The sequence below is a fragment of the Metabacillus sp. B2-18 genome (assembly GCF_021117275.1).
Taxonomy (GTDB): Bacteria; Bacillota; Bacilli; order Bacillales; family Bacillaceae; genus Metabacillus.
In genome coordinates, this window is record NZ_CP088245.1 from 3,323,432 (window position 1) to 3,381,102 (window position 57,671).

Genomic DNA, 57,671 nt, shown 5'->3' on the forward strand with positions numbered 1-57,671 from the left:
CTTACTTGACGGATGTGACTTGCTAAACCTTCCATATCAAACGGTTTTAAAATAAAGTAAGCAGCTCCAAGGTCAACCGCTTTCTTCGTTACATCTTCTTGTCCAAATGCTGTAAGCATAATTACATTTGGTTGCGGACGATCCATTTGTCTTAGTTTTTCTAAAACACCAAGACCATCTAAGTGTGGCATAATAATATCCAATACTAAAACATCCGGCTCCTTATCTTTTAACATATTTAAACATTCTTGACCATTATATGCAACACCAAGAACCTCAATATCATCTTGGCTTGATAAATATTCTTCTAATAAACCAACAAGTTCCCGATTATCGTCAACTATACAAACTTTAATTTTACCCACAAATACTTCCTCCTCAGTGTTGATTTGCCATTATATCTTATATCTATACATATGATTACATAAATCAATTCGACAATCCAGTAAAAATACCTTTATTTTTTTGAAAAAACTTTAAAAAATGGAGGATAACAAAGTTTTTCTTCAATTTACTCTATTTTTCGACTTAATACACCATTTGACAAATGAAATCCATGTTCACTTTGTCGAAAAATCTTTTCACCTTTATTTTACATAATTCCACGGACATTGAAAAGGGAAAAGATAAAAAACTGCCAAGAAAAGAGAATTTTCTTGACAGTTTCTTATTAGCTTGCTTTATCTTTTTCTTGATTTCCATAAATATCAATACCTGCTTCATTTAGCATCCATTCAATATGAACACCATATCCAGAGGTTGGATCATTAACAAATACGTGAGTAACGGCACCTATGACTTTTTCATTTTGGATAATCGGACTTCCGCTCATACCTTGAACAATACCACCTGTTTTATCCAATAATTCTTCATCTGTGATTTTAATGACCATTCCTTTAGTTGCTGGGAACTTTTGAGGAACAGAGCTAACGACTTCTACATCAAATTCCTCAACCTTGTCATTATCAACAACTGTTAGGATTTTTGCTGGACCTTCTTTGACTTCGTTAGATAAAGCAATTGGCATCGCCTTATCCATTATACCATTTGTAATATCTTGATTTAGTTCACCAAAGATACCAAAAGGACTATTACGTGTAATATTACCGATAATTTTGCGATCTCCTGAAAACCTAGCTAGTTTTTCACCTGGGTTTCCGTTACTACCCTTTTCAATTGAAGTAACAGTTGATCGAACGATTTGACCATTTTCAACAACAATTGGCTTTTTCGTATCCATATCAGAAATCACGTGACCCAATGCTCCATATTTCTTAGATTTTGGATCGTAAAATGTCATGGTTCCAATACCTGCTGCTGAGTCGCGAATATACAATCCTATTCGATATGAACGATCATTTTCGTCTTTTAGTGGATACAGTTTTGTTTTAACTTCTTGATCTTCTCTCGATAACACTAAATCAAGTGGCTTACCAGTATTACCGGCATCTTGAATAAATGGAGTAACATCGCTCATTTGCTCAATTTTCTTCCCATTTATCTTTGTAATAATGTCGCCTACTTCCACTCCAGCAATTTCACCTGGAGACTTCTTACCTTCTGCAGTATTAATTTGATGGTGTCCAACCACCAATACGCCAAGAGTATTCAGTTTTACACCAATTGACTGACCTCCAGGAATGACCTTGAAATCAGGTAACACTTTTACACCTGTTTTTTTCACCGGAAAGCCAGCAAGATCAAAAACAACTTCACCTTCTCCTGCTTTTTTCCCATGAACATCAAGTGTTTTACCATCCGTATTTTTCTGAACAGTAAACGCTGTCTCTGCATCTTGAGAAGCATTTACAGGTATCGAACGATTCACGCTCACATTTTGTGACTCAAATACCGTCATATTTTTAGGTATTTTAACGTATTCTTGAACTTCTTTCATAAAACCTAAACTCATTAATAAAACAAGGAGAAGTACACCAATTATTTTTCTGATTTTATCTGTCTGCAAAAACCTTCACTCTCCTCGCTCCTAACCCACACCATATCTTCTAATATGGCTACAGTTTTAATGTAGCCTTTTAAGGCCTTATTTATAACTGTAATAGATAGAAATTTAAAGGATTTGTTGTAAGAATTAACATCATTTTGAAAGCGAAAAAAGGCTTATCTTACCATAAATAAAAATCAAAAAAGCTGCCAACTTATATAGTGGCAGCTTTCACTTAACGTTTTGCCGAAGAAGCAAGTAACAGAAGTTCTTTTGCATGTTCCTTTGAAAGCTCTGTTACTTCCACCCCGGCAATCATTCGACCGATTTCTTTCACTTTCTCGTCTTCTACCAATGGCTTAACACTTGTTTTGGTTCGACCCGATTTTGTTTCTTTTGCAATATATAAGTGTGTATCAGCCATCGCAGCGACCTGTGGAAGATGTGTAATACATAGAACTTGAGAACCGTTAGAAACTCGGTAAATTTTTTCAGCAATAGCTTGAGCAACACGCCCACTAACACCTGTATCAACTTCATCAAATATAATTGAAGTAATTCCTTGGTGCTGTGAAAAAATACTCTTCATCGCAAGCATAATCCGTGAAAGTTCCCCACCTGATGCTGTTTTATTTAATGGTTTTAATGGCTCACCAGGGTTAGTCGAAATATAAAATTCAATTTCTTCTGCACCTGTAGAAGTATATCTTATCTCGTTAACATTGCTTCTTTTTTCTTTCATATTAACATCAAAGCTTGTTTTCTCCATATATAGCTCTTTAAGCTCTTGATGAATTTCATTAACTAACAACTTAGCATGCTTCTGCCTAATCATTGAAAGGTTTTTCGCCTCAATGGATAAATCTTCTGTAACTGATAGAAGCTCTTTTTGTAATTTAGTTAAATGGCTATCTTTATTTTGAATCGTATCAATTTCCTCTTCAATCTTAGCTGAATATGTCAAAATCTCTTCAACGGATTGACCATATTTTCTCTTTAAAGTGTTAATTTCATTCAATCTACCCTCAACGTAATTCAGTCGTCCAGGATCAAATTCAAGAGACTCCAATTCATTTCTTAGCTGATACGAGATGTCTTCCAACATATAAAAAGCGTTTGAAACGGTCTCTGAAAGTTCCTTTAATGTAGAATTAATTTGGCCCACATTCTCAAGCTGACTCATGGCAAGCCCTATCCAATCTAACCCCTTTTGTTCTCCATGAAGAGAATTATAGCCATTTTTTAGAGCGTCATATATCTTTTCATAGTTGGATATTTGATTTTTCTCTTCTTGTAATAGCTCGTCCTCTTTTGGCTGTAAATCCGCCTTTTCAATTTCGTCTAATTGAAATTGTAGTAAGTCAAGCCGATGCGCCATTTCCTGTTCATTTTCAGAAAGCTGGGTGATTTTCTTTTTAAGTCCATCATAATGTCGATAAACATCTAAATAAGCTTCTAGTGCATCTTTTACTTCTTGCCCACCATATTGATCTAGTAACGAAAGGTGATTTTCTTCGTTCATAAGCTCTTGATTATCATGCTGCCCGTGGATATCAACCAAAAGCTGACCAACTTCTCTTAAAACAGCAATAGTTACTAACTTTCCATTAATACGGCAAATACTTTTCCCCGTTGAAGACATGTCTCTTCTAAGAATAATCATTCCATCACTAACATCAATTCCGAACTCTTCACATCTTTGATAAACAGGATGGTTTGTACCATCTAATAAAAATAATGCCTCTAATTCTGCTCGTTTTTCTCCATACCGAACAAATTCAGAAGATCCTCTTGCTCCGGCTAATAAATGGATTGCATCAATGATTATTGACTTTCCAGCGCCGGTTTCACCAGTTAATACGGTTAGTCCTCTCTCAAAAGAAATGGTTAAAGATTCGATAATTGCAAAGTTTTTTATTGATAATTCCGCTAACAAACAGAATCACACCTCTTATAATAATAATAATTTCTGTTACTTTATTTCCTAAGGAATTAAAGCATATCTAAGAAACGTTGTGTGATTGTATCCGTGTCATTTGGTGTTCGACAAATGATTAGAATTGTATCATCACCACAAATCGTTCCTAAAACTTCATCCCAATCAAGGTTATCAATTAAAGCCCCGATAGCATTTGCATTTCCTGGTAAAGTTTTCATCACAAGCATATGCCCTGCAGAATCCACCTTAACAAACGCATCCATTAAGGCACGCTTTAGTTTTTGTAATGGATTGAACCTTTGGTCTGCAGGTAAGCTGTATTTATATCGTCCATCAAGCATTGGTACTTTAACTAAATGCAGCTCTTTTATGTCCCGAGAGACGGTTGCCTGGGTTACATTAAAGCCCATACCTTTTAATAAATCAACTAATTCATCTTGTGTTTCAATATCATTATTTGTAATTATTTCACGTATTTTTATATGTCTTTGTCCTTTATTCATATCAAGCACCCCTTTTGCATTGATGCAATTCTTCTTTTTTTGTATGTTTATACTCCTCATCTTATATTAAATCCTTGTAAATGTACAGATTTAATAAAAATGCTTTAGAAAAACTGCATAAATTAATACAAAATTGGATTATGTATTTCTTTGTTGATTATTGGCAATTGCATGAATATACAGACACTTCCTATAAAAACCAAATTGAAAAAAACAGGAAAATAGCTAGGGCTATTAATCCTGTTTATCACTTTGCCTTTTTTCTTTTAGTGTGGCATGTGCTTCTTCTACTACTTGTTTTGCTGATTTTTGAAAAGTATTTGTTCCTTTTTCCTGATTACCTTCCCATCTTATATGAAGAAGGAACTCAATATTTCCATCTCCTCCCGTTATCGGGGAAAATGAAAGGTTGAGAATGTCATACCCTTCCTTTAGGACGAATTCCATCATTTCTTTTAGAACATGCTCATGAACCTCTGGATCACGAACAATACCTTTTTTTCCTACAAATTCTTTTCCAGCCTCAAACTGAGGTTTTACAAGAGCAATAATATCACTTTCTGCACGTAAAATTGTTTTAAGAACAGGAAAAATAAGTCTTAAAGAAATAAATGAAACATCAATGGATGCAAACTCTGGCATTCCTTTTTCAAAATCAGCTGGAGTTACGTAGCGGAAATTTGTTCGCTCCATAACAACAACACGTTCATCTTGTCGAAGTTTCCAAGCTAATTGATTATACCCCACATCAAGTGCATAAGATAACTTTGCACCGTTTTGGAGGGCACAATCTGTAAATCCACCTGTCGATGAGCCGATATCAATCATAATTTTGTCACTAACATTAATATCAAATTCCTTTATTGCTTTTTCCAGTTTTAAGCCACCACGACTTACATAAGGAAGGGTTTGACCTTTTATTGTTAATACAACATCTCTTGATACTTTTTCACCGGGTTTTTCCAATCGTTCTTCATTACCATATATAAGACCTGCCATTATTGCACGCTTTGCTTTTTCTCTTGTATCAAACAAACCATTTTCTACAAGAAGGATATCTACTCTTTCTTTTTTACTCATGAGCGAAGTACCTTTTTTTCTTTTTTAGGAATCATAGTATCTAATTTGTTAACTACATGTTCAGTCGTCATCCCGATTTCCTCAAGAAGCTTAGATACACTTCCATGTTCAATAAATCGATCTGGAATACCGACTCTTGAAATAGCAGTTTGCGTATATTGATGTTCCTGAGCAAATTCAAGTACAGAACTTCCAAAACCACCTTGAAGAACAGCTTCTTCAATTGTCAAAATAGGGATTCCTTCAGCAAAAATTTCATGTAGCATTTCTTCATCTAAAGGTTTTATGAAACGTGCATTTACAACTCGAATTGATTTTCCTTGTTTCTCTAAGATTGCGGCAGCTTCCATTGCCATTTCAATTGTCGTGCCAAAAGTTAAGATAACAGCATCCGTACCTTGCTTTAACACTTCCCAAGTACCTATCGGAATTACTTTAAGCTCTTCGTCCATTGCTACACCTATACCATTTCCTCGAGCATAGCGAAGCGCAATCGGACCATCATTATATTTAAGTGCCGTATTAACTAAATGCTGTCCCTCATTTTCATCTTTAGCCATCATAACGACAATGTTTGGAACATGTCGTAAAAAAGCAATGTCAAATACACCTTGATGTGTTTCACCATCAGCACCAACTAAACCAGCTCGGTCAATTCCGATGAAAACATTTAAGTTTTGACGACAAATATCATGAACGACCTGGTCATAAGCTCTTTGTAAGAAAGTCGAGTATATCGCTAAAAACGGCTTCATATCTTGTGTCGCCAGACCTGCTGCTACTGTAGCGGCATGCTGTTCAGCAATTCCAACATCAAACATACGATCAGGAAATTCCTGAGCAAAAGCTTCTAATTTAGAACCAACAGGCATTGCTGGTGTAATAGCTACAATTCGTTCATCTTCACGTGCAAGTTTTTGAACTGTATCGCTTACTAATTTACTCCAAGCAGGACCTATTACTTTTGGTTTTACAAAGTCACCCGTTTCAATCTTATATGGACCTGTTCCGTGCCAGGTGCCAACTTTATCAGATTCTGCAGGTTGATACCCCTTACCCTTCTTGGTAATGACATGAAGTAAGACAGGCCCTGAAGTCTTTTTAGCATATTGAAGATTTTCAAACAAATCATCATAGTTATGTCCATCAACAGGACCTAAATAAGTAAAGCCTAGTTCTTCAAAAAAGACGCCTGAAACTAGCATATACTTTAAGCTGTCTTTCACTCGTTCAGCTGTAGCCGCAAGCTTCCCACCTACTGCAGGAATCTTCTTCAATAGATATTCCAGCTCATCTTTAACCCAATGGTATTTGCCAGCTGTACGGAGTCTTCCAAGGACATTATGAAGTGCCCCAACATTTGGAGCAATCGACATTTCGTTATCATTTAAAACAACAATCATATCTTTTTGCTCATGTCCAATATGGTTTAATGCTTCTAGGGCCATCCCACCTGTTAAGGCACCGTCTCCAATAATTGGAATAATATGTTCTTTAGATTTTTTAATGTCTCTTGCAATCACCATCCCCATTGCAGCGGAAAGTGATGTAGAACTATGACCGGTTTCCCATACATCATGTTCACTTTCATCACGTTTTGGAAATCCAGAAAGTCCTTTATATTGGCGTAACGTATCAAAATCACCAGCACGACCAGTTAAGATTTTATGAACATAAGATTGATGACCAACATCCCAAATAAATTTATCCTGAGGACTATCAAACACTTTATGAAGGGCAATTGTTAATTCAACAACACCCAAATTAGGTCCAATATGCCCACCTGTTTCAGATAATTTTTCTATAAGAAATTGACGAATTTCTGCACTAAGTTTTTCGAGTTCATTGTTAGATAATGTTTTTAAAAAGCTAGGGTCTTTAATGGATAGAAGATCCAAATGGATCACTCACTTTCAATTCAGTTTGATTCTCTAGTCGATTTCATTACTTCTATTATATTCTTGTCTATCTATTTTAACGTATATATCTAATATTTGAAAACGTTTTTAAGAATTCAATCATTCTCTGTCTTTGAAAATCGTAACGTTTTGCAAGCAAAAAAAACTTACCATAAAAATGCTATAATTACAATGATTTATGTATATAATTGACTTTTATTAAGCTTGAAAACGTTTAATCATTATGCAAAATAAAGATATCTAAAAAAAAACCGTTACCAAACGGAAACGGTTTTTAATCAATGATCTCTTTTGGCAATTAAGTCACACATTTGTTCTAATAATTCAGATGGAACAGACAGGCTTTTTATTAGTTGTTTTGCTTTTGTAATGTGATCCTCAAGCTTTGTTTTTGCTCCTTGCATCGTTAAGAGTGAAGGATATGTTGTTTTTTCATTAACCGTATCAGAGCCTACGGGCTTTCCTAGTTTATCTTGGTTTCCTTCTAGATCTAAAATATCATCTCGGATTTGGAACGCAATTCCAACATGATAGGAAAACTCTCGTAGCTTGTTAATATCTTCTTCTGGAGCTTCAGCTAATATAGCTCCAGCAATAATACTAAAAGCGAGTAGTTTTGCTGTTTTGTTTTCATGAATAGACTGAAGCTCTTCTATGCTTAACTTTTTTGCTTCGCCTTCCATGTCAGCAACTTGTCCACCAACCATTCCTTCTGCACCAGATGCTTTAACAAGTTCAGTTATTAGTCTAAGCTTCTGTTCAGCTGAACAAGTTGGATCGTTTGCAATTAGGGCAAAGCTTTGAGTTAATAATCCATCACCAGCTAGCACAGCTATTGCTTCACCAAATACTTTATGATTTGTTGGTTTTCCTCGTCTTAAATCGTCATCATCCATACAAGGTAAATCATCATGTATTAATGAATAAGTATGAATCATTTCGATTGCACAGGCAGTCGCCAAGCCTAGTTCTTCAGGTTTATTATATGTATGAAGCACAGCTAAAACTAAAATCGGTCGTAAGCGCTTCCCACCTGCTTCTAGCGAATAAATCATTGACTCTTGTAAAGTTTTTGGAGTTTGAAGTTCTTTTATATAAGAAGGGAGTACCTCTTCAATCTTTTGTTTTCTTGTTATTAAAAAATCGTTTAACATATTTGTCACGATTTTTCTTCCTCCTGAAGCTCAAATGGCTTTAGCTCTCCATCTTCACGTAAAATAAAGTCCATTTGTTTTTCAACATGCTGAAGCTTATCATGACATAACTTTGAAAGTTCCATTCCTTTTTGAAAATATTCAATTGCTTTTTCTAAAGGAACATCACCCTCTTCAAGCTTACCAACAATTTCTTCTAACTGTTGCATTGCAGTTTCAAATGAAACTTCTTCATTTTTAGTTTGCTTTTCATCACTCATGTATTGTTCGCTCCTCTATCCCCTGAACTTGACAATCAATCTGACCATCTTTTAATTGTACTTTCAGTTTTTGCCCTGTTTTTATATCATCTACGCTTTTTATGAGCTTGTCATCTTGATAAACAAGACTATATCCACGATCCATAATCTTTAAAGGACTTAATGCATTTAGTTTAGCAAGTGTTCCTTGAAATTGCGACTGTTTATGTGTTATCAATGTACTCATTTCCCTGTTTAGCTTTTTAAGTAAAGCTTCATGCTCTAGATTTGATCTTTTAATTTGATCTTTTGGATGCACTTGAGTCAAACGGTTTTGCAAATACATATAGTTATCCCTTTTGCGTTTTATTGTTCGTTGACCTTCTTTAGATAATCGGTCCATAATTGTGTCTAGTTGCTGTTCTTTTTGTAGATAAAGCTGCTTTGGATAACGAAATGCATAAGAATTTCGGTAATGATTCAGCTTTTCTTTCTGAGAATTTACCTTCTCTTGTAAAGCTCGTTTGACCCTATTTTTCCGGTCTAACACACGATCAATCAAATCACTGGCGTGCGGAACAGCTTGCTCTGCTGCACCTGTCGGGGTTGGGGCTCGTAAATCTGCAACAAAGTCAGCAATTGTAAAGTCTGTTTCATGACCCACAGCAGAGATAATTGGCACATTTGAAGCAAAAATCTCTCTTGCCACAATTTCTTCATTAAAGGCCCAAAGCTCCTCTATAGAACCACCACCTCGTCCAACGATTAAAACGTCCAATGTTCCTAGTTTATTGGCAGTTTTAATGGCTTTTGCAACCGAAGCACCGGCTTGTACACCTTGAACAAGGGCTGGAATGAGGATTACTTTAGCTAGAGGGTAACGCCTGTTTATTGTTGTTAATATATCACGTATGGCCGCTCCAGTTGGTGAAGTTATGACTCCAACTTGATTCGGGTATTTTGGTATGGCTTTTTTATGTATTTCATCAAAAAGTCCTTCTTTTTGAAGCTTCTTCTTTAACTCCTCGTATGCTAGGTATAAGCTACCGATTCCGTCTGGCTGCATTTCCTTTACATAAACTTGATAGCCACCACTTTGTTCATAAACAGAAATTTCCCCACGCATTAATACCTTCATACCATTCTCTGGTCGAAACTTTAATGATTTATTTGCCCCAGCAAACATAACTGCTTGAATTCGTGCTTTTTCATCTTTTAGAGTAAAATACATATGACCACGGCTATGTAAATTAAAGTTTGAGATTTCCCCCTTAATCCAAATGTCTGACAAGTGTGGGTCAACATCAAATTTACGTTTGATATATTTTGTTAAAGCTGTAACAGTTACATATTTTGGTTCATTCATTTGCCTGCCTCCTTCCCTTAACAAAAAAAATTGAAGGAAGGACAGAATATGAAGTTCCATTCTGCCCTTTTTTTGAATTTCTTATTATAAGTTACTTATTTCGTTTCTAGAAATTGCTTGGCAGATTGAACAGTGTTATGCGCAAGCATAGTAATTGTCATTGGACCTACTCCACCTGGAACAGGAGTTAAATAACTTGCAACTTCTTTAGCTTCGTCAAAAACAACGTCCCCTACTAATTTTCCGGTTTCAAGACGATTAACACCAACATCAATGACAACCGCACCTGGTTTAATTTGATCGCCTTTAATAAAATTAGCTCGTCCAACAGCAGCCACCAAAATATCTGCTTCCTTTGTATAGGAAGTTAAATCTTTTGTTTTTGAATGACAATAAGTTACTGTTGCATGTTCATTTAATAATAGTTGTCCAACAGGTTTTCCAACAATATTGCTTCTTCCAACAACAACCACGTTTTTGCCAGCCATTTCTACGCCGACCGATTTTATCATTTCTACAATACCAGCAGGTGTACATGGTAAAAATGTTTCTTGCCCTGTCATCATGCGACCGATATTAATTGGGTGGAAGCCATCAACATCTTTTTGAGGTGAAATTTTCTCTACAACAGCTGTTTCATTAATATGTACCGGAAGCGGAAGCTGAACTAAAATACCATGATATTCATCATTATTATTATAGCTTTCGATCACATCAAGCAGCTCATTTTCCGAAAGACTTTCAGGGAAATGTTCTAATTTAAACCCTACACCGATTTCCTCAGCAGCTTTTTGCTTTCCTCTAATATAAGAGAGTGATGCTGGATTGTCCCCTACTAAAATAACAACAAGTTTCGGTAGCAAGCCTTTTGCTTTAATTTGTTCTACCTCAACAGCCAACTCACTTCTTTTTGTTTTAGATAACTCTTTACCATCAATTATCGTTGCAGCCATTCCTTATTCCTCCTCAATTATCCCTAATTAAATCTCTAAATTTTGTTTAATTTTAGAAAGAACACCATTAACAAACTTGCTAGAATGATCATCCCCAAATGCTTTTGCAAGTTCCACTGCTTCATCAATTGTCACATTAGCAGGTACATCTTGTTCATATTTTAGCTCATAGGCAGCCATACGAAGAATGGTTTTATCAATGTTTGCCAAGCGATCAATTGTCCAATTTACAAGATGAGGACTTATTAGCTCATCAAGCTCTTTTTCATGCTCAATTGTTCCGAAAACAAGTTGATTCATAAATTCATTAGAACGTTCTTCATCTAAAGCATGTTCAATTGCTTCATTGGGATCTGTATTACTTACATTCACTTGAAAAAGCGCTTGAAGGGCCTTTTCTCTTGCTGTTCTTCGTTTCATCCTTTACTTGCTCCTTTAATGTTAAAAAATGTCGAATGTCATAATGTGATCATAACATATCTCACAAACATATTCATTCAGAAATCACCTGTTTTTTAGGAATTCCCGAATGAAAAGGCTTTTTTCTCAAAAAACATTCGTTGTTTCTTCGATATTATCTTTTCTATCTATACGTTTATGTAAAGCATTCAAAATTGTTCTACTATCAATATAACCAGTCCTAGAGAATCTATAATCATATGATACCGAATTCATGCTAGAAAAACTTGGCTTTAACCCTGGTTTTTCTAGCACACTTACCAATAATCCTTACATCCTATCATACAAAAAAAGAAACCAAAGGAAGGTCCTTTGGCTCACAGACATGTATATCTTTATTTAGAATTAGAGCATTACATTTCTTGGTCTACTTCTACTTCATTTGCTTTTGTCTCAAATTGAACACCAACAACATGAATGTTTACTTCATTCACTTCTAATGCGGTCATATTTAACAACGCTTGGCGGATATTGTCTTGAATTTTTTGGGCAACAGTTGGAATGGAAACTCCGAAGATCATGACGCAGTATACTTCGATAATAATTCCTTCCTCAGTTAAATCAACTTTTACACCTTTTCCGTGATTTTTCTTTCCCAGTCTCTCCACAACACCTGCAGCAAAATTACCACGCATTGATGCTACTCCTTCAATTTCCGAAGCCGCAATACCTGCAATGACTTCAATTACCTCAGGAGCAATCTCGACCTTACCTAAACCGTTGTTTTCAGGATTCATCTCTAAAACATTATTAGTATCTTTCAAGAATCAGCACCTCCGAGTAATTTTATGACTCCATAACCTTATGCAATTCTAGGAATTTCGTATTAAAATCTCCACTTATAAACTTTTCATGCTCAAGCAATCTTAAATGGAATGGAATGGTTGTTGAGATTCCCTCAATGACGAATTCGCTTAATGCACGCTTCATTCGAGAAATCGCTTCTTCTCTAGTTGCACCGTAAGTAATAAGCTTCGCAATCATTGAATCATAATACGGTGGAATAGAGTAACCAGGATACACCGCTGAGTCCACTCTAACACCCAACCCACCTGGCGGCAAGTACATCTGAATCTTACCAGGTGACGGCATGAAGTTCTTTTCAGGATTTTCTGCGTTAATACGACATTCTATTGACCACCCATTAAAAGTAACTTCTTCTTGTGTTACAGACAATTTTTCACCAGAAGCAACTTTAATTTGTTCTTTGATTAAGTCAATTCCAGTTACCATTTCTGTTACTGGGTGTTCCACTTGAATACGCGTATTCATTTCCATAAAGTAATACTTCTTATTCACATGGTCAAAAATAAACTCAACTGTTCCTGCTCCAGTATACGCAACAGCTTCTGCAGCTTTTACCGCTGCATCACCCATTTGTGCTCGAATTTCTTCAGTTAACGCAGGAGATGGTGTTTCTTCAATTAGCTTTTGAAGTCTTCTTTGGATAGAGCAATCACGCTCACCTAAGTGAATTGTGTTACCATGGCTATCTGCTAACACCTGGATTTCAACATGGCGGAAATCTTCAATGTATTTTTCAATATATACACCAGGATTCCCAAATGCTGTAGCAGCTTCTTGCTGAGTAATTTCGATGCCTTTTACTAAAGCTTGCTCATCTTGTGCAACACGAATCCCTTTTCCGCCACCACCAGCTGTAGCTTTAATTATAACAGGATATCCCATCTCATTTGCTAGTTTTTTGGCATCATCAATACTTTCAATAATTCCTCTTGAACCTGGTACAATCGGTACTCCAGCTTCACGCATTGTTTCGCGCGCAACATCTTTTGTTCCCATTTTTGAAATTGCTTCTGCGCTTGGTCCGATAAAAATGATGTTTACTTCTTTACAAAGCTCTGCAAAATCAGCATTTTCAGCTAAAAATCCATATCCAGGATGAATTGCGTCACTTTCAGTTAGTTTTGCTACACTAATAATATTCGTAAAGTTTAGGTAGCTGTCCTTTGAAGCGGTTGGTCCGATACAATATGCTTCATCTGCAAGCTGCACATGTAAAGCTTCACGGTCTGCTTCGGAAAATACAGCTACAGTTTCGATCTCAAGTTCTTTGCATGCACGAATAATTCGAACAGCTATTTCTCCTCGATTGGCAATTAGTATTTTCTTAATCATATTTTATGCTCCTTATTCAGGCTTAACTAAGAATAAAGGTTGACCATATTCAACTAGTTGTCCATTTTCAACCAGTATTTCAACGATCTCACCCTTTACTTCAGCTTCGATTTCATTAAAGAGTTTCATCGCTTCTACAATACATACTACAGAATCATTCGTCACCTTTGAACCAACTGATACATAATTTCCTGCTTCTGGTGAAGAAGCTGCATAGAATGTTCCTACCATTGGAGAAGTGATCTTATGTAAGTTTGATGTGTCTGCTTTAGGCTCTTCTGTTTTTGGTGCAGGAGCCTCTTGCACAGGCTGTTGAGTCGGGACAGGTTGTGATTGTGTTGACGCTGCTTCCACAGTTGGAGCTGCTACCACATTTCTTACAACTGTTTCAACTTCGTGTGATTGCTTTTTCATTTTTATTTTGGAACCATCTTGTTCGAATGTAAATTCATTAATAGAAGATTGATCAATTAATTTAATCATTTCTCTTATTTCTTGTATTTTTAGCATGCTTAGGCACCCCTTTAATTCATTGATCATGTAAATACATGATCTGCTAATTTATAATCTAGTACTAAAACTTAGTCCCATAATACCATCTTACAGTACATGTGAGAAGAAATTCAACAATAATTCTACCCATTTCTTTTCGTTTCTACCGGGAATAAGTAGATTTATTTTACTATTGTGCTATATTTTAGCGTTTCCAAAAACGGTACGAGACAAAAAAAGGTCAACCCTATTCTTTAGTGCTAACCTTTCTTGTTACTTTTTAGATTATTTATCTCTTACTGGCTGAAATGTCACGATAACATCTTCCATGTTTTCCATTTCATCTTTTACAAGTAGCATGATTTCATTTGCAGCTGTCTTGCTATGTTCTTCTGCTTTAATCGTAATTTTTACATCATTTCCTTCAGCACGTACTAAAGCATCTTCAAAACCTTTTGATTTGATTAAAGTTTCTAAAAGCATTTCTTTACGAGCTGCATCATTTAAAGCTTCCATTTCGTCATAAGCATCACTTTTTTCTTCCGCTGAGGCGTTATTGCTAGCTACAATAGCCTGCAATTGCTCTTTCATCTCATTACGTTGATCATCTAATTGCATACGTAAATCTGTAAATAACTCATCGCTAGAAACACTAGAGATTACTGTTCCATCTTCTAACTCTTCTGTTTGAATGTCAGCTTCTTCTCCTGCCTCTGCACCTTCGCCTTCAGTTGCTTTACCCTCAGTTTTCTCACCTTCAGTTCCTTCTTCTTCTGCAGGTTGCTCTTCGGTAGCTTCTTCAGCTGTTGCATTTTCACTAACTTCTTGGTCTTCTCCTGTCATCACGATATTACTTGTTCCACCTTCAGGAGATGTTACATAATAAACTGATAATACCACCACTAAACTTAACATTGTTAATAACCAAACTGTTTGTTTTTTCAACATCATCTATTCATCCTCCTTCATTTTTTTCGATGCTACAGCTACACGATGGCTAGGTACTCCCAGCACCCGTGTCACTGACTCTACTATTGTTTTTTTTATGTGAATGTTGTCAGCACCCTCAGCTACAATTAGAACCCCGCGGATTTCCGGCTTTTGTGTTTGAACAATAATTGGAGTCTCTTTTTCACCATCCTGGATGATAACAACTTGTTCATCAATTGATTGATCTTCCACTTCTCGTTTCCCACCTTCACGATCAGTTTCTGTTGTTTTTTGGCTTTGGGAAACGCTGTTTTTTTCAATTATTTTCTTTGCTGTTGAATCGACATTTACAACAACATGTACATTTCCTACACCTGAGACAGTTTCAAGCACTTCTTTTAATTGATTTTCGTATTCAGCCTCATAATCAGAGATGGAGCCAGTCGTATCACCCTTTGCCTGCTTAAACACTTCTGTACTTTCAGATCCTTCGGTACTAGATGTGACCGGTAGTGCATTTTGTACAGAATCCTCACTACTTGTAAAGAGATTACTAAACAGCATGAATGCTACGCCTAGCACAAATACGAGAATAAAATAATGATATTTAGATGGTTTTTTAGAATCTGACTGACCAAGCATTGACTTTAGCTTATCAATGAAGCTTTCTTTATTACTCATTTAATGACTCCTCCCCCCTTTCCAAGTCTATTGAGATTTTTTCTTCTTCAACTTCCCAAATTTCAGCTAATGATGCTGTCATTTTCGCTACTTGAACTTCATCCACTTGCTCTTCTTTTACTAATTCATTTGTCGTATCAATGGAGACAGGTTGAACAACTTCAACCGACCCATCCTCTGCAGCTTCTTTTACTACATTTGGTTTTAAGATGACCTGAATATGTTGCAAGTCTTTTTGAGAATTGATTTCTTCTACTTGTTCGTTTTCGGAAAGGTGGATCGTATCAATCATGACATCATAACTTTGCACCAGCTCCTCTTCTGCCATCGTTTTCATTTGGACAGCCATTTGTTTTAAAATATATGCACGTTGTGAGGCTTGTATTTCTTTTTTCTGAAATTCTATTAAATTTTTTCCGGTTTCACCTTCTGAAGAAGCTTGTAATCGGAAATCATTCAAAACGTCATTCATATCTGCAGAAAATATTTTAAAGATTGGATTAATAATGACAATGATTAACAATAAACTGATAACCATCTTCGCATATTTCTGCATAGATGAATTTGGTAGAAGCAGGTCGATAACAACAGCCAGCAAAATAAATACGATAATATTGGTAATCCATTCTGTTAAAAATGACATCGTAGATTCCTCCTTTACCGCATCATCATTGTCAGATTTCCTGCAGCAATGATGACAGTTAAACTCAAGAAAAACATGAGAGAAACGATTGCTAGTGCTGCAAAGATATAAATAACGCTTTTACTAATAATATCTAAACAGGTGATAACCGGACCTCCGCCAAGCGGCTGAAGGATAGATGCAGCAAATTTATAAATAAATGCTAGAGATAATACTTTAATCGCCGGAAATGCGGCAATAAATAAAAGAATCGCTACCCCGATTACACCTACTGTATTCTTTAATAAAACTGAAGCACTAATCACTGTATCAGTTGCATCAGTAAACATCCGACCTAGTACTGGTATAAAATTTCCAGTAATAAACTTTGCTGTACGAATGGTGATTCCATCTGACACAGCTGCAGATGCACCCTGGACGGATATCACCCCAAGAAAGATTGTTAGAAATGAAGCTAGTAAGCCGATGCTTATATTTCTTAAAAGTCCCGCTAGCTGAGTTACTTTATATTGATCTGTTAACGTACTAACAATACTTAATAAAGCCGATAAAAATAGAAGTGGTAAAACTACATTTTGGATTAATAATCCACTAGTGTTCATTAAAAAAATAATCACTGGGTGGAAAAATGCCGCTGAAATGATTCCCCCTGATGAAGCCATTAAGGCTAATAACAACGGTATAAGAGCTAAAATAAAATTTGTCATTGACTCGATTGCATTAGTTGTATATTCAATCGCAACATGGAAACTGTTCAATGCAATAATTATTAACACCATGTATACCAATGCGTATGCAACTTTACTAACAGTACTCTGGTTAAAAGCATTTTGCAGCAACTGAAGCAGCATACTAAAGATGGTTAATAATATTAATGTACCAAGCAGCTTTCCATTTGCGATTAATTCATGAAACAAAAACTTGAGAAATGCCTTCATCCATTCTTGAAAGGAAAGCTCTTTTTCACCACTTAAAAATTGAAGCAAGCTTCCTTTCTGACTTTCTGGTAAAAATCCCCCGTATTCCGTCATTACCGCATCCCAATATGTTTTAATATCGGTGACATCAAGTTTCTCAACTTGTTCATTTACAAATGTTTCTGCATTCAATTCCATTTCCGGATCTTCCGTTTCCTGAGGTGCTGTCGTGGAGGCTTGTACACTTATTGGGATCGCAAGAAAAATAGAAACAAAGAGTAAGATATAAAGAAATGCTCTCATTCACACACCTCCACTAAAACATGTCAAATAGAGTAATAATTGTAGTGATTCCTAGTTAATTCGTGGATGTTTTCTTATGTTGAGAGGTCAGAGATAGTTTTTAGGGCGCTGTAGCCCTGTATGAGATAAAAATTAAGTTCCAGGTATCATCCCAAGGACTGTTTCAATAATGACAGTTAAAATAGGAATCGCCATTGTTAATATCAGAATTTTCCCACCCAATTCAATCTTAGATGCGATAGCACCTTGTCCAGCATCTTTCGTGATCTGTGCACCAAATTCTGCGATATAAGCAATTCCAATGATTTTCAAAATAGTCTCTACATAAATGAGATTTACATTTGCATTAAATGCAATTCTCTCTACCATCCTAACGATTTCATACACCTGATCTATTAAAAACAGAAAAATAACACAGCCGACAAACACAACAAGCATAAAGGCGAAGGTCGGCTTTTGTTCTTTTACAATAAGGGCGAGAAAGGTTGCAATTAGCCCTAGTCCGACGATTTGTATGATTTCGATAGTTGTCGCCCCCTTACCCTTGGAAAAGAAAGACAGATTTTATCTTCTTGAATAGATCATCTACTATGGAAGCGACCATGAATAAGATATAAATAAAGCCAATGAGTGTAACCCATTGTGCGTATTCTTTTTTTCCCATTTGATCTAAAATTGTGTGAAGAAATGCAACGACGATTCCTATCCCGGCAATTTGAAAGATCGTGTTAATATCTACACCCACCTAAAGACGACTCCCTTCCACTTCTACATCAATAAAATAACTAAAAGTAATCCTGATAATACACCCAAACTTTTCACCATTTTTTCATAGCGATTTTGACGGTCAATGGCATCTGCTTCTTCTCTTTCTAAATGAGAAAGGGCTAATTTTATATGCTTCTGCTGTGAAACACGATCATGCTGTCCTAAGGTTTCCCCAAATTGCTTAAGGACTTCGTACTCTCCTTGCTTAAATGCTGTAAAACGCCAAATTTCTTGAAGACTCTCCTCCCAAGCCCCTTTGACACTTGTATGACCCTTAACCAACTTTTTAGCAAACTGTTCAAAAAACCATGATAACGGCTTAGGCAGCTGCTTTGAGATATTTTGGGACGCAACAATAAGAGAGGTATGACCATACATAATTTCTGCTTCCAGTGATTGTAAAGCAACCTTAAGCTGCCTTAGTTGCCTCGTTCTTTGACTCAAGTGCTTTGCCGCTTCTAAACCCACCCAGGTTGTTGCAATGACAATGAGGATCGCACCTACCCATTTAATCATTTATGCAACACTTCCTTTTTTAGTAAGTGTTGACCATGATTGTTTACTATTTGTTGAACCGTTCCTGGGCCATCCCTTCTAGTCAGCTCTACATAACGATCAAAGACGTTGGCTTCGAATAACGCTTTTAAGCTTGGGCGATTCAACAACTCACTTGCACGATATCCATGTACCGTTACAAATAATTGAACTCCAGCATGAACAGCCTCCATTACAGCTTCTGCATCCTCTAACGTACCAATTTCATCAACAACCAACACGTCAGGACTCATTGACCTGATCATCATCATCATTCCTTCAGCCTTTGGACAAGCATCAAGAACATCCACACGTTCACCTAATTGATGCTGCGGAACACCCTTTACACACCCGGCAATTTCCGATCTTTCATCAACAATTCCTACTTTTTTTGATTCAATTTGTTGATACCCATTACTAATTAAGCGAGCGAAATCTCTTAATAGAGTCGTTTTTCCTGTTTGAGGAGGGCCAATAATTAATGTATTCAACCATTTTTGTTGATAAAGATAGGGAATATATTTCTCAGCGATACCTATCTTTTCTTTTGCAATTCGGATATTAAACGATGTTACATCACGAATGGCTTTAACTCGTCCATTTTCTGTAATGACTCGTCCAGATAAACCGACTCGATGTCCTCCTCGGACGGTTATATAACCCTTTTTTAGTTCATCCTCTAATGTGTAAATGGAGTAATGACTTAGCTCATTTAATAGATTGATTGAATCCTCATAGGTTGTGTTATAAGAAAGAAAGACAGGCTTTCCAGCAATAATCACTTCAACTCTTTTCATAACACGTATTCGGATTTCTTCTATTCGAGACAGACTTGCAGGGTGAAGCTTCACAAGTTCTTTGCTAATCGATTCCGGAAGCATTTCTATCATTTCCTTCATTTCGCTTCCTCCTATTAACCTATTCGTTACTCTAATGTATGCAGGCTTGACCATAATCATTACTTATTTACATAATGTTTTGTAGGAAGTAGACGCGTTCACTTATAAATTCCAAATAAGATAAAAAACACCCCAAGACCGATAAATAATAATTTGGCATAAGATAATTGATCAGCAATGTGAAAGATTCCAATCGTCATTGTTACAATAAAAATGACTGGACCTACAATTGCTAACAAAGAATTGATCGTAACAGCCTTCTTTACATCATTAAAGACAAGCATTAATATCGCAGCTGTAAGTTCAATTGAAGCAGATAAAAACCTCAGTCCAGCCATTGTCATAACAGTAGAATCAATATGAGAGAATATTCGTTTCATGTTGTCCTCCTAAAACACAGTTTGTACAACATATGCTGCAAAGCGAAAAATTAGACAGAAAAAAAGAGATGCATACTCTGCATCTCTTTTCCTTACTATATTAAATTATGCACGTGAAACATAAGAAGCTTCAGTTGTGTTAATGATTAAGCGATCACCTTGGTTGATAAAGAATGGAACTTGAACTGTTAAACCAGTTTCTAGAGTAGCTGGTTTAGTTCCACCAGAAGCAGTGTCTCCTTTAATACCAGGTTCTGTTTCTGTTACTTCTAGTTCAACTGAATTTGGTAATTCCACCCCTAGAGTTTCTGTACCAAACATCACAATTTGAACTTCCATATTTTCTTTAAGAAACTTTAATTCATACTCAATTTGAGATGAGTTTAATTCAATTTGATCATATGTTTCTGTATCCATAAACGCATGTTGGTCACCATTTGCATATAAATATTGCATTCTGCGTGTTTCAATTTGCGCTTTTGCTACTTTTTCACCCGCACGGAATGTTTTTTCTTGAACAGCACCTGTACGTAAGTTACGTAATTTTGAGCGAACAAACGCTGCTCCTTTTCCAGGTTTTACGTGTTGGAAATCCATTACACGCCAAATGCCGTTGTCTACCTCGATTGTTAAACCTGTGCGAAAATCATTTACTGAAATCATTTAAAAAATCCTCCTAGTGATATATAAATAAGGAATGGTAAACGAATATTTACATCATTCTCTATAAGAAAAGCGCTGGAGCTAGACACCAAAACTTATCACAAAATTTTATACTATTATAAAATAATAAGATCTTTCGGTGAATGAGTTAAAGACTCATTTCCTTTTTCCGTGATTACTGTATCATCCTCAATTCTTACTCCACCAAGGCCAGCTACATAGATACCCGGTTCAACCGTGACAACCATCCCTTGCTCAAGAATTGTATCCGATTTAAAGGATAGGGCTGGACCTTCATGAACCTCCATACCAAGACCATGTCCGGTAGAATGCCCAAAGTACTCCCCATATCCTTGCTCTTTTATGTAATCACGTGTTAAGGCATCTGCTTGTTTACCAGTTAAACCTGGCTTAATGCCGCTCATGCCTCGTAATTGAGCCTCTAGAACAATCGAATAGATTTTCTTAAGCTCATCACTTGGTTCACCTACTGCAAACGTTCTAGTAATATCTGAACAGTATCCTTTGTAGTATGCACCAAAGTCAAGTGTTACAAAATCACCTTTTTCAATTTCCTTTTCACTCGCTACACCATGAGGTAAAGCCGAGCGATAACCTGAGGCTACAATGATGTCAAAAGATGATGAAACTGCTCCGTTTTTTCTCATAAAAAATTCAAGCTCATTTGCCACGTCAATTTCTTTTAACCCTGGTTTTATGTAAGTTAAAATGTGCTTATAAGCCGCGTCCGCTATTTCAGCAGCTTCCTTTAATATCTTAATCTCTGCTGGTGACTTAATCAAGCGTAACTTTTCCACAGCACCTGAAACTGGAATAAATTCACTGCTCTTTAATGCTTCTTTGTACGAAGAAAATAATTGATAAGTTAAAGAATCTTGTTCAAAACCAAGTCGTTTTATACCAAGCTTTTCAACTTGATTTGCTACCTCCTCAATAATTGGACCAGTATGCTGAACAATTTCAAAGCCTTCAACTTCCTTTGCTGCTTGTTCTGTATAACGGAAGTCTGTTATAAAAACTGCTTTGTCTCCTGAAATGACTACCACACCAGCCGTACCGGTAAAACCAGTCATATATCTTCTATTATAACTGCTCGTTATTAAAAGACCGTCAATTGATAATTCTTTAAAACGTTGACGAATTTTTTCAAGTTTCATATTTTAGCCTCCAATTCGTTCTTTTAATGCTAATATCGCCAGCTCATATCCTTTAAAGCCGAGTCCAATAATTTGCCCAACTGTAACCGGTGCTGTTACAGATGTATGTCTGAATTCCTCTCTTGCATGAATATTTGAGATATGTACTTCAATGACTGGTATAGAGATGCTCGCAATCGCATCACGTATTGCATAACTATAATGTGTAAAAGCACCAGGGTTTATAACAATACCATGATATTGCTCACTCGCTTCATGAATCGCATCAATTAAATCACCTTCATGATTTGATTGAAAGCATGTAACCACACAATTTACTTTTTCACCAATTGTTAAAAGGTCTTTCTCCAGATCGGTTAATGTTTTTGAACCGTATATTTCAGGTTCTCTTAATCCAAGCCTGTTTAGATTTGGACCATTAATAACTAAAACCTTCATGACTCCCCTACACCTCACAGTTAATCCTTAAGTTAAACTAGTCTGTTAATATCGCAAAGAAGCACACTTCACAATGCAATTAACAAATAAGCTTATACATAATAGTATAAAAAAAGAATGTTCATCACATGAACATTCTATCATATCTAAACATATCTCTACTAATGTTTCCTTCAGCTTTCCGGATTCGCTTGGAATTCATTATAATCAAATGAAATCGAGTAACCAACAAATGCACCATATAAAATATAAAGACATAATGTAGTAACAACAGTTCCACGTGGTAGTTCAAAAACCGTATCCAAATTAGGAAAGATTGGATTTAACACAAAGAAAACCAATGCCCACAAGGCTCCACCAAATGCAACACCAATCCACATGGATTTAAATCGTTTCAGTAAAGCAAAATAAGCTAATGCCACACCGATAGATACAAGACCAAGGATAACGATACTTATTAGTTGCCCTAAAGTGCCATCCTTCCAATCTCCTAATGCGAATGGCTGAAGAATTAAGTTTGGACTAACCTCCGTAAAATTTAAAAAATAAGAAAAATATGCTAGCAAGCTCCAAAATACTCCTCCAACAAAACCTGTAGATATTGTTTTTCCGATCGTTGACATTGGTTCTTCTTTCTTGTTCTGTTCTAATTTAGGATTATCTTCCAGCTTTTGTTCATCATCATTTTGTTTCTTTTTATCCGCCATTTTCCAACACCTCCATTATTACTATGTCCAATTTTTTGATTGTCCATGTTTTTAGAAATACAGTTTTTTGATGAAGAAATTAAAAAACTGTATTAGAGTTATTGGTGCACGAAAAAATCTTTTACAACAAAGATGAGCTAGGTAAGTTTATGTGCACCAAGTCGAGATAATTTTCAAATAAAATGGAAATTCCATGTCTAGCAGGAAAAAGCATGGGTATAATGTAAATAAAGGAATGTTTTCCAAGCAATTGGTTACACTAACGAAGATGACATGGGGGCTAAGTTTTTATTTTGACAAAATATCCAACCATGAACAGAATAAGAAAGTCGCAATCATATTGTTCATTTCTAAACATCGCTCTAGAGGTTTCCTTTTAAATTCTGTATTATAGAGATAATAGCTAAACATTGTATTAGGCGTTGTTTACTTTAATTAAGAATTAGGAATAGATAGGTTGGTGTCATATGTCAAATCAAAACAAGCCTGCATATGGTGGGCAAGCTGTTGTCGAGGGTGTTATGTTTGGTGGTAAGCATCATTATGTAACAGCAATTCGTCGAAACGATAACTCAATTGATTATTTTCATTTACCTAGAAAAAATCAATCTGTTTTATCAAAACTTAAAAAAATCCCCTTTTTAAGAGGTATTATTGCCATTATCGAAGCAAGTGCAAATGGTTCAAAGCATCTAAATTTTGCTACTGAACGTTTTGAAGTAGATCCTGAAAATGATGAAAAAATGTTAGCTGAGAAAAAGAATGACTCAAAGCTTACGATGTGGCTGGGAATTGCAGCTGTTGGGGTACTTTCATTTTTCTTCGGAAAAGTCATTTTTACTCTTCTACCCGTTTTTTTAGCAGAATTTTTCCGCCCCCTTATACCATCAGATTTCGGGCAAATTCTCTTAGAAGGCGCTTTCAAACTTATGTTACTACTAGCATATATATATGCTATATCTTTTACACCTTTAATTAGGAGGGTGTTTCAATACCACGGGGCAGAGCATAAAGTAATTAATACTTATGAAAACAACTTGGAATTAACAGTAGAAAATGTCCAAGGTCAATCCAGGTTGCATTACAGATGTGGTAGTAGCTTTATTTTATTTACTGTGATTGTTGGTGTGTTTGTTTACACTCTTGTTCCGACTGACCCTCTATGGCTGCGAATCGTGAACAGACTAGCCTTGATTCCTGTTGTATTAGGTATTTCCTTCGAGGTGTTACAGCTAACGAATAAGGTTCGTGAAATACCAGTGTTACGCTATTTAGGATACCCAGGACTCTGGTTACAGCTGTTAACAACGAAGGAACCTACAAACGATCAAGTTGAAGTTGCGATTGCAAGCTTTAACGAATTAATTCGGATGGAAAAAGAGACAGAAACATCTACAGAACAAATTGTTTAATCGTAATCTACTTTGATTGGTATCTTTTCTTGGAGGTGGTCAAATGAATCGTCGTGTGAATTGGATTGTCATGATTGTTATCTCTTTAGGGGTTATTGGTTTTATTACAACCTTAGTATCTGATCCTGTATGGCTTTTGAAACAAATCGCCATCTATGCTGCTATTGCTGGTTTAATCTATCTTGTTTATCGATTATTTTCAAGAAGAAGAATGGGCAGAGAACATTCCTCTTATATGAAAGCTGCAAAGCAATCTAAAAGACGTTTTGACGACCGTAGCACTAAGTCTTCTAATGTCAAAAACATTTCACAAGCTAAAAAAGCAAGAAAATCCTCTGCAATCAAAAAGAAAAAACAAACTCCTTCACATTTAACTGTCATTGAAGGAAAAAAAGGCAAAAAGAAAAACAGAGCGTTTTTCTAAAAAGACCACTTCTTTAGAAATTCGTCGGTTCTGTTTCTACCTAGCTCTATAAGGGCTAGTTTTTTTTGTTCATTTAATTCAAATTCTGTTGTTACAATGTCTTCAACAGGGATAAACACAATATCTTTTTCATGTCGTCTTGAAATATGCCGCCCATCATGTGCTTCCTTCATTGTTTCAAACAATGCTCCAAATAAATCAATAGCATTATTAATCTTCTTTTTTGGTCGCTCTTTTTCACTATAACTAAGCTTTATGCCAAGAATAGGCCTTGTTTTATACGGCTTATCTTGGTGATAATATAGCCAAATTGGAAAATTACTAAGAACTCCTCCATCTACAAAAATAGTAGCTCCCTTAGAAGTATTCAACTTAACAGGCTCGAAAAAATAAGGTAAGCTACAGCTCATGCGCACGGCCTTTGCCACTGAAAAGGATTGTGGATTAATACCGTATTGATGGAGATCATCAGGTATGACCATCAACCTTCCATTAGTTAAATCAGAAGCGATAACTCTTAAACTCCCTGGTGCTATATCAGCAAACGTAGAAATACCTCTGTCCCTTAATTTCTGACATAGCCATTCCTCTAATTTATTGCCTCGATATAACCCTAGATTCCAATATAATGAGAGCCATTTTGTAAATGGTAAAGGCAGAAGAAATTTTCGTTCATCTAAAAACATTTTCAAATCTACTTCATCCATTATCTTTAATATTTCATCACTTGTATATCCTGCAATAATAAAAGCAGAAATAATAGAACCTGCACTCGTACCAGCAAGTCTTTTAAACTGATAACCCCTTTTTTCAATTACCTGATAGGCACCAATGAGAGCAAACCCTTTAATACCACCACCTGAGAAAACTCCATCAATTTTCAATCGGCCTCTCCCCTTCCCTCTTATAGTGTAAGAGCGGGCAAATGAAAATAGACCATCAATCATGATTTAGGGGTCATCATTAACTCAATGTACAGAAATCTAGAGACAACCCTTTTAAAATAACTAGCTTCAAAATATGAACACAAAGAAAAAACCCTTTTCAACAAAAGGGATTTTTCTAAATATTATTGTTTCATTTTTGGATCAAGAACATCTCTTAAACCATCACCCATTAAATTAAATCCTAAAACGGTTAACATGATCGCCAATCCAGGAAAGAAAAGCGTCCAAGGCGCTTGTACAAGGTACTGCTTAGAATCTGACAACATTTTTCCCCACTCCGGATTTGGTGCTTGTGCTCCTAATCCAAGGAAACCTAGAGCCGCTGCTTCAATGATAGCAGTTGCTATAGCTAGTGTTGCTTGTACAATGATCGGTGTCATACTATTCGGCAATATATGTCTAAATAGAATTCTATTATCCTTCATACCTACTGCTCTTGCTGCCATAATATACTCTTCTTGTTTAACACTCAAAACCTTTGATCGAACAAGACGACCAAAGTTAGGAATATTTATAATAGCAATTGCAATTAAAGCATTTTGTAAAGATGGTCCAAGGATAGCCACTACAGCTATTGCTAATAAAATACTAGGGAAAGCAAGCATAATATCAAAAATTCTCGAAATAATTGAATCTACCCAGCGTCCATAATAGCCTGCAATAATTCCTAAAAGTGTACCAAAAATTGCAGAACCTAACACAGAAAAGAAACCAACCCATAGTGAAATTCGAGCACCATAGAGAATTCTCGAGAGAATATCACGCCCAAAATCATCTGTTCCAAACCAATGCTCACTTGATGGTGCTAACAGTCGTTTTGACAATTCCTGTTCCTTAAAGCCATAAGGAGCAATAACAGGCGCAAGTATGGCCAGAATGATAAAAAAGATAACAATTCCAAGGCCAACTAGTGCCAATTTGTTTTTACAGAAGGATCTCCACGCCTCTTTCCAAGGTGGTGTTACTTCTTCCTCTACAGCTGTATTTAAAGGATTTGGAGTGTTTTTTGCTAACTCTGCCACGATTTATCCCCCCATTCTTATTATTGATGATATTTTATACGTGGATCAACGACAGCATATAATAAGTCGACGATTAAATTGATTAAGATAAAAATAGCTGCAATAACTAAGATCCCTGATTGTATTACTGGATAGTCACGATAACCGATTGCATCGTATAAATAACGACCAATTCCAGGCCAACCGAAAATCGTTTCTGTTAAAATCGCTCCACCTAATAACAAACCTGTTTGCAAACCGATTACAGTTAAAACTGGAATAATAGCATTTTTTAAAGCATGTTTATAAACAACCCAGAACATTCTTAGACCCTTTGCTCTAGCTGTACGAATATAATCCGATTTCATTACTTCCAACATCGTAGAACGAGTCATTCTTGCAATGATCGCCATCGGTATTGTAGCTAATGCCAAACTCGGAAGGATAATGTGCTGTAGTACCTGAACAAATTGATCTGTCCTGCCTTGTAATAAGGTATCGATCATATAAATATTCGTTATGGCGGTTATCGGGTTCCTAACATCTTCTCTTCCTGTTGAAGGCAACCAACCCAACTCTATCGAAAACGCCCATTGCTCCATTAAACCAAGCCAGAAAATTGGCATTGATACACCAACTAACGCCAAGATCATAGCTAAATAATCAAACCATGAATTTGAGAACCATGCACTAATAATACCTGCATTTACCCCTATAAATATAGCGATTATCATTGCCACAATTGTTAGTTCAATCGTTGCAGCTAAGTACGGCCAAATTTCCTCATTAATTGGACCTCTTGTTCTAAGTGAGGTTCCAAGATCTCCTGTCAAAAGTGCTTTTATATAATCCACATATTGGATATACCATGGTTTATCTAATCCTAGTTCTGTCGTTAATGTAGCAATGGCCTCTTTCGTAGCCTTTTGTCCAAGAATAACCTGCGCTGGATCACCTGGTATAGCACGTATGATTGCAAACACAACTAATGTCATTCCAAACAATACGGGTATAAGTGAAAAAACACGACGGACTGTATAAGAAAACATATTGCTCACCTCTTTTTGTAGAAACTATCAATATTTTGCTTAACAAAAGGGGAGACAAAGCTCCCCTTTCTTTACATGATTATTTAAATTCAACTTTCGTTAATGCCTCAGAACCAGTTGGATGTGGTAAATAATTTACTAAATCACTAGTTCCCGCTAATAACGGTGTTGAGTGAACCAATGGAACCCATGGTGCATCATCATGAATGATTTCTTGAGCTTGTTTGTATAAATCATTTCTTGTATTTTGATCAGTTTCAGTTTGAGCTTTAATTAATACATCATGAAGCTCATCATTGCTGTAATAAGAATAGTTGTTACTTCCAATACTATCTTTGTCTAAAAGCGTGTATAAGAAGTTATCTGGATCTCCATTATCACCAGTCCAACCTAACATGTACGCGTCGAACTCACCTTTAGCAGCTTTATCTAAGTAAGTTGCCCAGTCTACTGATTGAATTTCAGCTGTAACGCCAATCTCAGCAAATGATGCTTGGATAACCTCTGCTACCTTCATTCCTTCAGGCATGTAAGGACGTGCTACTGGCATAGCCCAAAGATCCATTTCAAATCCATCAGCATAGCCTGCTTCAGCTAATAGTTCTTTTGCTTTTTCTAAATCATAAGGATATGCTTCAATCTCATCATTATATCCTTCAACAGAAGGTGGCATTGGGTTTTTTGCAACTTCTGCTTTCCCACCATAAAATGCTTCGATAATGGCTTCTTTGTCAATTGCATGATTTAATGCTTGACGTACAAGTTTATTATCAAATGGAGGACGATTTACTGTAAATCCTAAGTATCCAGTGTTCATTGATGGACGTTCAATTAATTGAAGCTGATCATTACCTGTAATTGTTGCTTCATCTGAATTATTTAATCCATCCATAAGGTCGATCTCACCATTTGTTAAAGCATTTAATCTTGCAGAGTTTTCAGGAATAACACGGAAAATAACTTGCTTTAACTTAGGAAAACCTTCTAACCAGTAATCATCATTCTTTTCAAGTACAATACGATCATTTTGTTTCCACTCTACAAATTTAAATGGACCCGTACCAACTGGATTTTCTCTAAATTTGTCACCAGACTCCTCGATAGCCTTCGGACTAGCAATTCCGAATGGAGACATTGCTAAGTTCTTTAAGAATGGAGCTTGTGGGCGGTTTAGAACAAATTCAACTGTGTAATCATCAACAGCTGTAACAGATTCAATAACATGCCCTTCTTCACCATTAAATCCACCAAACATTGTGTAGTAAGGGAAATCATCTGCATTTCCATTCATCCAACGTTCAAAGTTAAAAACAACTGCTTCTGCATTAAAATCTGTACCGTCATGGAATTTAACACCTTGACGTAGCTTTAATGTGTATGTAAGAGCATCTTCTGAAACTTCCCATGACTCTGCAAGTCCTGGGTGAAGTGTTGTATCTTGCTCTCCATATTCAACTAAGGTTTCAAAAATGTTTTCAGTTACTTTAAATGTTTCACCTTCAGTTGTTGTAATTGGATCAAGAGATGTCGAATCTCCCCCACGTCCAAAAACTAAAGTATCCTTTTTCTCTCCTTCGCTAGAAGACTGTCCTTCGCCACCAGCTTTTTCGTTTGAGTTACCACTACATCCAACTAGAAGCATACTAATCGCTAATAGTGAAATAAGTAGCAGCTTGAGTGATTTGTTTTTCATTCGCTTTCTTACCCCCATTTTTTTTATTTATCATAAATGCTGCATGTTAGTCATTGTATAAATGACATGCAACAAAATGACCATTTATATTTTTATATTCTGGTCGAGTTGTTTTACAAATGTCCATACATTCTGAGCATCTTGTATGAAAGGCGCATCCTGCAGGAGGATTCGATGGACTTGGTATTTCACCAGTAATCGTAATTTTCTCACGATTATTTTCTGGATCTGCGATAGGTACAGCAGATAATAGTGCCTTTGTATAAGGATGCATCGGGTTCGTATAAAGTTCCTCACTATCAGATAACTCTATTAATCTACCTAAATACATAACACCCACTCGGTCACTAATATGACGAACAACACCAAGGTCATGAGCAATAAAGATATAGGTAAGTTGAAACTCATTTTGTATATCTTTCATTAAGTTTAGTACCTGGGCTTGTATGGATACGTCCAATGCTGACACCGGCTCATCGGCGATAATTAATTTAGGCTTTGTCATAAGCGCTTTCGCAATACCAATCCTTTGACGTTGTCCACCACTAAATTGATGTGGATACCTTCTTGCATGGTAGCTGCTCAAGCCAACGATTTCTAACATCTCTTGAACTCGTTTCTTTCTCTCTTCTTTTGAACCAATTCCATGTACAATAAGGGGCTCTTCTAAAATTTTTTCAATAGAATGTCTCGGATTTAAAGAAGCATAAGGATCCTGGAAAACCATTTGTATGTCTCTTCGTGTTTTTCTTAATTCTGTTTTAGACAGGTTCCTAAGATCTTTATCTTCAAAAATGATGCTTCCGTCACTAGCTTCTATTAATCTCATAAGCAATCGGCCTGTTGTAGATTTCCCACAACCACTTTCACCTACGATTCCTAATGTTTCGCCCTTTTTAACGAAGAAAGATAAATCATCAACCGCTTTCACTTCACCTTGCTTTTTGCCAAGTAATCCACCATTTATAGGGAAATACTTTTTTAACCCGTTAACTTGAAGAAGTAACTCTGTCATTTTTCTCTACTTCCTCCTTTCCACTATGCAAAAAGCATCGAACATTATGATCTTCTTTTTCCATTTTATATAGTTGAGGTGTTTCTTCTTGGCATTGACCAAACATTTCCTCACATCTTGCTGCAAAACGACATCCGTTTATAATACTTCCAGGTCGTGGAACATTACCAGGTATACTGTATAACCGATCTTTTTTCCCTCGAATATCAGGGACCGATTTAATTAATCCCTTTGTGTATGGATGTTTAGGATTTTTCAAGATTGTTTTTACGTCACCTTGTTCGACAATTTGACCGGAATACATAACAATTACCCTATCACATACTTCTGCCACTACTCCTAAGTCATGAGTAATAAAAATGATTGATGTATTCATTCTTTCATTTAAATCTTTCATAAGAGATAGAATTTGGGCTTGTATCGTAACATCTAGAGCAGTTGTAGGTTCGTCCGCGATTAAGACTTGCGGATTACAGGCCATCGCCATCGCAATCATTACCCTTTGCCTCATCCCCCCGGAGAGTTGATGTGGATAATCATTAACGATTTCATCTGCTCTTGGTATTCCAACTAACTTAAGCAATTCAACTGCACGCAGTCTTGCCTCTTTTTTCGCTAGATTTGTATGTAACTTTAAAGCTTCAATTAATTGATTGCCTATTGTAAACAATGGGTTTAATGAAGTCATAGGCTCCTGGAAGATCATCGATATCTGATTCCCTCGGATGCCTCGCATTTCTTTTTCACTAAATTTTGTTAAGTCTTTACCTTCAAATAATATTTCACCATGCTCAATCACACCAAGAGGGCTAGGTATTAATCCCATTGTTGACAATGATGTAACACTCTTTCCACTTCCCGACTCTCCAACAATCCCTAAGATTTCGCCTTTATTTAACTCGAAACTTATTCCATCAACTGCTGGGACCAGCTTTTTTTCAGAACGAAAGGATACCTTTAAATCTCTTATTTGAAGTATAGGTTCTTTACTCATTTGATCACCTACCAATTATCTTGTTAAAATTTTAAATTATTAAAATATAATGAAAGTAGTGAATATTATCACATAAAAAATATTCTAATATTGTCGCTTTTTGTCGTATCGAAAGAACTTTCTTTCGACATATTTCGATATCACCACTTTAAACCTTTACTGCTAGCTTGCGTTAAAGAGTTAAACACATTAAGGGATATTGCAGAAAAAGGATCACACCCTCGCGCCACCTTTTTTTTAAAAAAGCTTCTAATTCTTTCTCAGGATAATAATTAAAATAATATCCCACTACATTAATAATGATTTTACCTTTCTTATCATTACAATGTTTCTTTACACAGACAAGGAGTTGGTTACTTTTTATACCAAGTATCTTTTTGGACAAACAAAAAAGCGGTGAATGTAGATTAACTATCATTCACCGCTTTTTCTTACTCTTCATTATTTTTTTGGATATTCCGTAGTGATTGAATTCTCTCTTCTTTTTCTTCAAAATATTGAACAAGATCTCCAATTCGATCGATTGCATTCCAACTTAGATGATGCTCAATACCTTCAACATCATTATATATCTTATCTTGATCAACGCCGATAATAGTTAAAAACTGCTCTAGCAGCTCATGGCGATAAACTAGTCGTTTTCCTGTTTTCTTCCCTTTATTCGTTAACACGAGTCCGCGATATTTCTCATAAATTAAATACTCATCTTTATCTAATTTCTGAACCATTTTTGTGACGGAGGAGGGATGAACAGCCAATGCTTCTGCAATATCAGAAACACGTGCATATCCTTTATCTTCAATAAGTAAATATATTTGTTCGATATAATCTTCCATACTAGGTGTTGGCATGTAGTCCCCTCCAGAATTGCCGATCTTTTTTAACGAAATCATTACAATTTTACATGAGTTTAAAGGTAATGACAAGGAATATTAGGAAAGCACTCCCAATTTCATGAGTGATCCTAGTATAGAACAAATTCTCCATGAGAAAATAACTTGATTGCTCATTTCTATGGCATTTTCAGGTAGTGGATTTAAATGAAATGACATTAAAATCTGTTGCCAGGTTCTTTTATCTTCGATTATGAGGAGTTTATCTTCGATTTTGTCCATTTTATCTACGATTCCTGAGATTTATCTACGATTATTGGGATAGTATCTTCGATTAGATAAAATTCACCATTTTTCGACATGATGAATTTCACTCATCCTCATATAAAAAGGACCTGACATGGTCAGATCCTTTTTAAAAGTTCATATTATAACCCGCACTTCAATTGTGCTCCACAGCTCGTACATGTGTTACAGCCGCCTAAATCTTCAACCGTACCTTCACGACAAACCGGGCAAGTGTTTCCTACTTCATTACCAATTGTAACGTCTGTTGAACGAAGGTCATTTATAGTATCTACAAGTACTACTTTCCCTTTTTCTTTCGGAACAACTTCTTCGTCACTATCATCAAACGTATTTTCTTCTGCTTTTAATGTTAAAACTTGTGTGTCACGGCTACCATCTACATAAACAGTACCGCCTTTTGCTCCACCTTTATATAAACGCTCATACACTTTTTCAACTTGCTCAACTGTGTAACCTTTAGGAGCATTTACAGTTTTACTGATTGAACTATCAATCCAACGTTGGATAACACATTGTACGTCAGCATGTGCTTCCGGTGCTAATTCCATTGCTGATACGAACCATGATGGTAGGTTATTCGCATCTGCTTCTGGATGTTGATCTAAATATTCTTGAACGATATCCGCTTTTACTTCAATGAACTTCCCTAAACGCCCGCTACGGAAGTAAGAGAATGAGAAGTAAGGCTCAAGGCCTGTTGCGACGCCAACCATTGTTCCTGTGGATCCCGTAGGAGCAACAGTTAATAGATGTGAATTACGAATTCCGTATTCTTTTACACCTTCACGAATATCTTCAGGCATTTTGCTCATAAAGCCTGTTTGTGTGAATGCTTCTCTTAAACGATTTGTTTCTACTTCTTGTTCACCAGCTAAGAATGGGAAGCTTCCCTTTTCTTTAGCAAGTTCAATAGATGCACGGTATGCAGTAGTAGCAATCGTTTCAAATACTTTATCTACTAACTGATTACCTTCTTCAGAACCGTACTCTGTTTCACAATAGATTAGTAAGTCATGAAGACCCATTACACCAAGACCGACACGACGCTCACCTAGAGCTTGATGTTTGTTTTCTGGTAAGAAGTATGGAGTTGCATCGATTACGTTATCTTGCATTCTAACGCCAACTTCAACTGTTTTTCTAAGCTTTTCGAAGTCAACTGTTTTTGTTTCTTTATTTGCCATTTCCGCTAGGTTTACAGCTGCTAAGTTACAAACGGAATATGGTGCGAGTGGTTGTTCCAGTTTTTGTTATCCTATCGGCTTTTTATCCGATAGTTCTTACGGTTTTATTCCCGCAAGTTCAGCATATCTTTTCATTACACACTTTTTTCATAAACCTAATCAATTCTTTTCTTCCACGGTCTTCCCCAAAAACAGCTTTTGAGATGACTCTGATGTCCTTCACTCCAAACTTACTTTGGATATCGTGTATTAATTGAGAAATAGTAGTTTTAATTTTATTAAGGGGTGTTCCTAAAACTATATCCTTATTGTCGATTGACCATCTTATAACATAATCCCTTATACCTTTGTGGATAGATTCTCGTTTTTCCATGTATTGAACTGTTGCATTTCGGATAGCGGAGTTTCCTGAGCATGTTCTACTACAATATTTCTTAGGTGAAGTAGATAACACCTCATATTCTTTATTACATTCAATACATTTTCTTTGTACTCTCGCAACTCGAATATATCCTTTTTTCATTCCACTTTTCTTTAATCCTTCTAGCATTTTCTTCTTTGCGAGACTTTCAGAGGCCCACAACTTTCTAGTGTGTTCCCCTATTTTCTTCTTGGCATTTTCACTATGTTTTAAGTTATAGTGAGCGTTAAGCTTACCATGTGCAGTTTTATTAATGGTCGTTTTTTCAGATTTTATCCATTCGTCTATTGTGGATGTTAAAGAAAAAGGTAAAGGTTTATATAATTCTAACAGATGTTTATAGGTAATAAGCTCAAAATCGACGTTATATATTGCCTTAATACAATCTAATGCCTTTCTGGCCTCAATTAATACATTTTCATTTCTGGACTTAATTTCGACTATCTTCTCAAGTTTTCCATTTTGATCGTAGAAAAAGAAATCAGGTTTATAAGTTTTATATCCTATATCATAGGAATGGTCTTCATAACTCCATGGTATTTTGTGAAAATCGAGATATTTTGCATAGGCGTATTCATAAGAACTCCTAAGATAATAGTTCTTATAAAATCCAGCATACCCTCTATTCATGCAAATCACCCCAATACCATTTTTATAATGATATAAATATAAAACTAAGTGTGTCATGCTGCGGCCTCGTGGACGGATTATATTCTCATTCTGAGGTTCACCGTCTATGCGTTGCCCCTGACTAAATCTTTACATTCAGCCTTCGGTTCGGATTAGCATCTCAGCCTTCCCGCTTTATTCCGCAGTTTTTAACGTGAGGCAAACTAAGCCACTTTACCACACGGATTTGTCGCAACAACTTGTTGACCATATGCTTTAGCATTTGTCATGTCGTTTGCATTATCTATAAAGAAAATACCTGGCTCTGCTGAATAAGTTGCACAAATATTAATTAAGTTCCAAAGCTCTTTTGCTTTAATTTTGCGGTACGTACGAACTTTGTAGCCAAGACCTGCCCATTCACGTACATCCCCAACTTTGTGCCAGTTTTCATTGTATTCGTTCATTTCTTGCTGAGTGTAGCTCTCTACATCTGGGAATCGAAGCTCATATTCGGCATCATTTTCTACAGCGTCCATAAAGTCTTTCGTTAGTGTAATAGAAATATTTGCTCCTGTTAAAAACTCTGAATTATGAACACTGTAAGTGCCGCCAGTACGTAGTTTTAACTCTGCGTCTTTAATAATCTTTTCACTAAATCCACCTGTGCCCGGAATTTGCTTGTAGTTCACAATTCCTTGATACATATCAATTTCTTGTTGTGTTAGTGGTGTGAATTTTAATTTATCTTGAGCGTATTTTTTAATCGCTTCATCGTTTGTGTTTTCAATTAGGTAACGTAAAATTCTTGGGTTTTGCATTTTTGAGATAATGAATTCTATGATGTCTGGATGCCAGTCTGCCAGCATGATCATTTGCGCCTTATAAAAATGTTACGTTGATTCGTTAGATCAACTCTCTAAGTCACCTTAGAGTTCAGACCATATCTTACACTCTATCTGAGTGCCCTCGCACTTCGGGATCACTTAATCCCTACTCTACTCACTTTCGCCATGTATGACGTGTTTTCGATGGTCGTTGAACCTTCTCCATAATAGGAGCTTGGCTGCTGATTGTCTTTATCCACTTACTGTTTTTAAGCATTCACGCTTACCGTTTCCAGTTACGTTGTAGCCAGTAAGTCATGTATGATGCATTTTACATTATCAAAATTATTTAATATGTCATCTTCCCAAAAACGGACTATTTGAAATCCGTTTTTTAAGGCAATCTCATTTTTTTCAATATCTATTTTTATCCTCTGTATTTGCCACTGCATAGGTTCAGGATAAAATTTTGGATTTGCATGCCAGTAGTCACCATCACATTCTATAATTAATTTATGCTCTATTAAAAGAAAATCAAATTGTCTGCCTTTCAAAACAAAAGAGTATTTGTATTTTATATTGAGTCTCTTTAAATACTCCTCCATTAACCTTTCAATTGTTGTTTTTTTAAAGACTTGATTTTCCATTTGTTTCAATATAGATGCACGAATCTTATCTATGGTCTCTTTACTATAAATCCCAGTTTTACCACTATTCCAAGAAGGAGTTTTATTTAACTTTCTAGTTTTTGCTGTTTTATTAATTATAGTCCTAAAATGTTCCTGCTTTTGTTCATTGCTCATTGAATGATGCCAATTAGCAAGCTTTTGTGATTTTAACTTTCGTGCACATATTTGACTACAGGTTTTGGTACCTCTATGTTTAGCCTCAAACTTCTTACCTCATGTTTGGCAAACTAATGGTTTTCCTATAGCACCACATGAAATACTACAAAACTTGTTAGGCTTCCCTCTTCTTAATGTTACAAGCCTTCGACATAACTCATATGCACATTTCAAGTCATTGTCTTGGTAATAGTGTTTTAAAAGGTATTCATTTAATGTAAGACCATGTTTCTTTAGATGTGACGTGAACTTCCTTGTTTGTTATGAGATAGTTGAAAATGACATATTTTACATTTTTGAAATTCAGATGCATCATATGGTTTTATCATTTTTAAATCACCTCTAGTTAATTACCTTTCAATTATGAAGATCTCTAGAAGTAATTAATAACTTAAACCATAAAGAGTTTCCAGCAATTCACGAGGTTTTTTATAGACGAGGCACGCGTTATTGTACTCTACCTCGTCTTGATCCACCTTGCTCAACAAGATGAGTCAACTTAGCAATATCATCTAACCATGAAACAGAACCAGATGATTTACCGTTAACACCTTTTGCAAGTGTATTACGTGGGCGAAGTGTTGAACCATTTGTTCCTACTCCACCACCGCGGCTCATGATTTCCATTACTTGCTTACGATGCTCTGAGATTCCTTCACGTGAATCTTTCACAAATGGCATTACGTAACAGTTAAAGTATGTTACTTCTGTTTCCGCGCCAGCTCCATAAAGAACACGGCCGGCTGGAATAAAGTTTAGGTTCACAAGCTCTTGATAGAACTTTTCAAACCATTCTTGACGTTTTTCCTCCGTTGTTTCAACTGATGCTAATCCCGTTGCATTTCTTTTTGCAATTTGTTCGTAAAAGATTTCAAGTGGTTTTTCAATGACGTCTAACGAGCGTTTCACGATTCCTGTTTCCACTTCCTCAGGCTTGTCTAATGAGTGTTTATACTCCTCTTCGACTAGAACACTTGCCATTTTTGCTTCCCAATCAATCGACTTGATATACCCAAGTCCTCTCGCTGGAAATTTAGGGTCTTCTTTAATTGTTAAGACAACGAAGTCCCCTTCAGATAACGTGATTTTTTCCGTATCTTTAAATGTGTAACGATCTAGCATAACTAGTCTTGAAACACCCTTATGAGTTAACTTCATATCTTTTGTAATAGGATGAACTTGTGGGAATGCACTGATATCTTTATTAAGCTTCTCCACATCTAAGCTCATCTTCTGCTCAGTAACAACTGTCATTGTACCAACTCCTCTATCTTTCTAGTAAATCTCCTGATTAAATTTATCATATTCAAATGCATTATTCAATATATAGTGTCTACTTTCTCACAAACAATACTACATATAGTTTTTAGGTCAACTATTTTTCATTTTGTCAAATTGATAACTTATTAAAAAAGAAAGCAAATGAAAGGTTTATAATGATTTATGAGTAAAAAAGGGGATTTTTGAAGAATTTTGTCACTTGCAAGGTGTTTTGTGTCGGAAAATGTTGCCATATCAGGCTTTTATTAATTTTTGTTTTAAAAAATTACTTTTCGTCAAAGTTCTACAAGTCTGACTTTTTCTAAAATAATCAAAACCACCAGTGTGAATGAACTGAACCCAAAAAGTTAGACATAGAAGCTTAGGCTGCTACTTGGGCATGAATTCGGTACTGTACCGGACTCATGCCTTTTAATTTTGCCTTAATCCGTTTGTGGTTATAGTAATATATATAATTCTCTAATTCTAGTTTGAAATGCTCCATACTCTCAAATTCTTTTAAGTACAGTAATTCAGACTTTAATAAGCCAAAGAAATTCTCCATGACTGCGTTATCTAGGCAATTCCCTTTTCGGGACATACTCTGTATGATTCCTTTTTCTTTTAAGGCGTGTTGATAATGCTTCATGCGATAATGCCAGCCTTGGTCGGAATGCAAAATAGGAGTGTCTCCCTCATTTAGTCGGCTAAAAGCTTTATCCAACATCTCTGATACCAGGCGATAAACAGGACGTTTTTCTATGTTATAAGCGATGATTTCCCCGTTGTATAAATCTAAAATGGGGGATAAATATAACTTCTCTCCATGAAGGTGGAATTCTGTCACATCTGTTACCAACTTCTCATTTGGCTTTGATGCTTTAAAATCACGTTCTAAAATATTAGGAGCTACTTTCCCAATATTTCCGCGGTAAGATTGATATTTTTTCATACGCACGAGACATTTTAATCCCATTTTATTCATCAATCGTCTCACTGTCTTATGATTTATTTTTAATCCCCGATTACGTAATTCCAATGTAATGCGGCGGTATCCATATCGTCCTTGATGTTCATCAAAAATCCCCTGAATCAACTCTTTAGTTTCCTTATACTTATCTGGACGATCCATTTGTTTTACCCAATAGTAATACGTACTACGCGCAATTCCAGCGACCTTTACTAGATCAATTACTTTAAATTCATGCCTTAATTCATATATTATTTGCGCTTTGTTTTCTTCTGTAATTTTTCCTTTTCTTGAATTAAGGCTTGTAACTTTTTTAAATATGCATTTTCCATACGTAAACGCTCATTTTCAGCTCGTAACGCTTCAGACTCTTCGACTGACTTAGGTTTCTTTGTTTCTTTTTTCATGGATGGACGCCCCTTTTGTGTTGGTTTTAGGGCATCTATTCCAAGTGATTCGAAACTTTTTAGCCAATTTTGAATGGTACTATGTGTTGCGATGTTAAAAATTGCAGCCGTTTCCCTTATAGACGTCCCTGTCTCTTTTATATAATTTAGTACGTCTAGTTTAAACTCTGTTGTGTAGGATGTATAGGGTTTTTTAAAGGCACTTTCACCATGATATTCATATTGTTTAATCCAATTTAATAAGACAGTATGATCTACTCCTATGGATTTCGCAATTGTTTTTACCCCCTCGAATCCTTGTTGATAACGTATAATTGCTTCTATTTTTTCCTCTATATTAAATTTAGACATATAAAAACTGCACCTCCAATTGTTAGATGTGTGTCTAACAATTGGGGTGCAGTTCATGAACTGGTGGTTTGCTCTGCGGCTGAAAGCCTCTCTTACCGGCCTTGGCCTTAAAGGCCCACTGAAAGGTTTCCCTTTTGCACCACATTCACTCACCAATTCTAAAGAATTTCTCTATTTCTTTTTATTTTTTTCTCCTGTGAACGGATCAAACTCTTCGAACAATGTTAACTGGTCAGCTCGGTAGTCTTCTACCAGCTGATTTCTAATGTATTCTTGTATTTGCTTTTTATTTCGGCCTACTGTATCAACATAGAAGCCACGGCACCAAAATTTCCGATTTCCATATCGATACTTTAAATTCGCATGCCTATCGAAAATCATGAGACTGCTCTTTCCTTTCAAGTAACCCATGAATTGAGACACGCTTAATTTTGGTGGGATACTTACTAACATATGAATGTGGTCGGGACAAGCATTGGCTTCATGAATGACAACACCCTTTCGTTCACACAAATCCCGGATGATCTGTCCAATACTCTTTTTGTATTTTCCATAAATAATTTGTCTTCTGTACTTTGGTGCAAACACAATGTGGTACTTACAATTCCATGTTGTGTGTGCTAAACTATTCATGTCCTTCAAAGGGCATACCTCCTTCTATGGCGAGATAAAGTGGTCGGGAAACCAATTTTATCCTACCATGTGAAGTGAGGTTTTTTTAATACCACGCTTGAAGCTCTTTAGAACCCCCGGCATAGCCAGGGGTTTTCGAAACCACAATAAAGGACGCAATCTTATAAGATTACGCCACATCATCATTTACCTTTTAAAATTCCACTCATCACTTTCATACTTATTCTTAGCTATTTCATTTACATAAGCTTCTTCTTCACTTGTTAATGTATAAGGCTCAAGCTCTATATCAAGGCCCTTTTCAAAGCCTTCTTTAAATGCCTTTTTCGCCTCATCAATTGTAACTGGTTCATTTCGAAGCTCATTTGTCGCCACTGCTTTATTTTTAAAAGCACGTTGCATTCTCTCTTTCACACGATCGTTAGGATACTTAAATAAGTCAAATAACATATCTTCATCAAGATCTAGTAGTATCGATCCATGCTGAAGAATTACACCCTTTTGACGTGTTTGTGCACTTCCTGCAACTTTACGCCCTTCTACAACAAGCTCATACCATGATGGTGCATCAAAGCAAACAGCCGATCGTGGTGATTTCAAGCCAGCCTTTTCTTCATCTGTACGTGGTATAGCAAAGTATGCATCAAGACCAAGGTTTTTAAAGCCTTCTAGTATTCCTTCAGATATTACCCTGTAAGCCTCTGTTACAGTTTTAGGCATTTCAGGATGCTCCTCTGAAACAATGACACTATATGTAAGTTCTTGGTCGTGTAGCACTCCTCGTCCACCAGTTGGTCTCCTTACAAATCCTAAGCCATATTTTTTTACAGCTTCTAAATCAATTTCTTTTTCTACCTTTTGAAAATATCCAATTGAAAGAGTTGCCGGATTCCAACCATAAAATCGTATTGTTGGAGGAATCTTTCCTTCACTATGCCATTCTAAAAGTGCTTCATCCAAAGCCATATTATATGCTGGTGAACAATTACCAGAATCAATGTATCTCCAAACTTCTTTTATCATGTTGTAACCCTCTTTGTTCATTAATTTTACTTTTTTAGTCTAGCAGAACTTTTTAAAGAAGAAAATAATAATGCATGTAACCTGATGACATTTCAGACAAGCTCTTATATAATAATAGAAGTCTTATAAGAGTTCTTATGAGCTTACAAACAAAGATCACACTAAATTAAAGGGGTCGAGAACATTGACATCAACTATTTTATTAATCATTTTAGCAGCCGCTCTAATTGCGTACACTGCTTTTAACTTTTTCTACCAACGTAAAATAATGAAGCAATTACCTGAAGAAGATTTTCGTGCAGGCTATCGTAAAGCACAATTAATCGACGTACGTGAGCCGAATGAATTTGAAGGTGGACATATTCTTGGAGCTAGAAATATCCCGCTTTCACAGTTACGTCAACGCTTAAAAGAAATACGTCCTGATAAGCCAGTCTACTTATACTGCCAAAACACAGTACGTAGTGGTCGTGCAGCACAAATGCTGAAACGTAAAGGTTATAGCGACTTAAACTGCCTAAAGGGTGGTTATAAAAACTGGACAGGTAAAGTTAAAAAGAAATAAGAGATGAATCCTACAAGAAGCGACTCGCAACGCGCATACCTAAACCACTGTTTGGGATGTGAGTGACAGTCTGCTTCTTTTTTTATTTCCTATGGAGGAGTGATGATTTGAAGTTTATCGATAGTTTATACTTTCTGTTTCGGCAACCAAAGATTGTTCTTATCCCAATTCTTTTAGATGTATTATTAACACTCCTTGTAACAACAGGAGCATTGTGGGGATTTACTATTTTTGATTCCTTTGAGTTCACGATAGGAAACCCTATCCAACCCTTTCAACCTACTGGAACATACCCAATCTGGATCCCTCAGATTAGTGATTTAAAAGTGCCAGCAGGATTCATTCATGCCACACTCGATTATAACGTAGCCTTATCCCTTATCATCACAGCTGCTTTTTTTGTCATCAAAAGCTTTTTTATGGGTGGTTATTTAGGCGGTTTAAAGTCAGCACTTACCGAAGAAGAAACAATGATTTTTCGTGAAGGTCGATATTATTTCAAGCATTTTTTCTACTACATATCCTTTTCGCAATCATCATGCTTGTATTAACATTATTAGGTTCATTAATCGGTCCATTTGTTATTGTTTTATTTCTTCTTACTATTCCGTATATCCTCACTCCTTACGTCGTTGTTTTAGAGGATTGTGGAATCACAGAGGCACTTGGTGAATCTAAAAATTTAGTACAGCAACATTTTTGGTTTTTACTGAGGTTTGCTCTTTTACTCATGTTTATTATGTTTTTGCTCACTTTGTCATTACAAACGCTACCGAAATCTACAATCTACATCACAGTTCTCATTGTTTACCCTTTTATAGGCTCAGCAGCCATACTTACCGTTATGGGACGTTTATATGAAAAAGACGAGGAAGAAGAAACAAAGGAATTCAACGATAAAATTCATCTACCATTCCTACTTGCCTGCTATTTCGTTCTATTCTCCTTACCATTACTTGGTGCAAATTTAGCCAAAGGTGAGTACCTTATGTTTCTAGACTTCTCAGAAAAACAAACATTTGAAGGACTTTCCTTCAGGTCTGCAAATGGATATATTCTAGACGACACGTTTCCAACATATGAATGGCTTAACGATGAAAAAATAAAAATAGAATTATCGCTTCCTTCATTGAAAGATGAACCTGATAAAATATCAGGAACGGGTACAGTCGGTATTGTAGCTCCAACTAATAGCGGAAAGCATGAAATGAAAAACGTAGACTTTATTTACAAACTACATAAATCAACCATTAATGACGTCACTTATTACCGAAATTCTCAGCAAGAGTCTATCTCGCTTTTGAATTGGGAAAGCGACATTCCACAGCCTGCTGTTACAATAATGGTTAATAACGAAGGAAATGATGTGTTCTTTTATTTAGCGGAACCTGTTCATCCTCAAGATGGAGTCTTTGGCTTTCAGCAAACAGAAACATATTTTGACGTTAATGAAACAGGACAGATATTTTTACCGATAAGAAATGATACGAACATGTATAGCTATCCTTATTATTGGTTTTCAACTGAATTGACGAAAGAAAAGGTCAGCTCATTCCTTGAAAGTAAAAATAACTATAGTGGGTTCCATCTAAACGATCCAGGCTTTCAAGTAGCCTCACTTATACGAGAGGGCTCATATCAGACAATTATTAGGCTTGCACCAAACTTAACTGAGCAAAATATTCAGCATAACTTAGATGAATGGAGTACACGTTGGGAAGGTTTCTTTGAAGACCAATATGGCAACTTATCGCTAGCAGAGTATTTAACATACGCAAGTAAGTCGGCTACATACGAAGGACTTGAATCTCATCTCACAACTGAGAATGGTGAAGAATACTACGAAAGAATTCTCTCATTTCCTACTACTGAGTTAAAGGTTCGCTATAGTGTGAATGAAGAGGGTCAATTTGAAGAACTTTATATAATAGAAGAACAATAATTTTTTTCATATAATTCCTTGCAGAATAATCGACTTTTTCTGCTAAAATCGATAAGATAAGTAAAGATGAAAAATTTTAGTTTCAATTTGTTGGAGGAATAACATTTTGCTTATAGCTATAGCGTTTTTTCTATTTATGTCTTTTTTCTTATCAGGAAGTGAAACTGCATTAACAGCTGTTAATAAAATGAAATTAAAGAGCCGAGCAGAAAATAATGATAAGAAATCGCAAAAATTACTCGAACTTGTTTCGAAGCCTGATGAGTTAATTACCGGGATACTAATCGGTAATAACATTGCTAACATTATGCTTCCAACTCTTGTGACCATTATTGCACTTGAATATGGAATTAGTGTTGGGATTGCGACTACAGTGTTAACCGTTGTTTTAATCATCTTTGCAGAGGTATTACCAAAATCAATTGCCGCTACATTTGCAGATAAAATTGCTTATACAGTTTTCCCAGTCATAAGAATTATCCTGTTTTTGTTTAAGCCATTGATTTTCCTTCTATCAAGATTTACGAGAACCGTCATTAACAAACTTTCAAACGATGAAGAAAAAACTGCATCAATCTCAAGAGAAGAACTTATTACGATGGTAAATATCGCTACATCAGAAGGAATTCTACAAACGGATGAAGAACAGCGAATTAAAGGAGCAATTGACTTTTATGACCTGGATGTTCGAGATGCTCTTAAAGTCCCTCGAACAGAAATACAAGGAATCTCATCAGGTTCAACCTTTGAAGAAGCACGTGAAATCGTCTTAGAAGGAAGTCATACTCGCTATCCTGTTTATAAAGAAAGCATGGACAATATTGTAGGTGTGCTTCATTCAAAGTCACTTCTATCTTGGTCATTAGAACCACATAAAAATTTAGAAGATTTTATTGATGATGATCCTCTTTTTGTATTCGAATTTCACTCAATCGAAAAGGTCTTTAAATTAATGTTAAAAAAACGAAGACATTTAGCGATTGTTCTTGATGAATACGGCGGAACAAAAGGTATTTTAAGTCATGAGGATATTATTGAAGCGATGATCGGACAAGAAATAAAAGATGAAACCGATCAGGATGAAGAAATACTAATTGAAGAATTAACCGATTATCATATTATTTGTAATGGTAAACTTGCATTGCGACGTTTAAATGAAGTGTTTAAAACGAAAATTCCTGAGCAAGAAGATATCCTTACAGGGTTTCTACTAAAAGAAATGGGACGTTTTCCAGATGAAGGAGAAACTTATGAATACCATCACCTTCATTTTGAAGTAATGAACGTTGAGGATAATAAACTAAAGAGAATTAAAATCACTAAAAAAGTCGTACCAGATGAATCTTAATGATACATATAAGAAAAGCGCAAGCGCCTTGGTCAGCCTCGGGCAATAAGACGATTTGGAATAGAAGGCGTTCTTTGCCTTATATTCCAAATTGGCTTATGACCTCGAGGGGCTAGGCGCTGGAGCTAGACACTAAAACTACGTACAAAATTTTATACTTTCTTACCTATTAAATAGGCCGCATAATTTTGCGGCCTTTTCATCATTATCTTGCAAAACTTAATATTTGTTTCAAGAAACCTAATCCTGATTTCTGCTCCTGTTTCATTCGTTCTGATCTGTATTGATGCTCCTTCACAAACGTTAAAAATCGTTCCTCACGCTCATCTGTTTTCTTTTGAGCAAGCTCCCGTTCAACTTCAATTTCTTCTTTATATGATGCCCTTTCCGCTTCAGCAGTGACCGCTAAGCTTGTAATCATATCCTGAACATCAGAGAACTCAAATCTTGCCACTTCTGTTTGTAATTTTGCTGTTTCAGTAATTTTCTCGCTAACAGATGAAACCACATTTTTTTCTAGCTTTTCAAGACGTTCGTCAAGCTTTAACATGTTTTGAACTTCCTGTGATTCAATAAATGACGTAATTTTTGATAGTGTTTCATGTAATTCGGTAACATCATTTCCTTCTTGTACTGAAGATGTACTCGTTGTTCTTTGACTTTGGAAAAGCTGTTTAATGGTTTGTGTATCCATATTACTTTCCTTAAACGCTTTTACCTTTTGGAAAAACTCAATATTTTCTGCTGTAAACAGCCTAGCGTTTTTATCATCTCTCTTGATTGTAATAAATTCTGAATACTCTTCTTCCCATTGCTTTAAAATAAACACCTTTTCTCCTACAAGCGAAGACGCCTTCGATATAGTTATATACTTTGCTGCCAACCTAAACACCAACCTTTGTCTATTTTTTCTTATCTAACTAGTTCTACTAAATCCCTAGTAAATTCCTCCCTCTCGACAAAGGTTCTAAAAACTAGTCATAATGTTGGGGGTTTTGGTTGTTTTCAACATGAAATGATGAATCTTTATGAACATGAACATGAAAAAATAATAAATACTAGAAGATGAGTGATTATAACCTAAATAAAAGGTCGAAAACTGGAAATTATGTTTGTCTTTTTTCAAGTTTTTTGGTAAATTTACTAAGTTATTTATCCTTTATATACAAAATCATATGAATTTTTTTGAAATAACACATTCTGCTTTCTGTTTACCCTCTCTAGACACCATGAAAAATGTAGTCACAAAAAGAAATGGAGAAAAATTTATGTTTAACAAAATTGATTCTTTAGACACGGTCATTAAGTTAGTGCCAATTTTAAAAGCAGCAGTGCCAGCTGATCTATCTATTGCTATTTGTAATTTGCATGAATTTGTTGCTTATTTTCCAGGCGAGAATATCAACCTTCAAATAAAAATTGGACAAAAAATTAATCCTGACGAACCTCTTTCTGTCGCCATTCGTCAAAATAAAAAACTACAAGCTGAGGTACCTGCTGAATTTTATGGATTTGAATTTACAGGAACAGCTCTACCTCTACATGATCAAAATAATCAAGTAATCGGCGGAATCGCCATTCAATTACGTAGAGAGAGCGAACTAAGAGCAATTATTAAGCAAATAGCTGGCTCTTTATCACAAGCTAAAGAAAGTGTAAACATGGTAGTGGACGGATCAAACTCGTTAGCATCTCTATCTCAACAACTCCTTTTACAATCACAGCAAGCATCAAGTGATGTAAAAGAAACAGATGTTGTTTTATCTATGATTAAAAAGGTAGCTGATCAGACAAATTTACTCGGTTTGAATGCAGCAATTGAAGCAGCACGAGCTGGGGAAAAAGGCAAAGGTTTTGAAGTTGTCGCTAACGAAATTAGAAAATTCTCAAAGGAGACAGTCTCTTCCACTCAAAAAGTAAATCAAATAACTTCTCAAATTCAGGGTGTTACAACTAAGATGGGGGAGTCCATACAAACAATCGCCTCAATTGGAAACGACCAAGCAACATCGATGCAGGAAGTTTCTTCATTAATAGAAGAGATTGAGCAACTTTCGAAAAGATTATCAGAATTTGCAAACAAGATCTAATGTCATGAAAACGATAAAAAACTGACTTACCATCTTTGGCAAGCCAGTTTTTTATTATGCACGTTGATATTTTAAAATCGGTTTTCTCGCAGCTGTTGTTTCATCTAAGCGTTTAACAACTGTTGTATGTGGTGCTTCCTGAACAATTTCAGGTGTTTCTTCTGCTTCTTTCGCAATTTGAATCATCGCATCAATAAAGGAATCAAGTGTTTCTTTTGATTCTGTTTCAGTTGGTTCAATCATGATACACTCCTCCACGTTTAATGGGAAGTAAATTGTTGGTGGATGGTAACCGAAATCCAATAATCTCTTCGCAATATCAAGTGTACGAACACCAAGCTTTTTCTGACGCTTTCCAGAAAGAACAAACTCGTGTTTACAATGCTGATTAAATGGAAGATCATAATATGGTGCTAAGCGACGCATCATATAGTTTGCATTTAACACCGCATATTCTGTTACAGCTTTTAAGCCATCAGGGCCCATTGTACGAATGTAGGTATACGCACGAACATTAATGCCAAAGTTTCCGTAGAATGGTTTTACTCGTCCGATTGACTCTGGACGATTGTAATCAAAATGATAGCCTTCTTCTGTTTTCACTAGCACTGGTTTTGGAAGATAAGGAATTAAATCTTCCTTTACCCCAACAGGACCAGATCCAGGACCGCCACCACCGTGTGGACCTGTGAATGTTTTATGAAGGTTCAAGTGAACAACATCAAAGCCCATATCTCCTGGACGAGCTTTACTTAATACCGCATTTAAGTTCGCTCCGTCATAATAAAGCTTTCCACCTGCATCATGGACAATTTGCGCCATTTCTAAAATATGTGCTTCGAAAAGTCCTAGTGTATTCGGATTTGTTAGCATTAATGCTGCCGTTTGATCATCAACAACACGTCGTAAATCCTCTAAATCAACAAGACCATTTTCATCTGATTTAACTGTGATCGTTTCAAAGCCTGCAACTGTTGCGGATGCTGGGTTTGTGCCGTGAGCTGAGTCAGGAACGATAACCTTTGTACGCTTTGTATCATTGTTCGCTTCATGATACGCACGAATCATCATTAACCCTGTCCACTCACCGTGAGCTCCTGCTGCAGGTTGAAGTGTTACTTCATCCATTCCTGTGATTTCTTTTAAATGCTCTTGAAGGTCAAATAATAATTCCATTGCCCCCTGAACCGTTGATTCGTCTTGTAATGGATGGATATGAGCCAGCCCAGCAATACGCGCCACATTTTCATTAATTTTTGGATTGTACTTCATTGTACAAGATCCTAGTGGATAAAATCCTGAATCAACACCATGATTTCGTTTTGACAATGCTGTGTAATGTCTCATAATATCAAGCTCAGACACTTCAGGTAGTTCAGCTTGTTCTGTGCGAATATAAACAGAAGGAATGAGTTCGTCTAACGATAATTCATCAACCTCAAGCTCTGGTAAGCTGTATCCAATACGACCTTCTTTGCTTAGTTCAAAAATTAATGCTTGATCTTGATTACTCATTAAGCATCCCCCAATTCCTTCACAAGTGTGTCAATTTCTTCTTTAGTACGCAGCTCTGTTACTGCAATAAGCATATGATTTTCAAGCCCAGAATCAACTCTACCTAAATCAAAACCACCAATAATGTCTTTTTCTAAAAGCTGTTTGTTAACTTCTGATACAGGTTTTGATAATTTCACAACAAATTCATTAAAAATTGGTTGATCGAAAGGAACCTCAATACCAGCTTTGATACATGCTCTTTTCGCATAGTTCGCTTTTTGGATATTTTGAATAGCCATTTCTTTCACACCTTGCTTACCAAGAGCTGTCATCGCTACAGAAGCAGCAAGTGCATTTAACGCTTGGTTTGAGCAAATATTAGAAGTTGCTTTGTCACGACGAATATGTTGTTCACGTGCTTGAAGTGTTAACACAAATCCACGTTTTCCATTTTCATCCGTTGTTTGCCCAACAAGACGACCTGGAACTTTTCTTAATAACTTATTTGTTACCGCAAAATAACCACAGTGTGGGCCACCAAATGCAGTTGGTATACCGAAAGGCTGTGCATCACCCGCAACAATATCCGCACCAAATGCTCCAGGAGGTGTTAATGCTCCTAATGCAAGTGGGTTAGAAGAAACGATAAACATACTTTTTCCAGTATGTGCAATTGGCTCAATGTCTTTTAATGGCTCAATATGACCAAAAAAGTTTGGATACTGCACAATCACAGCTGCTACATCATCATTCATTTCCTGTTGTAATGCCTCTAAATCTGTTACACCGTTTGTCACAGGTACTTCCACAACTTCAATGTACTGTCCAGCAGCATACGTTTTAATGACATCACGTGATTCAGGGTTAACTGCCTTAGAAACTAACACCTTCTTTTTCTTTGTCTGACCTGCTGCAAGCATTGCTGCTTCTGCTAATGAAGTTCCTCCATCATACATAGAAGAGTTAGCAACATCCATACCAGTTAACTCACAAATCATCGTTTGAAATTCGAAAATAGCTTGAAGCTCCCCTTGTGAAATTTCCGGTTGATATGGTGTATAGGCAGTATAAAATTCTGAACGAGAAATTACATGATCAACGATTATTGGCATGTAATGATCATAAACACCCGCACCTAAAAATGATGCATGACTGCGTAGATCCTTATTTTTTGCTGCAAGCTTCGTAAGTTCTTTTAGAAGCTCTGTTTCAGATTTTGCTTTTTTAATGTTATATTCTCCTTGAAAACGAACACTCTCAGGAATATCTTGAAAAAGCTCTTCAACAGAAGTAACACCAATTGCTCCAAGCATTTCCTGCTTATCTTGTTCCGTCATTGGTAAATAACGATGATTCATTACGTGTGAACCCCTCTCATTTTAAGGTCATATTTTATAAATTAGTTTTTAGGACGTTTATAAAAAGGTGTCGCAACGACAACGGCTTTTAATCGCTTTTTACGAACCTGAACTTCTACTTCTGTTCCTAGTTCAGTAAATTCTGTTTTTAATAGAGCCAATCCTATGTTTTTACCTAATGTTGGTGATTGAGTACCTGTTGTCACCACACCAACTTCTTCGCCATTCACAAACACCTCATATCCATGACGTGGAATTCCTTTTTCAATTAGTTCAATTCCAACAAGCTTGCGGGCAGCTCCGTTTTCTTTTTGATCCTTTAATACTGCTTTTCCGTTAAAATCAGCTTCTTTATTAGGTTTCACCGCAAACCCTATGCCTGCTTCAATTGGTGTAATATCTTTTGTAAGCTCCTGGCCATATAAAGGAAGAGTTGCTTCAAAGCGAAGGGTATCACGTGCACCAAGGCCACAAGGTAACACACCGTCTTCTTTTCCAGTTTCTAAAATTTTCCCCCAAAGCGTAACAGCATCATTTGCCGCACAGTAAAGCTCGAAACCATCTTCACCCGTGTAGCCTGTTCTTGAAACTAAAGCTTTTACACCAGCAATATTTATTTCATCTCTAAATTTGAAAAACTTAATTTCTGATAAATCTATGTCTGTAAGAGTTTGAAGGACTTTTTCAGCAAAAGGTCCTTGAAGAGCTAAAAGAGCTAAGTCGTTGGAAACATTTTTAATCGAAACATCACCGAAGGTATTTGCTGTAAGCCAATCCACATCTTTTTCAATGTTTGAAGCGTTGATAACAAGTAGGTAGTTATGATCTGCTTTTTTATAAATAAGAAGATCGTCAACTGTACCGCCATCTTCATAGCACATCGCTGTATATTGTGCACCGCCATTTTTGAGCAAAGACACATCGTTTGTAGCGATTTTTTGTAAAAAAGCTAAGCTATCTTCACCACGAACTTCAACCTCACCCATGTGAGACACATCGAAAAGTCCTGCTTTTGTACGAACAGCTTCATGTTCTTCTTTAATAGAAGAAAATTGAACTGGCAAGTCCCAGCCCCCAAAATCAATCGTTTTAGCACCGTAATTTTTATACACATCATATAAAGGTGTACGATATAGCTCTGTCATATGGATTGCTCCCTTCAAATCCTTTAAAATTTGGCATCAAAAAAAGGACATAGTACTCCCATTTATTAAAATAGAAGTCTCTGTCCTTTTAACCTGAAAGTTTACCTTATGTAAAAGTAGTACAAATTCGTACCTACATAGGGCTTTCCCCTTTGGTAGTTTGTCTTTATGACAAACACTCTCCAGAGTTGCGTCAAATAAGAGTTCTTTTGCCTGAGAGATTCACAGTTGTTTGCTCCTTCGGCGCTATACTAAGTTATAGTCTCTCCCCTTATTCTCATCCGCTCATATTTTGTTGTAAAGTTGGTTATACTAATAAAACCTTTATTCATGACATTTGACATTTTAACATTTCAGTAAAGAATGAAAGCGTTAAGCTAACTGAAAGATATGAAAATGATGAACTTTCTTACTAACATCCTACCATGACCGAAGAGTTTCGACAATCACTTTTTAGCTTAACATTAAAAATTTTTTACGTCATAATGTTCGTGTTTTCATTATATCAATGTCATAATCTTTCATATATCCCTTCATCTTAATGAAATAGTGAACATTACAATATAGCACACAACATGAAAGGACTGTCTTTACGATGAATATAAAGACGAACTTCGATACAACCTGGCAGGAAGGCTTTTTTGAAAAACTAGATAGCGATGGACCATGGTCGAACTGGGAGCTGTATAAGCTTGCCTATGAGGTTCAAAAAAATACAGCAGTACCAACCTTTGAGGGATTGCAAGCACCTAACCATCTACCACACTTCACTCCTCTCCCCCACCAGCTAGAGGTGGCTCAAAGAGTTGTTGAAAAAATGAACGGAAAAGCGATTTTAGCTGATGAGGTTGGTTTAGGTAAAACAATTGAAGCCGGCTTAATTTTAAAAGAATATATGATTCGTGGATTAGTTAAAAAGGTGTTAATACTAGTCCCTGCCTCCCTCGTTTCACAATGGGCTCGGGAATTAAATGAAAAGTTCTTTATTCCAGCAGTCGAGCAAAAGAAAAGCTATGTATGGGAAGCATGTGATGTTGTTGTTTCATCAATTGATACAGCCAAACGAAGTCCACATCGAGATATTGTGTATGAACAAAATTACGACTTAGTCATCATTGATGAGGCCCACAAGCTTAAAAATAATAAAACGAAAAACTATGAATTTGTTCAGAATTTGAAGAAAAAGTATTGCTTACTTTTAACAGCTACTCCCGTTCAAAACAGAGTTGAAGAGATTTTCAATCTTGTTTCCCTGTTGAAACCAGGTCACCTTGGCAACGAAGCATATTTTACAGAGGTGTTCTCCGCTAAAGAACGTTCTCTGGAAGATCATGAACATTTACGTGAACTCATTAACAAAGTAATGATCCGTAATCGTCGCGGAGACACCGGAATTGACTGGCCGAAACGAAATGTAGAAACTGTTCCAATTGAGTTTTCCGAAACAGAGCAAAACCTATATGACACGATAACAGCTATAAAATCGTCTTCACAATATGCAGCAAATGCTTTTTCAATCATGACACTCCAACGAGAAGCATGCAGCAGTCGTGAAGCCGTTTATATGACATTGAAAAAAATGCTGGATTTACCTGAGGAAGAGGAAGCAGCTCTACCAAATGACGTTATTAAAGATATCATGATGGCAATAGACGGTGTAACTCAAAACTCAAAAGCTCTCAAGGTAGTAGAGCTAATCAAAGAAATTGATGATAAAGTCATTATTTTTACTGAATACCGTGCTACACAGTTTTATTTACAATGGTTTTTACAACAAAACGGTATCAGCTCTGTTCCTTTCCGCGGTGGGTTTAAACGCGGGAAAAAAGACTGGATGAAGGAACTGTTCAAAAACCGCGTTCAAGTGTTAATTGCAACCGAAGCTGGTGGTGAAGGGATTAACCTACAATTCTGTCATAATATTATTAACTATGATTTACCATGGAATCCAATGAGGCTGGAACAACGGATTGGACGTATCCATCGTTTAGGACAAGAACATGACGTAAACATCTACAATATGGCAACAAGAAACACAGTTGAAGAACATATACTGACCCTTTTATATGACAAAATTAATTTGTTTGAAAAAGTTATCGGTGATCTTGATGAAATCCTAACTCGACTAGAAATTAAAAACTTTGATGAGCATATTCAAGACATTATGGTCAATTCGAAGAGTGACCGGGAAATGAAGATTAAAATGGAAAATTTAACATCGATTCTTGACTATGCACATTACTCACAAGAACAAAGAAAAGCAGCTAGTGGCGACAAATAATTTTTCCCTGAAAGGTGGCGAAAAGCATGCAACAAGAGCAAATTCACAGCTATTTAGAAAGCTTCTTCACAGCCAATTCCTGTGACATCATTGAAAAAGGTCAAGGCTACATAACGGTTCAGCTAACCATTGAAATGGACAAGGAATTAATGAACCGCCCTTTCTACTGGCATTACCTTGAAAAAACAAACGGTATTCCAAACCCGATGAAGCTCACTCTCATCACAGATCAAAATCAAGCACCAAGCGATCTTAAGGGCGAGGTCATGCACTTCGGTGCCCCCCGCCTTCACCAAATTTTTCGTTCGACAACAAATTTAGGAAGCTATATCCGACTTTTTGAGCAGGTCAAAGAACCGGGTGGAAACATCCCATTACACCCTTGGATTGGTGTTAACATTATGGTTTCCTATCAATGTGATATGAAAAAGGATCAGCTTTACTCTATTGGGTTGCATTTGGTTAGTGGGACTTTAGTAGAAAACTTTCAAGATAAGCTAGAGAAATTAGAGCTAACACCGAAGATTCCGGATCTCTGTTTTACGATGACACCTTTGATTAAGCCACAAAGTGGAATTAAACGGATTGAACAGTTTATTATGCAATCTATTCATGAACAAGATCATTCCTGGGCGGATAAAGCGAGGGAAAGATGGAATGAAGATTTAAAGCTTTTGGATCATTTTTATGAAGATATGGATGAGAAGCCTGATTGTTATGAGGTGGAGAAGGAAGCATTGAGGGAGCTTTATGAGCCGCAGATAAATATTTCGGTTCAGAATGGTGGGATTTTTTATTTGACGCCGCAGGGGATATTTAAATAGAGTAAGGAGAATGGCAATCTTAGTGCGATTGTCATTCTTTTGTGTCTAGTTACTTCTACTATATCCTCCAAAATTAAAATATAGTTCGACAAAATGAATATTTGCTTGGAGCTATGTTCATTAAAGTTTTGTTAACAAAACTTCAGAAAAACTCACTTTTCTAATTCCCCTACGTAATTTACAGGCATATATACCCATCTTATATTACATAAATGTTAAAAACTCAAAATACACAAGAAAATTTTTGTCATCGACATCATTCTGCACACTTCCTAAAAATTCCCTTTTATAATATGAATAGTTAATAAGACAGACATAAACTAAGGACTTTCGCACAAAAAGATTATTTCTTTAGTAATAATATAATCAGTTCAAGGGCAAACCTATTGAAAAATAGGGACGCAAAGTCACAGGTCTAAAGTTTAAAACTATGATGGCTGGACTGCCTGGAATACAAGAGTATTTTAGGAGGATGAGATAGTTGAATAACGAAACGATACATAACCTGATTAAAGACAGGCAGCTTGACCATGAATGGGTCAAATTAATTTTAGAGGCACTTGAGATTGGTATAAGTGTAGAAGAAATAAAAGATTTCTTTATTAAAAAAGGAAATCCAACTACTTAACTCTTTCTCACAGAATTTTTTTAGAAAACCGTTCTCCATATCAAACAAAATCCTTCTTTATATGTTATAATAGCATTATTAAAGGAAGGTGACTTTGACGTGATTGGCCCACGAATAAAAAAATATAGAACCCAAAAAAACCTATCACTATCAGAACTAGCAGAACGAGCAGGAGTTGCAAAATCATATTTAAGTTCGATTGAGCGCAATCTCCAGTCAAATCCTTCTGTTCAGTTCTTGGAGAAAGTGTCATCTGTACTCGGTGTACCGGTAAATACACTTTTAAATGAACAAAACGAAACAGATCCCGAAGAACTTGACTTAGAATGGACTAAACTTGTTCAAGATGCTATGAAATCCGGTGTGTCTAAAGAACAGTTTAAAGAGTTTTTGGAGTTTAACAAGTGGAGACTTCAGAATGATCTTGATAAATGAGGCATAATTAATAGCTTACTTTTAGCTTTAAATTATGTCTTTTCTACTTAGTAAAAGTAAAATATTCCATTTAAAATATACCTATCTATTAACTAAAATAATCTAAAATCCATGCACCATGTAATAACATAACAAATGAATACAGAAGAGCAGCAAACGTAGTTAATAAAAACACTCCCTTATTATTAACTATATCTAACGATAGGTATACAATTAAACTCAGTAAAATTGATAAAGTAAACTTAAAAACGATAAAATACATAGGTTTCATAATGAACAAAGATTTCATAACTGGATTTGCTTCATCAATAATGTTCATGGTTAACCCTATATAAGTAAGAATTCCATCCACTATGTTTAATAATGCAAGATACAAGAAAACATACTTCAATATAGTACCTCCTAGATCTAAGGAATCTTTATATTCTCCAAACTAAATAGGGAATTTGTGCATGTAAGTATCTCCACTATCGGTCCCCCTTATACTAAAGTCGAAATAATTTAACCGAGCACTTTTTTGTTCATTACATATTCAACTTTATATTATATTTAATTCCTCTGGCTTATTGACCGACCTAATTAATTACATTCTATTTGTGAAAAAGCTAATTATTTTATTGTTTTTTACCTTTTCTGGCATTTCCTTATAAACCATTCTATTATTACAAACTAAATTTGCATTTTCTTGAAGAATAAATTTTGTCTCCACACCTATTTGTTTCTCAATTGCATCATAAGCATCCCGCAAATGAAATGAACGCATTGTAGTATTATGTGCATCTGAGGCAATAAAGTGTGTGAGATTATGATCTATAAGTTCAAAACTTAGTTTTTTCACTCTTTTTCCAAACATTCCGGTAATACTAGCAGCAGTTATTTGTGACAAAGCCCCATCCTTTATCAGTTTATATAAAAGATCTGGCTTTTCAAGTATTTCATGGTTTCTTTCGGGATGAACTATAACTGGTATAATTCCATTTACTTGAAGATCATAAAGTAATCTATATGTATACCTTGGAACATGATAATGGGGAAGCTCAATAAGCATATATGAAGAGTTATCACCAATTGTTAGAAGCTCACCCTTCTCTAAATCTTCCACTATCTCTCCATATATACGAATTTCCTGTCCAGGGAGAATTTCGATATTTATTTTTTCCTTCTGTAGTTCACCCTGAAGTTGGTCAATTTTATTCAAAATCTTTTCCCTATCATTCTCATATCTCCCATTTTTATGATGTGGTGTTGCAATGATTTTCGTAATTCCTTCATTCACTGCTACCTTAGCCATTTTAATACTTTCTTCTATATTATTGGCACCATCATCTGCATCTGCTAAAATATGACAATGAATATCTATCAACTAAATCACCTCAATTCATTAAAAAATATAAATACAAAAAACTACTAAGTATCCCATTTTACAACGGTGTCTAAGTAAGTCAAAAATAGTATAACTATAATTAGTTTATTTTTATCAAACTACCGGCTGCTTTCAATAAGATTCTTTATTTCTTCTAGTATTTGAAAATTTTTTTTGTTTTGTTCGAGCATTTTATTCATAATATCTATAGTTACATTTTGCGTTAATTCAATATCTGTTTTAGTGGAAATATCGGATGAATTATTGGATTCTAAAAATCTCTGAAGATCTACCTCAAGTGCAATTGCAATTTTTAATAGAATCCCGATAGAGGGGTTTTCTTGAATGTTTCTCTCGATATTGCTTAAGTAAGATTTCGATATATCTGTCTTTTTTGATAATTGAGAAAGGGTCATATTTCTACTTTCCCTTAACTTTTTAATAGATGTACCTAGCATTGAGTTACCTCCTTTTTGTTATCCTATTTTGTTAAAGCAGTTTAGGTTCTAATATACGCGATACTGTATATCCAATAATAATTGTTAGTATTCCTGTATAATTTATCCCTAAAGTTGCCTCTTGAAATAGAGAAATGATGAATGTAGCAAATAGTATTCCAGATAAAACAATTAATAGGTAATTAATTTCATTATTATAAGCATTTTTCAAAAGGAAGTTTATACACCCGATGAAAAATATTAAGTATAGCACTAACCCTGGATATCCAAGCTGATATATTAAAGAGCCAAAGAAACTTTC

58 protein-coding genes, 3 pseudogenes and 2 riboswitches (2 of these 63 running past the window's edge) are annotated in these 57,671 nt (G+C 35.9%); of the genes and pseudogenes, 11 read left to right on the forward strand and 50 right to left on the reverse strand.

Annotation, left to right across the window (positions count from 1 at the left end):
- The 27 genes from spo0A to LPC09_RS17035 all read right to left on the reverse strand — a co-directional run.
- A protein-coding gene (spo0A, locus tag LPC09_RS16905) for a sporulation transcription factor Spo0A (protein WP_098796041.1) crosses the window boundary here: on the reverse strand, nucleotides 1–365 show its 5' end (the start). The gene continues 427 nt to the left of window position 1, outside the view; the window shows 365 of its 792 coding nt (coding positions 1–365); the start codon lies at nucleotides 363–365; its stop codon lies off the left edge, out of view.
- 305 nt (nucleotides 366–670) lie between these two features.
- Nucleotides 671–1,966, reverse strand: coding sequence for a SpoIVB peptidase (spoIVB, locus tag LPC09_RS16910; RefSeq protein WP_098796040.1), 1,296 nt, complete (start codon nucleotides 1,964–1,966; stop codon nucleotides 671–673).
- Between the two features lie 214 nt (nucleotides 1,967–2,180).
- The gene (gene recN, locus LPC09_RS16915; protein WP_098796039.1) at nucleotides 2,181–3,881 is read right to left on the reverse strand and encodes a DNA repair protein RecN; all 1,701 of its coding nucleotides are present in this window, start codon (nucleotides 3,879–3,881) and stop codon (nucleotides 2,181–2,183) included.
- 56 nt (nucleotides 3,882–3,937) lie between these two features.
- Complete coding sequence (gene ahrC / locus LPC09_RS16920; RefSeq protein WP_098796038.1) at nucleotides 3,938–4,387, reverse strand: transcriptional regulator AhrC/ArgR; 450 nt, start codon at nucleotides 4,385–4,387, stop codon at nucleotides 3,938–3,940.
- Between the two features lie 234 nt (nucleotides 4,388–4,621).
- Nucleotides 4,622–5,467, reverse strand: a complete 846-nt coding sequence (locus LPC09_RS16925) for a TlyA family RNA methyltransferase (protein ID WP_098796037.1) — start codon at nucleotides 5,465–5,467, stop codon at nucleotides 4,622–4,624.
- The gene (gene dxs, locus LPC09_RS16930; protein WP_231307861.1) at nucleotides 5,464–7,365 is read right to left on the reverse strand and encodes a 1-deoxy-D-xylulose-5-phosphate synthase; all 1,902 of its coding nucleotides are present in this window, start codon (nucleotides 7,363–7,365) and stop codon (nucleotides 5,464–5,466) included. Before dxs ends, LPC09_RS16925 begins: the two co-directional genes overlap by 4 nt.
- Nucleotides 7,366–7,664: 299 nt before the next feature.
- A complete protein-coding gene (locus LPC09_RS16935; RefSeq protein ID WP_231307862.1) occupies nucleotides 7,665–8,549 on the reverse strand; it encodes a polyprenyl synthetase family protein in 885 nt (294 codons plus the stop codon).
- Nucleotides 8,546–8,800, reverse strand: a complete 255-nt coding sequence (locus tag LPC09_RS16940; protein ID WP_098796035.1) for an exodeoxyribonuclease VII small subunit — start codon at nucleotides 8,798–8,800, stop codon at nucleotides 8,546–8,548. Before LPC09_RS16940 ends, LPC09_RS16935 begins: the two co-directional genes overlap by 4 nt.
- Entirely contained in the window at nucleotides 8,793–10,145 is a 1,353-nt protein-coding gene (xseA, locus tag LPC09_RS16945; protein WP_231307863.1) for an exodeoxyribonuclease VII large subunit, read from the reverse strand. The genes LPC09_RS16940 and xseA overlap by 8 nt, the downstream gene beginning before the upstream one ends.
- Nucleotides 10,146–10,240: 95 nt before the next feature.
- Entirely contained in the window at nucleotides 10,241–11,098 is an 858-nt protein-coding gene (gene folD, locus LPC09_RS16950) for a bifunctional methylenetetrahydrofolate dehydrogenase/methenyltetrahydrofolate cyclohydrolase FolD (protein ID WP_098796033.1), read from the reverse strand.
- A 27-nt stretch (nucleotides 11,099–11,125) separates the two neighbouring features.
- Nucleotides 11,126–11,518: a transcription antitermination factor NusB gene (nusB, locus tag LPC09_RS16955; RefSeq protein WP_098796032.1), complete on the reverse strand. Its 393-nt coding sequence runs from the start codon at nucleotides 11,516–11,518 to the stop codon at nucleotides 11,126–11,128.
- A gap of 392 nt (nucleotides 11,519–11,910) precedes the next feature.
- Complete coding sequence (locus LPC09_RS16960; protein WP_098796077.1) at nucleotides 11,911–12,294, reverse strand: Asp23/Gls24 family envelope stress response protein; 384 nt, start codon at nucleotides 12,292–12,294, stop codon at nucleotides 11,911–11,913.
- Between the two features lie 49 nt (nucleotides 12,295–12,343).
- Entirely contained in the window at nucleotides 12,344–13,696 is a 1,353-nt protein-coding gene (accC, locus tag LPC09_RS16965) for an acetyl-CoA carboxylase biotin carboxylase subunit (protein WP_098796031.1), read from the reverse strand.
- 12 nt (nucleotides 13,697–13,708) lie between these two features.
- Nucleotides 13,709–14,206 carry an acetyl-CoA carboxylase biotin carboxyl carrier protein gene (accB, locus tag LPC09_RS16970; protein ID WP_098796030.1) on the reverse strand — a complete coding sequence of 166 codons (498 nt, stop codon included), beginning with the start codon at nucleotides 14,204–14,206 and terminating at the stop codon, nucleotides 13,709–13,711.
- A gap of 267 nt (nucleotides 14,207–14,473) precedes the next feature.
- Nucleotides 14,474–15,139, reverse strand: a complete 666-nt coding sequence (locus LPC09_RS16975) for a SpoIIIAH-like family protein (protein WP_098796029.1) — start codon at nucleotides 15,137–15,139, stop codon at nucleotides 14,474–14,476.
- Nucleotides 15,140–15,799: a stage III sporulation protein AG gene (gene spoIIIAG, locus LPC09_RS16980; protein ID WP_231307864.1), complete on the reverse strand. Its 660-nt coding sequence runs from the start codon at nucleotides 15,797–15,799 to the stop codon at nucleotides 15,140–15,142.
- Nucleotides 15,792–16,442 carry a stage III sporulation protein AF gene (gene spoIIIAF, locus LPC09_RS16985; protein ID WP_231307865.1) on the reverse strand — a complete coding sequence of 217 codons (651 nt, stop codon included), beginning with the start codon at nucleotides 16,440–16,442 and terminating at the stop codon, nucleotides 15,792–15,794. Before spoIIIAF ends, spoIIIAG begins: the two co-directional genes overlap by 8 nt.
- Nucleotides 16,443–16,456: 14 nt before the next feature.
- Nucleotides 16,457–17,662 (reverse strand): stage III sporulation protein AE, encoded by a 1,206-nt coding sequence (gene spoIIIAE, locus LPC09_RS16990; RefSeq protein WP_231307866.1) that lies wholly within the window; start codon nucleotides 17,660–17,662, stop codon nucleotides 16,457–16,459.
- 132 nt (nucleotides 17,663–17,794) lie between these two features.
- Nucleotides 17,795–18,187 carry a stage III sporulation protein AD gene (gene spoIIIAD, locus LPC09_RS16995; protein ID WP_176551010.1) on the reverse strand — a complete coding sequence of 131 codons (393 nt, stop codon included), beginning with the start codon at nucleotides 18,185–18,187 and terminating at the stop codon, nucleotides 17,795–17,797.
- A gap of 13 nt (nucleotides 18,188–18,200) precedes the next feature.
- Complete coding sequence (gene spoIIIAC, locus LPC09_RS17000) at nucleotides 18,201–18,407, reverse strand: stage III sporulation protein AC (RefSeq protein ID WP_026558844.1); 207 nt, start codon at nucleotides 18,405–18,407, stop codon at nucleotides 18,201–18,203.
- Nucleotides 18,408–18,430: 23 nt separating this feature from the next.
- Entirely contained in the window at nucleotides 18,431–18,946 is a 516-nt protein-coding gene (gene spoIIIAB, locus LPC09_RS17005; protein WP_231307867.1) for a stage III sporulation protein SpoIIIAB, read from the reverse strand.
- A complete protein-coding gene (gene spoIIIAA / locus LPC09_RS17010; protein WP_098796023.1) occupies nucleotides 18,943–19,863 on the reverse strand; it encodes a stage III sporulation protein AA in 921 nt (306 codons plus the stop codon). Before spoIIIAA ends, spoIIIAB begins: the two co-directional genes overlap by 4 nt.
- Nucleotides 19,864–19,961: 98 nt before the next feature.
- Nucleotides 19,962–20,243 carry a YqhV family protein gene (locus LPC09_RS17015; protein WP_231307868.1) on the reverse strand — a complete coding sequence of 94 codons (282 nt, stop codon included), beginning with the start codon at nucleotides 20,241–20,243 and terminating at the stop codon, nucleotides 19,962–19,964.
- A 105-nt stretch (nucleotides 20,244–20,348) separates the two neighbouring features.
- The gene (gene efp / locus LPC09_RS17020) at nucleotides 20,349–20,906 is read right to left on the reverse strand and encodes an elongation factor P (protein WP_098796021.1); all 558 of its coding nucleotides are present in this window, start codon (nucleotides 20,904–20,906) and stop codon (nucleotides 20,349–20,351) included.
- A 116-nt stretch (nucleotides 20,907–21,022) separates the two neighbouring features.
- Complete coding sequence (locus LPC09_RS17025; protein WP_098796020.1) at nucleotides 21,023–22,084, reverse strand: M24 family metallopeptidase; 1,062 nt, start codon at nucleotides 22,082–22,084, stop codon at nucleotides 21,023–21,025.
- A 3-nt stretch (nucleotides 22,085–22,087) separates the two neighbouring features.
- Nucleotides 22,088–22,522: a type II 3-dehydroquinate dehydratase gene (gene aroQ, locus LPC09_RS17030; RefSeq protein ID WP_231307869.1), complete on the reverse strand. Its 435-nt coding sequence runs from the start codon at nucleotides 22,520–22,522 to the stop codon at nucleotides 22,088–22,090.
- 173 nt (nucleotides 22,523–22,695) lie between these two features.
- The gene (locus LPC09_RS17035; RefSeq protein ID WP_231307870.1) at nucleotides 22,696–23,229 is read right to left on the reverse strand and encodes a YqhR family membrane protein; all 534 of its coding nucleotides are present in this window, start codon (nucleotides 23,227–23,229) and stop codon (nucleotides 22,696–22,698) included.
- Nucleotides 23,230–23,696: 467 nt separating this feature from the next.
- On the opposite strand from LPC09_RS17035, the gene LPC09_RS17040 reads away from it, so the two are divergent.
- Entirely contained in the window at nucleotides 23,697–24,641 is a 945-nt protein-coding gene (locus LPC09_RS17040) for a DUF1385 domain-containing protein (protein ID WP_098796018.1), read from the forward strand.
- A 43-nt stretch (nucleotides 24,642–24,684) separates the two neighbouring features.
- Nucleotides 24,685–25,065, forward strand: a complete 381-nt coding sequence (locus LPC09_RS17045; protein ID WP_098796017.1) for an SA1362 family protein — start codon at nucleotides 24,685–24,687, stop codon at nucleotides 25,063–25,065.
- On the opposite strand, the gene LPC09_RS17050 is transcribed toward LPC09_RS17045, so the two are convergent.
- From LPC09_RS17050 to LPC09_RS17120, 15 genes and pseudogenes are all read right to left on the reverse strand, one after another.
- Complete coding sequence (locus tag LPC09_RS17050) at nucleotides 25,062–25,949, reverse strand: patatin-like phospholipase family protein (RefSeq protein ID WP_098796016.1); 888 nt, start codon at nucleotides 25,947–25,949, stop codon at nucleotides 25,062–25,064. The two genes, LPC09_RS17045 and LPC09_RS17050, sit on opposite strands and share 4 nt — an antisense overlap.
- Nucleotides 25,950–26,134: 185 nt before the next feature.
- Nucleotides 26,135–27,034, reverse strand: a complete 900-nt coding sequence (gene nikC, locus LPC09_RS17055; protein WP_098796015.1) for a nickel transporter permease — start codon at nucleotides 27,032–27,034, stop codon at nucleotides 26,135–26,137.
- A 20-nt stretch (nucleotides 27,035–27,054) separates the two neighbouring features.
- Nucleotides 27,055–28,062, reverse strand: a complete 1,008-nt coding sequence (locus tag LPC09_RS17060) for an ABC transporter permease (protein ID WP_098796014.1) — start codon at nucleotides 28,060–28,062, stop codon at nucleotides 27,055–27,057.
- A gap of 79 nt (nucleotides 28,063–28,141) precedes the next feature.
- Nucleotides 28,142–29,755 (reverse strand): ABC transporter substrate-binding protein, encoded by a 1,614-nt coding sequence (locus LPC09_RS17065; RefSeq protein WP_098796013.1) that lies wholly within the window; start codon nucleotides 29,753–29,755, stop codon nucleotides 28,142–28,144.
- Between the two features lie 46 nt (nucleotides 29,756–29,801).
- Nucleotides 29,802–30,770 carry an ABC transporter ATP-binding protein gene (locus LPC09_RS17070; RefSeq protein ID WP_098796012.1) on the reverse strand — a complete coding sequence of 323 codons (969 nt, stop codon included), beginning with the start codon at nucleotides 30,768–30,770 and terminating at the stop codon, nucleotides 29,802–29,804.
- Complete coding sequence (locus LPC09_RS17075; protein WP_231307871.1) at nucleotides 30,745–31,764, reverse strand: ABC transporter ATP-binding protein; 1,020 nt, start codon at nucleotides 31,762–31,764, stop codon at nucleotides 30,745–30,747. The genes LPC09_RS17070 and LPC09_RS17075 overlap by 26 nt, the downstream gene beginning before the upstream one ends.
- A gap of 431 nt (nucleotides 31,765–32,195) precedes the next feature.
- Entirely contained in the window at nucleotides 32,196–32,615 is a 420-nt protein-coding gene (gene mntR / locus LPC09_RS17080; RefSeq protein WP_098796009.1) for a transcriptional regulator MntR, read from the reverse strand.
- 410 nt (nucleotides 32,616–33,025) lie between these two features.
- Nucleotides 33,026–34,147: pseudogene (locus LPC09_RS17085) on the reverse strand (hypothetical protein); the annotation flags it as partial.
- Nucleotides 34,148–34,208: 61 nt separating this feature from the next.
- Complete coding sequence (locus LPC09_RS17090) at nucleotides 34,209–35,141, reverse strand: PDDEXK family nuclease (protein WP_098796006.1); 933 nt, start codon at nucleotides 35,139–35,141, stop codon at nucleotides 34,209–34,211.
- A 212-nt stretch (nucleotides 35,142–35,353) separates the two neighbouring features.
- Nucleotides 35,354–35,992, reverse strand: a pseudogene (locus tag LPC09_RS17095) (hypothetical protein); the annotation flags it as partial.
- Between the two features lie 251 nt (nucleotides 35,993–36,243).
- On the reverse strand, nucleotides 36,244–36,750 hold the full coding sequence (locus LPC09_RS17100; RefSeq protein WP_098796004.1) for an endonuclease domain-containing protein: 507 nt from the start codon (nucleotides 36,748–36,750) through the stop codon (nucleotides 36,244–36,246).
- 501 nt (nucleotides 36,751–37,251) lie between these two features.
- A pseudogene (locus tag LPC09_RS17105) lies at nucleotides 37,252–38,046 on the reverse strand (ribonucleotide reductase N-terminal alpha domain-containing protein); the annotation flags it as partial.
- Nucleotides 38,047–38,434: 388 nt separating this feature from the next.
- Nucleotides 38,435–39,780 (reverse strand): IS3 family transposase gene (locus tag LPC09_RS17110; protein WP_098799740.1). Its coding sequence is split into 2 segments (ribosomal slippage): nucleotides 38,435–39,324 and nucleotides 39,324–39,780, totalling 1,347 coding nucleotides; the frame shifts between segments, so codons are not numbered across the junction.
- Nucleotides 39,781–39,951: 171 nt separating this feature from the next.
- Nucleotides 39,952–40,413: an IS200/IS605 family transposase gene (tnpA, locus tag LPC09_RS17115; RefSeq protein WP_098796075.1), complete on the reverse strand. Its 462-nt coding sequence runs from the start codon at nucleotides 40,411–40,413 to the stop codon at nucleotides 39,952–39,954.
- Between the two features lie 186 nt (nucleotides 40,414–40,599).
- The gene (locus LPC09_RS17120; protein ID WP_231307872.1) at nucleotides 40,600–41,436 is read right to left on the reverse strand and encodes a lipoate--protein ligase family protein; all 837 of its coding nucleotides are present in this window, start codon (nucleotides 41,434–41,436) and stop codon (nucleotides 40,600–40,602) included.
- A gap of 184 nt (nucleotides 41,437–41,620) precedes the next feature.
- On the opposite strand from LPC09_RS17120, the gene LPC09_RS17125 reads away from it, so the two are divergent.
- The 4 genes from LPC09_RS17125 (at nucleotide 41,621) to LPC09_RS17140 (ending at nucleotide 45,291) form a co-directional block, all read left to right on the forward strand.
- On the forward strand, nucleotides 41,621–42,001 hold the full coding sequence (locus LPC09_RS17125; RefSeq protein ID WP_231307873.1) for a rhodanese-like domain-containing protein: 381 nt from the start codon (nucleotides 41,621–41,623) through the stop codon (nucleotides 41,999–42,001).
- 107 nt (nucleotides 42,002–42,108) lie between these two features.
- A complete protein-coding gene (locus LPC09_RS17130; protein WP_231307874.1) occupies nucleotides 42,109–42,552 on the forward strand; it encodes a hypothetical protein in 444 nt (147 codons plus the stop codon).
- A complete protein-coding gene (locus LPC09_RS17135) occupies nucleotides 42,540–43,943 on the forward strand; it encodes a hypothetical protein (protein ID WP_231307875.1) in 1,404 nt (467 codons plus the stop codon). The genes LPC09_RS17130 and LPC09_RS17135 overlap by 13 nt, the downstream gene beginning before the upstream one ends.
- Nucleotides 43,944–44,049: 106 nt before the next feature.
- Nucleotides 44,050–45,291, forward strand: coding sequence for a hemolysin family protein (locus LPC09_RS17140; RefSeq protein ID WP_098795999.1), 1,242 nt, complete (start codon nucleotides 44,050–44,052; stop codon nucleotides 45,289–45,291).
- A 205-nt stretch (nucleotides 45,292–45,496) separates the two neighbouring features.
- On the opposite strand, the gene LPC09_RS17145 is transcribed toward LPC09_RS17140, so the two are convergent.
- Nucleotides 45,497–46,174: a MerR family transcriptional regulator gene (locus LPC09_RS17145; RefSeq protein WP_176551005.1), complete on the reverse strand. Its 678-nt coding sequence runs from the start codon at nucleotides 46,172–46,174 to the stop codon at nucleotides 45,497–45,499.
- Nucleotides 46,175–46,559: 385 nt separating this feature from the next.
- Between LPC09_RS17145 and LPC09_RS17150 the strand changes: the two genes are divergently transcribed.
- On the forward strand, nucleotides 46,560–47,381 hold the full coding sequence (locus tag LPC09_RS17150; protein WP_231307876.1) for a methyl-accepting chemotaxis protein: 822 nt from the start codon (nucleotides 46,560–46,562) through the stop codon (nucleotides 47,379–47,381).
- A 54-nt stretch (nucleotides 47,382–47,435) separates the two neighbouring features.
- Here the strand turns inward: LPC09_RS17150 and gcvPB are convergent, their stop codons facing one another.
- Genes gcvPB through gcvT form a run of 3 tightly spaced genes read right to left on the reverse strand, consistent with a single transcriptional unit; the run spans nucleotide 47,436 to nucleotide 51,381 of the window.
- Entirely contained in the window at nucleotides 47,436–48,896 is a 1,461-nt protein-coding gene (gcvPB, locus tag LPC09_RS17155) for an aminomethyl-transferring glycine dehydrogenase subunit GcvPB (protein ID WP_231307877.1), read from the reverse strand.
- Nucleotides 48,896–50,236 carry an aminomethyl-transferring glycine dehydrogenase subunit GcvPA gene (gene gcvPA / locus LPC09_RS17160; RefSeq protein WP_098795995.1) on the reverse strand — a complete coding sequence of 447 codons (1,341 nt, stop codon included), beginning with the start codon at nucleotides 50,234–50,236 and terminating at the stop codon, nucleotides 48,896–48,898. The genes gcvPB and gcvPA overlap by 1 nt, the downstream gene beginning before the upstream one ends.
- Before the next feature lie 41 nt (nucleotides 50,237–50,277).
- Complete coding sequence (gene gcvT, locus LPC09_RS17165) at nucleotides 50,278–51,381, reverse strand: glycine cleavage system aminomethyltransferase GcvT (RefSeq protein ID WP_098795994.1); 1,104 nt, start codon at nucleotides 51,379–51,381, stop codon at nucleotides 50,278–50,280.
- Between the two features lie 191 nt (nucleotides 51,382–51,572).
- Nucleotides 51,573–51,662, reverse strand: a riboswitch (glycine riboswitch).
- A gap of 314 nt (nucleotides 51,663–51,976) precedes the next feature.
- On the opposite strand from gcvT, the gene LPC09_RS17170 reads away from it, so the two are divergent.
- The 4 genes from LPC09_RS17170 (at nucleotide 51,977) to LPC09_RS17185 (ending at nucleotide 55,549) form a co-directional block, all read left to right on the forward strand.
- Nucleotides 51,977–53,662, forward strand: a complete 1,686-nt coding sequence (locus LPC09_RS17170) for a DEAD/DEAH box helicase (RefSeq protein WP_098795993.1) — start codon at nucleotides 51,977–51,979, stop codon at nucleotides 53,660–53,662.
- A gap of 26 nt (nucleotides 53,663–53,688) precedes the next feature.
- Entirely contained in the window at nucleotides 53,689–54,486 is a 798-nt protein-coding gene (locus LPC09_RS17175; protein ID WP_098795992.1) for a YqhG family protein, read from the forward strand.
- Nucleotides 54,487–54,852: 366 nt separating this feature from the next.
- Nucleotides 54,853–54,936: riboswitch (cyclic di-GMP riboswitch) on the forward strand.
- A gap of 31 nt (nucleotides 54,937–54,967) precedes the next feature.
- Nucleotides 54,968–55,114 (forward strand): anti-repressor SinI family protein, encoded by a 147-nt coding sequence (locus LPC09_RS17180; protein ID WP_098795991.1) that lies wholly within the window; start codon nucleotides 54,968–54,970, stop codon nucleotides 55,112–55,114.
- A 99-nt stretch (nucleotides 55,115–55,213) separates the two neighbouring features.
- Nucleotides 55,214–55,549 (forward strand): helix-turn-helix domain-containing protein, encoded by a 336-nt coding sequence (locus tag LPC09_RS17185; RefSeq protein WP_098795990.1) that lies wholly within the window; start codon nucleotides 55,214–55,216, stop codon nucleotides 55,547–55,549.
- Between the two features lie 88 nt (nucleotides 55,550–55,637).
- Here the strand turns inward: LPC09_RS17185 and LPC09_RS17190 are convergent, their stop codons facing one another.
- The 4 genes from LPC09_RS17190 to LPC09_RS17205 form a co-directional block, all read right to left on the reverse strand.
- Nucleotides 55,638–55,940: a DUF5658 family protein gene (locus tag LPC09_RS17190; RefSeq protein ID WP_098795989.1), complete on the reverse strand. Its 303-nt coding sequence runs from the start codon at nucleotides 55,938–55,940 to the stop codon at nucleotides 55,638–55,640.
- 192 nt (nucleotides 55,941–56,132) lie between these two features.
- Complete coding sequence (locus LPC09_RS17195; protein WP_098797441.1) at nucleotides 56,133–56,912, reverse strand: tyrosine-protein phosphatase; 780 nt, start codon at nucleotides 56,910–56,912, stop codon at nucleotides 56,133–56,135.
- Between the two features lie 119 nt (nucleotides 56,913–57,031).
- Nucleotides 57,032–57,370, reverse strand: coding sequence for a helix-turn-helix domain-containing protein (locus LPC09_RS17200; RefSeq protein ID WP_098797442.1), 339 nt, complete (start codon nucleotides 57,368–57,370; stop codon nucleotides 57,032–57,034).
- A gap of 31 nt (nucleotides 57,371–57,401) precedes the next feature.
- Nucleotides 57,402–57,671 carry the 3' end of a hypothetical protein gene (locus LPC09_RS17205; RefSeq protein ID WP_098797443.1) on the reverse strand. 1,185 nt of this gene lie beyond the right edge of the window, so 270 of the gene's 1,455 nt are visible here — the last part of the coding sequence; its start codon lies off the right edge, out of view — the gene reads right to left on this strand; its stop codon occupies nucleotides 57,402–57,404.

Coding starts and splice junctions, on each gene's coding strand:
- LPC09_RS17070 (WP_098796012.1), bottom strand. CDS start 30,770: ATGACAGAGTTACTTCTTCAAGTTAACGGGTTAAAAAAGTATTTCCCT.
- LPC09_RS17200 (WP_098797442.1), bottom strand. CDS start 57,370: ATGCTAGGTACATCTATTAAAAAGTTAAGGGAAAGTAGAAATATGACC.
- spoIIIAA (WP_098796023.1), bottom strand. CDS start 19,863: ATGAAGGAAATGATAGAAATGCTTCCGGAATCGATTAGCAAAGAACTT.
- mntR (WP_098796009.1), bottom strand. CDS start 32,615: ATGCCAACACCTAGTATGGAAGATTATATCGAACAAATATATTTACTT.
- LPC09_RS17170 (WP_098795993.1), top strand. CDS start 51,977: ATGAATATAAAGACGAACTTCGATACAACCTGGCAGGAAGGCTTTTTT.
- LPC09_RS17075 (WP_231307871.1), bottom strand. CDS start 31,764: ATGAGTAAAGAACCTATACTTCAAATAAGAGATTTAAAGGTATCCTTT.
- LPC09_RS17040 (WP_098796018.1), top strand. CDS start 23,697: ATGTCAAATCAAAACAAGCCTGCATATGGTGGGCAAGCTGTTGTCGAG.
- ahrC (WP_098796038.1), bottom strand. CDS start 4,387: ATGAATAAAGGACAAAGACATATAAAAATACGTGAAATAATTACAAAT.
- LPC09_RS17100 (WP_098796004.1), bottom strand. CDS start 36,750: ATGAGCAATGAACAAAAGCAGGAACATTTTAGGACTATAATTAATAAA.
- efp (WP_098796021.1), bottom strand. CDS start 20,906: ATGATTTCAGTAAATGATTTTCGCACAGGTTTAACAATCGAGGTAGAC.
- LPC09_RS16975 (WP_098796029.1), bottom strand. CDS start 15,139: ATGATGTTGAAAAAACAAACAGTTTGGTTATTAACAATGTTAAGTTTA.
- LPC09_RS17025 (WP_098796020.1), bottom strand. CDS start 22,084: ATGAAACTTGAAAAAATTCGTCAACGTTTTAAAGAATTATCAATTGAC.
- accC (WP_098796031.1), bottom strand. CDS start 13,696: ATGATTAAGAAAATACTAATTGCCAATCGAGGAGAAATAGCTGTTCGA.
- folD (WP_098796033.1), bottom strand. CDS start 11,098: ATGGCTGCAACGATAATTGATGGTAAAGAGTTATCTAAAACAAAAAGA.
- LPC09_RS16960 (WP_098796077.1), bottom strand. CDS start 12,294: ATGAATCCTGAAAACAACGGTTTAGGTAAGGTCGAGATTGCTCCTGAG.
- gcvPB (WP_231307877.1), bottom strand. CDS start 48,896: ATGAGTAATCAAGATCAAGCATTAATTTTTGAACTAAGCAAAGAAGGT.
- LPC09_RS16940 (WP_098796035.1), bottom strand. CDS start 8,800: ATGAGTGATGAAAAGCAAACTAAAAATGAAGAAGTTTCATTTGAAACT.
- LPC09_RS17090 (WP_098796006.1), bottom strand. CDS start 35,141: ATGAATAGAGGGTATGCTGGATTTTATAAGAACTATTATCTTAGGAGT.
- xseA (WP_231307863.1), bottom strand. CDS start 10,145: ATGAATGAACCAAAATATGTAACTGTTACAGCTTTAACAAAATATATC.
- aroQ (WP_231307869.1), bottom strand. CDS start 22,522: ATGAAGGTTTTAGTTATTAATGGTCCAAATCTAAACAGGCTTGGATTA.
- LPC09_RS17150 (WP_231307876.1), top strand. CDS start 46,560: ATGTTTAACAAAATTGATTCTTTAGACACGGTCATTAAGTTAGTGCCA.
- LPC09_RS17015 (WP_231307868.1), bottom strand. CDS start 20,243: ATGAAACGAATATTCTCTCATATTGATTCTACTGTTATGACAATGGCT.
- spoIIIAF (WP_231307865.1), bottom strand. CDS start 16,442: ATGTCATTTTTAACAGAATGGATTACCAATATTATCGTATTTATTTTG.
- LPC09_RS16925 (WP_098796037.1), bottom strand. CDS start 5,467: ATGAGTAAAAAAGAAAGAGTAGATATCCTTCTTGTAGAAAATGGTTTG.
- LPC09_RS17175 (WP_098795992.1), top strand. CDS start 53,689: ATGCAACAAGAGCAAATTCACAGCTATTTAGAAAGCTTCTTCACAGCC.
- gcvPA (WP_098795995.1), bottom strand. CDS start 50,236: ATGAATCATCGTTATTTACCAATGACGGAACAAGATAAGCAGGAAATG.
- spoIIIAE (WP_231307866.1), bottom strand. CDS start 17,662: ATGAGAGCATTTCTTTATATCTTACTCTTTGTTTCTATTTTTCTTGCG.
- nusB (WP_098796032.1), bottom strand. CDS start 11,518: ATGAAACGAAGAACAGCAAGAGAAAAGGCCCTTCAAGCGCTTTTTCAA.
- LPC09_RS17135 (WP_231307875.1), top strand. CDS start 42,540: ATGCTTGTATTAACATTATTAGGTTCATTAATCGGTCCATTTGTTATT.
- spoIIIAB (WP_231307867.1), bottom strand. CDS start 18,946: ATGATTAAATGGGTAGGTGCGATCCTCATTGTCATTGCAACAACCTGG.
- tnpA (WP_098796075.1), bottom strand. CDS start 40,413: ATGAATAGTTTAGCACACACAACATGGAATTGTAAGTACCACATTGTG.
- gcvT (WP_098795994.1), bottom strand. CDS start 51,381: ATGACAGAGCTATATCGTACACCTTTATATGATGTGTATAAAAATTAC.
- LPC09_RS17120 (WP_231307872.1), bottom strand. CDS start 41,436: ATGATAAAAGAAGTTTGGAGATACATTGATTCTGGTAATTGTTCACCA.
- spoIIIAG (WP_231307864.1), bottom strand. CDS start 15,799: ATGAGTAATAAAGAAAGCTTCATTGATAAGCTAAAGTCAATGCTTGGT.
- accB (WP_098796030.1), bottom strand. CDS start 14,206: ATGCTAAAAATACAAGAAATAAGAGAAATGATTAAATTAATTGATCAA.
- LPC09_RS17065 (WP_098796013.1), bottom strand. CDS start 29,755: ATGAAAAACAAATCACTCAAGCTGCTACTTATTTCACTATTAGCGATT.
- LPC09_RS17060 (WP_098796014.1), bottom strand. CDS start 28,062: ATGTTTTCTTATACAGTCCGTCGTGTTTTTTCACTTATACCCGTATTG.
- LPC09_RS17045 (WP_098796017.1), top strand. CDS start 24,685: ATGAATCGTCGTGTGAATTGGATTGTCATGATTGTTATCTCTTTAGGG.
- LPC09_RS17035 (WP_231307870.1), bottom strand. CDS start 23,229: ATGGCGGATAAAAAGAAACAAAATGATGATGAACAAAAGCTGGAAGAT.